The sequence below is a fragment of the Leisingera sp. ANG-M6 genome, from assembly GCF_000813905.1.
GTDB lineage: Bacteria > Pseudomonadota > Alphaproteobacteria > Rhodobacterales > Rhodobacteraceae > Leisingera.
On the sequence record NZ_JWLG01000005.1, the window covers coordinates 1 to 53,963 of the forward strand.

The 53,963-nt window shown below is 63.0% G+C and carries 57 protein-coding genes, 2 tRNA genes and 1 pseudogene; 40 read left to right on the forward strand and 20 right to left on the reverse strand.

Features of this window, described 5'->3' with window-relative positions; genetic code table 11:
* Positions 1-115, forward strand: a pseudogene (locus RA24_RS22710) (EamA/RhaT family transporter); the annotation flags it as partial.
* A 92-nt stretch (positions 116-207) separates the two neighbouring features.
* Here RA24_RS22710 and RA24_RS02480 read toward each other — a convergent pair.
* Both RA24_RS02480 and RA24_RS02485 read right to left on the reverse strand, forming a co-directional pair.
* Entirely contained in the window at positions 208-939 is a 732-nt protein-coding gene (locus RA24_RS02480) for an NUDIX hydrolase (protein ID WP_039150007.1), read from the reverse strand.
* 4 nt (positions 940-943) lie between these two features.
* The gene (locus RA24_RS02485; RefSeq protein WP_039189559.1) at positions 944-1,369 is read right to left on the reverse strand and encodes a DUF983 domain-containing protein; all 426 of its coding nucleotides are present in this window, start codon (positions 1,367-1,369) and stop codon (positions 944-946) included.
* A gap of 200 nt (positions 1,370-1,569) precedes the next feature.
* On the opposite strand from RA24_RS02485, the gene RA24_RS02490 reads away from it, so the two are divergent.
* From RA24_RS02490 to RA24_RS02510, 5 genes are all read left to right on the forward strand, one after another.
* Entirely contained in the window at positions 1,570-2,040 is a 471-nt protein-coding gene (locus RA24_RS02490; protein WP_039189562.1) for an EF-hand domain-containing protein, read from the forward strand.
* 67 nt (positions 2,041-2,107) lie between these two features.
* Entirely contained in the window at positions 2,108-2,689 is a 582-nt protein-coding gene (locus RA24_RS02495; RefSeq protein WP_019296559.1) for an RNA polymerase sigma factor, read from the forward strand.
* Positions 2,682-3,047, forward strand: a complete 366-nt coding sequence (locus RA24_RS02500; RefSeq protein WP_039173352.1) for a hypothetical protein — start codon at positions 2,682-2,684, stop codon at positions 3,045-3,047. Before RA24_RS02495 ends, RA24_RS02500 begins: the two co-directional genes overlap by 8 nt.
* Positions 3,044-3,535, forward strand: coding sequence for a periplasmic heavy metal sensor (locus RA24_RS02505; protein WP_019296561.1), 492 nt, complete (start codon positions 3,044-3,046; stop codon positions 3,533-3,535). The genes RA24_RS02500 and RA24_RS02505 overlap by 4 nt, the downstream gene beginning before the upstream one ends.
* Before the next feature lie 215 nt (positions 3,536-3,750).
* Positions 3,751-4,269: a GAF domain-containing protein gene (locus RA24_RS02510; protein WP_019296562.1), complete on the forward strand. Its 519-nt coding sequence runs from the start codon at positions 3,751-3,753 to the stop codon at positions 4,267-4,269.
* On the opposite strand, the gene RA24_RS02515 is transcribed toward RA24_RS02510, so the two are convergent.
* Positions 4,230-5,624: a diguanylate cyclase gene (locus RA24_RS02515; RefSeq protein WP_039189824.1), complete on the reverse strand. Its 1,395-nt coding sequence runs from the start codon at positions 5,622-5,624 to the stop codon at positions 4,230-4,232. The two genes, RA24_RS02510 and RA24_RS02515, sit on opposite strands and share 40 nt — an antisense overlap.
* Before the next feature lie 115 nt (positions 5,625-5,739).
* Between RA24_RS02515 and RA24_RS02520 the strand changes: the two genes are divergently transcribed.
* From RA24_RS02520 to RA24_RS02540, 5 genes are all read left to right on the forward strand, one after another.
* The gene (locus tag RA24_RS02520; RefSeq protein WP_019296564.1) at positions 5,740-6,024 is read left to right on the forward strand and encodes a DUF3572 domain-containing protein; all 285 of its coding nucleotides are present in this window, start codon (positions 5,740-5,742) and stop codon (positions 6,022-6,024) included.
* Between the two features lie 57 nt (positions 6,025-6,081).
* Positions 6,082-6,771: an HAD family hydrolase gene (locus RA24_RS02525; RefSeq protein WP_019296565.1), complete on the forward strand. Its 690-nt coding sequence runs from the start codon at positions 6,082-6,084 to the stop codon at positions 6,769-6,771.
* Between the two features lie 246 nt (positions 6,772-7,017).
* Positions 7,018-8,577, forward strand: coding sequence for a trimethylamine methyltransferase family protein (locus RA24_RS02530; protein WP_039149992.1), 1,560 nt, complete (start codon positions 7,018-7,020; stop codon positions 8,575-8,577).
* A gap of 392 nt (positions 8,578-8,969) precedes the next feature.
* Positions 8,970-9,557 carry a heme NO-binding domain-containing protein gene (locus tag RA24_RS02535; protein WP_039189563.1) on the forward strand — a complete coding sequence of 196 codons (588 nt, stop codon included), beginning with the start codon at positions 8,970-8,972 and terminating at the stop codon, positions 9,555-9,557.
* Positions 9,554-10,606, forward strand: coding sequence for a GGDEF domain-containing protein (locus RA24_RS02540; protein ID WP_019296568.1), 1,053 nt, complete (start codon positions 9,554-9,556; stop codon positions 10,604-10,606). Before RA24_RS02535 ends, RA24_RS02540 begins: the two co-directional genes overlap by 4 nt.
* Positions 10,607-10,741: 135 nt before the next feature.
* On the opposite strand, the gene RA24_RS02545 is transcribed toward RA24_RS02540, so the two are convergent.
* From RA24_RS02545 to RA24_RS02570, 6 genes are all read right to left on the reverse strand, one after another.
* Positions 10,742-10,816: transfer RNA gene (locus RA24_RS02545), tRNA-Glu, on the reverse strand.
* Between the two features lie 170 nt (positions 10,817-10,986).
* Positions 10,987-11,061, reverse strand: a tRNA-Glu gene (locus RA24_RS02550).
* 104 nt (positions 11,062-11,165) lie between these two features.
* Positions 11,166-12,905, reverse strand: coding sequence for a single-stranded-DNA-specific exonuclease RecJ (recJ, locus tag RA24_RS02555; protein WP_039189566.1), 1,740 nt, complete (start codon positions 12,903-12,905; stop codon positions 11,166-11,168).
* Positions 12,906-13,017: 112 nt separating this feature from the next.
* Entirely contained in the window at positions 13,018-14,004 is a 987-nt protein-coding gene (glpX, locus tag RA24_RS02560) for a class II fructose-bisphosphatase (protein ID WP_039149981.1), read from the reverse strand.
* A gap of 156 nt (positions 14,005-14,160) precedes the next feature.
* Positions 14,161-15,447 carry a homoserine dehydrogenase gene (locus RA24_RS02565; RefSeq protein ID WP_019294757.1) on the reverse strand — a complete coding sequence of 429 codons (1,287 nt, stop codon included), beginning with the start codon at positions 15,445-15,447 and terminating at the stop codon, positions 14,161-14,163.
* 115 nt (positions 15,448-15,562) lie between these two features.
* Positions 15,563-15,817 carry a hypothetical protein gene (locus RA24_RS02570; protein WP_019294756.1) on the reverse strand — a complete coding sequence of 85 codons (255 nt, stop codon included), beginning with the start codon at positions 15,815-15,817 and terminating at the stop codon, positions 15,563-15,565.
* Positions 15,818-15,984: 167 nt separating this feature from the next.
* Between RA24_RS02570 and RA24_RS02575 the strand changes: the two genes are divergently transcribed.
* Together RA24_RS02575 and RA24_RS02580 are read left to right on the forward strand one after the other, a co-directional pair.
* Complete coding sequence (locus RA24_RS02575; RefSeq protein WP_019294755.1) at positions 15,985-16,572, forward strand: TetR/AcrR family transcriptional regulator; 588 nt, start codon at positions 15,985-15,987, stop codon at positions 16,570-16,572.
* On the forward strand, positions 16,569-17,048 hold the full coding sequence (locus tag RA24_RS02580) for a GNAT family N-acetyltransferase (protein WP_039189568.1): 480 nt from the start codon (positions 16,569-16,571) through the stop codon (positions 17,046-17,048). Before RA24_RS02575 ends, RA24_RS02580 begins: the two co-directional genes overlap by 4 nt.
* Positions 17,049-17,055: 7 nt before the next feature.
* Here RA24_RS02580 and RA24_RS02585 read toward each other — a convergent pair whose 3' ends face one another.
* Together RA24_RS02585 and RA24_RS02590 are read right to left on the reverse strand one after the other, a co-directional pair.
* Positions 17,056-17,358, reverse strand: coding sequence for an antibiotic biosynthesis monooxygenase family protein (locus tag RA24_RS02585; RefSeq protein WP_029204658.1), 303 nt, complete (start codon positions 17,356-17,358; stop codon positions 17,056-17,058).
* Positions 17,359-17,485: 127 nt separating this feature from the next.
* Entirely contained in the window at positions 17,486-18,397 is a 912-nt protein-coding gene (locus RA24_RS02590; RefSeq protein WP_019294752.1) for a pirin family protein, read from the reverse strand.
* Positions 18,398-18,612: 215 nt separating this feature from the next.
* Between RA24_RS02590 and RA24_RS02595 the strand changes: the two genes are divergently transcribed.
* Positions 18,613-19,800, forward strand: coding sequence for an adenylate/guanylate cyclase domain-containing protein (locus RA24_RS02595; protein WP_039149975.1), 1,188 nt, complete (start codon positions 18,613-18,615; stop codon positions 19,798-19,800).
* 71 nt (positions 19,801-19,871) lie between these two features.
* On the opposite strand, the gene RA24_RS02600 is transcribed toward RA24_RS02595, so the two are convergent.
* Both RA24_RS02600 and RA24_RS02605 read right to left on the reverse strand, forming a co-directional pair.
* The gene (locus RA24_RS02600) at positions 19,872-21,044 is read right to left on the reverse strand and encodes a 4Fe-4S double cluster binding domain-containing protein (protein ID WP_039173373.1); all 1,173 of its coding nucleotides are present in this window, start codon (positions 21,042-21,044) and stop codon (positions 19,872-19,874) included.
* Positions 21,045-21,097: 53 nt separating this feature from the next.
* Positions 21,098-21,973 carry a LysR family transcriptional regulator gene (locus tag RA24_RS02605; protein ID WP_019294749.1) on the reverse strand — a complete coding sequence of 292 codons (876 nt, stop codon included), beginning with the start codon at positions 21,971-21,973 and terminating at the stop codon, positions 21,098-21,100.
* A gap of 121 nt (positions 21,974-22,094) precedes the next feature.
* Here RA24_RS02605 and RA24_RS02610 point away from each other — a divergent pair, with 121 nt between their 5' ends.
* Together RA24_RS02610 and RA24_RS02615 are read left to right on the forward strand one after the other, a co-directional pair.
* Entirely contained in the window at positions 22,095-23,051 is a 957-nt protein-coding gene (locus RA24_RS02610) for an NAD(P)-dependent oxidoreductase (RefSeq protein WP_039189826.1), read from the forward strand.
* Between the two features lie 104 nt (positions 23,052-23,155).
* A complete protein-coding gene (locus tag RA24_RS02615; RefSeq protein WP_039189829.1) occupies positions 23,156-23,632 on the forward strand; it encodes a hypothetical protein in 477 nt (158 codons plus the stop codon).
* A 24-nt stretch (positions 23,633-23,656) separates the two neighbouring features.
* On the opposite strand, the gene RA24_RS02620 is transcribed toward RA24_RS02615, so the two are convergent.
* Genes RA24_RS02620 through RA24_RS02630 form a run of 3 tightly spaced genes read right to left on the reverse strand, consistent with a single transcriptional unit; the run spans position 23,657 to position 26,424 of the window.
* A complete protein-coding gene (locus RA24_RS02620) occupies positions 23,657-24,268 on the reverse strand; it encodes a TadE/TadG family type IV pilus assembly protein (protein ID WP_039189571.1) in 612 nt (203 codons plus the stop codon).
* Between the two features lie 3 nt (positions 24,269-24,271).
* Complete coding sequence (locus RA24_RS02625; protein WP_446720206.1) at positions 24,272-24,796, reverse strand: TadE/TadG family type IV pilus assembly protein; 525 nt, start codon at positions 24,794-24,796, stop codon at positions 24,272-24,274.
* Between the two features lie 8 nt (positions 24,797-24,804).
* Positions 24,805-26,424 carry a TadE/TadG family type IV pilus assembly protein gene (locus RA24_RS02630; RefSeq protein WP_039189577.1) on the reverse strand — a complete coding sequence of 540 codons (1,620 nt, stop codon included), beginning with the start codon at positions 26,422-26,424 and terminating at the stop codon, positions 24,805-24,807.
* Between the two features lie 336 nt (positions 26,425-26,760).
* Between RA24_RS02630 and RA24_RS02635 the strand changes: the two genes are divergently transcribed.
* The 18 genes from RA24_RS02635 (at position 26,761) to ribD (ending at position 43,792) form a co-directional block, all read left to right on the forward strand.
* The gene (locus tag RA24_RS02635; RefSeq protein ID WP_039173379.1) at positions 26,761-28,191 is read left to right on the forward strand and encodes a Glu/Leu/Phe/Val family dehydrogenase; all 1,431 of its coding nucleotides are present in this window, start codon (positions 26,761-26,763) and stop codon (positions 28,189-28,191) included.
* 267 nt (positions 28,192-28,458) lie between these two features.
* Positions 28,459-29,712: a sarcosine oxidase subunit beta family protein gene (locus RA24_RS02640; RefSeq protein ID WP_039189582.1), complete on the forward strand. Its 1,254-nt coding sequence runs from the start codon at positions 28,459-28,461 to the stop codon at positions 29,710-29,712.
* 66 nt (positions 29,713-29,778) lie between these two features.
* Positions 29,779-30,048, forward strand: coding sequence for a sarcosine oxidase subunit delta (locus tag RA24_RS02645; protein ID WP_019294741.1), 270 nt, complete (start codon positions 29,779-29,781; stop codon positions 30,046-30,048).
* Entirely contained in the window at positions 30,045-32,990 is a 2,946-nt protein-coding gene (locus tag RA24_RS02650) for a sarcosine oxidase subunit alpha family protein (protein WP_039189583.1), read from the forward strand. Before RA24_RS02645 ends, RA24_RS02650 begins: the two co-directional genes overlap by 4 nt.
* Complete coding sequence (locus RA24_RS02655) at positions 32,983-33,528, forward strand: sarcosine oxidase subunit gamma (protein ID WP_039149957.1); 546 nt, start codon at positions 32,983-32,985, stop codon at positions 33,526-33,528. Before RA24_RS02650 ends, RA24_RS02655 begins: the two co-directional genes overlap by 8 nt.
* 37 nt (positions 33,529-33,565) lie before the next feature.
* A complete protein-coding gene (locus RA24_RS02660; protein WP_039149954.1) occupies positions 33,566-33,904 on the forward strand; it encodes a hypothetical protein in 339 nt (112 codons plus the stop codon).
* 1 nt (position 33,905) lies between these two features.
* Positions 33,906-35,897, forward strand: a complete 1,992-nt coding sequence (dnaG, locus tag RA24_RS02665; RefSeq protein WP_019294737.1) for a DNA primase — start codon at positions 33,906-33,908, stop codon at positions 35,895-35,897.
* A 131-nt stretch (positions 35,898-36,028) separates the two neighbouring features.
* Positions 36,029-38,014, forward strand: coding sequence for an RNA polymerase sigma factor RpoD (rpoD, locus tag RA24_RS02670; RefSeq protein WP_019294736.1), 1,986 nt, complete (start codon positions 36,029-36,031; stop codon positions 38,012-38,014).
* Positions 38,015-38,076: 62 nt separating this feature from the next.
* Positions 38,077-38,562 (forward strand): hypothetical protein, encoded by a 486-nt coding sequence (locus tag RA24_RS02675; protein ID WP_039149945.1) that lies wholly within the window; start codon positions 38,077-38,079, stop codon positions 38,560-38,562.
* Complete coding sequence (locus tag RA24_RS02680; protein ID WP_039189585.1) at positions 38,563-38,991, forward strand: thiol-disulfide oxidoreductase DCC family protein; 429 nt, start codon at positions 38,563-38,565, stop codon at positions 38,989-38,991.
* Positions 38,992-39,047: 56 nt separating this feature from the next.
* A complete protein-coding gene (locus RA24_RS02685; RefSeq protein ID WP_241480885.1) occupies positions 39,048-39,533 on the forward strand; it encodes a DUF4166 domain-containing protein in 486 nt (161 codons plus the stop codon).
* An 84-nt stretch (positions 39,534-39,617) separates the two neighbouring features.
* Positions 39,618-39,914 carry a hypothetical protein gene (locus RA24_RS02690; protein ID WP_039189587.1) on the forward strand — a complete coding sequence of 99 codons (297 nt, stop codon included), beginning with the start codon at positions 39,618-39,620 and terminating at the stop codon, positions 39,912-39,914.
* 106 nt (positions 39,915-40,020) lie between these two features.
* Positions 40,021-40,422 carry a hypothetical protein gene (locus RA24_RS02695; RefSeq protein WP_039149938.1) on the forward strand — a complete coding sequence of 134 codons (402 nt, stop codon included), beginning with the start codon at positions 40,021-40,023 and terminating at the stop codon, positions 40,420-40,422.
* A 322-nt stretch (positions 40,423-40,744) separates the two neighbouring features.
* Positions 40,745-41,155: a hypothetical protein gene (locus RA24_RS22160; RefSeq protein WP_152610553.1), complete on the forward strand. Its 411-nt coding sequence runs from the start codon at positions 40,745-40,747 to the stop codon at positions 41,153-41,155.
* Between the two features lie 51 nt (positions 41,156-41,206).
* Complete coding sequence (locus RA24_RS02705; protein ID WP_019294730.1) at positions 41,207-41,632, forward strand: hypothetical protein; 426 nt, start codon at positions 41,207-41,209, stop codon at positions 41,630-41,632.
* A 56-nt stretch (positions 41,633-41,688) separates the two neighbouring features.
* Positions 41,689-42,105, forward strand: a complete 417-nt coding sequence (locus RA24_RS02710; RefSeq protein ID WP_019294729.1) for a secondary thiamine-phosphate synthase enzyme YjbQ — start codon at positions 41,689-41,691, stop codon at positions 42,103-42,105.
* 122 nt (positions 42,106-42,227) lie between these two features.
* Positions 42,228-42,695 (forward strand): transcriptional regulator NrdR, encoded by a 468-nt coding sequence (gene nrdR / locus RA24_RS02715; RefSeq protein ID WP_019294728.1) that lies wholly within the window; start codon positions 42,228-42,230, stop codon positions 42,693-42,695.
* The gene (gene ribD / locus RA24_RS02720) at positions 42,695-43,792 is read left to right on the forward strand and encodes a bifunctional diaminohydroxyphosphoribosylaminopyrimidine deaminase/5-amino-6-(5-phosphoribosylamino)uracil reductase RibD (RefSeq protein WP_082020309.1); all 1,098 of its coding nucleotides are present in this window, start codon (positions 42,695-42,697) and stop codon (positions 43,790-43,792) included. Before nrdR ends, ribD begins: the two co-directional genes overlap by 1 nt.
* A 32-nt stretch (positions 43,793-43,824) precedes the next feature.
* Here ribD and RA24_RS02725 read toward each other — a convergent pair whose 3' ends face one another.
* The 3 genes from RA24_RS02725 to RA24_RS02735 all read right to left on the reverse strand — a co-directional run bounded on the left by RA24_RS02725 (position 43,825) and on the right by RA24_RS02735 (position 48,365).
* Positions 43,825-45,837 (reverse strand): capsular polysaccharide biosynthesis protein, encoded by a 2,013-nt coding sequence (locus tag RA24_RS02725; protein WP_039189589.1) that lies wholly within the window; start codon positions 45,835-45,837, stop codon positions 43,825-43,827.
* A 6-nt stretch (positions 45,838-45,843) separates the two neighbouring features.
* A complete protein-coding gene (locus RA24_RS02730; RefSeq protein WP_019294725.1) occupies positions 45,844-46,977 on the reverse strand; it encodes a polysaccharide biosynthesis/export family protein in 1,134 nt (377 codons plus the stop codon).
* Between the two features lie 95 nt (positions 46,978-47,072).
* Positions 47,073-48,365, reverse strand: coding sequence for a capsule biosynthesis protein (locus RA24_RS02735; protein ID WP_039189593.1), 1,293 nt, complete (start codon positions 48,363-48,365; stop codon positions 47,073-47,075).
* Between the two features lie 163 nt (positions 48,366-48,528).
* On the opposite strand from RA24_RS02735, the gene RA24_RS02740 reads away from it, so the two are divergent.
* From RA24_RS02740 to nusB, 4 genes are all read left to right on the forward strand, one after another.
* Entirely contained in the window at positions 48,529-49,116 is a 588-nt protein-coding gene (locus RA24_RS02740) for a riboflavin synthase (protein ID WP_019294723.1), read from the forward strand.
* Between the two features lie 216 nt (positions 49,117-49,332).
* Entirely contained in the window at positions 49,333-50,460 is a 1,128-nt protein-coding gene (gene ribB, locus RA24_RS02745; RefSeq protein WP_039189595.1) for a 3,4-dihydroxy-2-butanone-4-phosphate synthase, read from the forward strand.
* A gap of 1 nt (position 50,461) precedes the next feature.
* Positions 50,462-51,013, forward strand: coding sequence for a 6,7-dimethyl-8-ribityllumazine synthase (locus RA24_RS02750; RefSeq protein WP_039189597.1), 552 nt, complete (start codon positions 50,462-50,464; stop codon positions 51,011-51,013).
* A complete protein-coding gene (gene nusB, locus RA24_RS02755; protein WP_039189599.1) occupies positions 51,010-51,492 on the forward strand; it encodes a transcription antitermination factor NusB in 483 nt (160 codons plus the stop codon). The genes RA24_RS02750 and nusB overlap by 4 nt, the downstream gene beginning before the upstream one ends.
* Before the next feature lie 6 nt (positions 51,493-51,498).
* Here the strand turns inward: nusB and RA24_RS02760 are convergent, their stop codons facing one another.
* The gene (locus RA24_RS02760) at positions 51,499-52,578 is read right to left on the reverse strand and encodes an acyltransferase family protein (RefSeq protein ID WP_152612797.1); all 1,080 of its coding nucleotides are present in this window, start codon (positions 52,576-52,578) and stop codon (positions 51,499-51,501) included.
* Between the two features lie 218 nt (positions 52,579-52,796).
* Between RA24_RS02760 and RA24_RS02765 the strand changes: the two genes are divergently transcribed.
* Positions 52,797-53,123: a hypothetical protein gene (locus RA24_RS02765; RefSeq protein ID WP_039189606.1), complete on the forward strand. Its 327-nt coding sequence runs from the start codon at positions 52,797-52,799 to the stop codon at positions 53,121-53,123.
* Positions 53,124-53,472: 349 nt separating this feature from the next.
* The gene (locus RA24_RS02770) at positions 53,473-53,955 is read left to right on the forward strand and encodes an MmcB family DNA repair protein (RefSeq protein WP_039189833.1); all 483 of its coding nucleotides are present in this window, start codon (positions 53,473-53,475) and stop codon (positions 53,953-53,955) included.
* The last annotated feature ends 8 nt before the right edge of the window (positions 53,956-53,963 follow it).

The window sequence follows — 53,963 nt, forward strand, 5'->3', positions numbered from 1 at the left end:
GCTCTTGTCGCTGCTGGCCTCTGTGCTGTTCTTCAAGGAGAAGGTCACGGGGCGCGAACTGGCGGGCATGGGGCTTCTGGTGGTGTCTATCCTGGTGCTGGTTCTGGCCCTTTGAAAGGTGCCGCCTGCGGCAGAGCGGCCGGAATTATGCGATAATTCCGGCTCGGAAAACACGTGTTTTCCGGGACGTTTCCAGCCTGGGAAACGTTACCCGTCTGCGGGCATCGGGTAGCCCTTGAGGCGCAGGAAGAGGCTGGCCTCGTCGTTGTTGTGGAAATAAGGCACGCTTTGCGGCGGCTCCGCGTCGCGGACGCGGGCGGTGACTTCAGCCAGCACAACTTCGGTGATGAAAGGCAGGTCAAACTCCCGCACCTGGCTGAGCGGGATCCATTGCAGGTGCGACAGCTCATCCGCGGCGCGGGAGAAATCGTCAAGGTCGCCGGTGATCTGGTCGGCATCCACCAGGAAGAAACGCGCGTCAAAGCGGCGCGGGCGGCCCGGCGGGGTCAGGGCGCGGAACACGAACTGCATGGCCCGGGCGGAGGGGATATGGCCGGTAGCCGCAAACTCCTGCCAGTCTTCGGGGATGTCGCCCTGCCAGTCGCCTTTCTCACCCAGGATCAGACCGGTTTCCTCCCACAGCTCCCGCACTGCGGCGACGGCGAGGGCATGGTGCACGTCCGCGGGTGCCTTGTCTGCCAAACGGTCTTGGCAGACCAGGGAGATCGGCGAGGCCAGCGGGACATCCGCGTCCGCCATATCCACCGCGCCGCCGGGGAAGACGAATTTGTTCGGCATGAAAGCAGCCTTGGCACCGCGCTGGCCCATCAGCACCTGCGGGTCATCGGACAACCGGCCGCGCATGGCGATCACCGTTGCCGCGTTGCGGATTGCGGTCTTGTCGGTAGTGGTCTCGCCGCTGAGATAAGTCTCGCTCATGGTGTTACTGCCCTTGTTCTGCCGGTGCTGCCGGGGTGTCCTTGCCAAAGCCATGCATCCGCCGCGCCCATTGGTAGGCGATGACGATCCCCTTCATCCGCGGCAGAAGATAGAGGGAAGAGGCGAGGCAGCCAATCGAGAATACCGTGAACATCACCAATGGCTCCGGCCGCCAGGAGAAATAGACCACATGCATCATGGGCGCCATGATGTGGCCGACGATCAGGATGGTGAGGTAGGCCGGCCCGTCATCGGCACGGGCATGGGTCAGGTCGAGGCCGCAGTTGCTGCAGGTCTCGTTCACCTTGAGATAGGAATGCAGCAGCTTGCCCTTGCCGCACTCCGGGCAGCGGCAGCGCCAGCCCTTGGCCAGGGCGGGCATGGTGGGGCGTTCGTCTTCCGGGGCCGGGACAGCGGGGGACTGGGTCATGGTTTTATCCTGTGTGCTGCAGGTATCTTTGCGCGCTTCAGGTGGGGGCGAAAGGGGAAACGCCAATTTCTGCGCCGGTTTGCCGCAACGGGAGGGCGGCTGAAAGTTTTTCCGGAAATCTGCGACGGAAGCGCGAACCTCGCGCGTTTTTCCTGTGCATCGGGCAGCAAGAGGCTGCCGCTGAACAAAGGAAAGACGATATGAAACACGTCAAGTTCATCGCCCTGATCGTGGCCGCAGCAGGCATGACGGCAGGCAGCGCGGCATTGGCCAAGGGGTTCGGGCATCATGGGCCGAAGATGTCCTTTGAGGAGATCGACACCGATGGCAGCGGCGAAGTGACCAAGGCGGAGATCCAGGCGATGAAGGATGCGCATTTCGCCAAGGCAGACGCCAATGGCGACGGCAAGCTGTCGCTGGAGGAGATGCAGGCGCGGGCGCAGGAGCGGGCCGCCGGACGGGCGGCAGAAATGCTGGAACGCTTTGACAAAGACGGCGATGGCGCGTTGAGTAAGGACGAGATGCCGCAGCCGCGCCGGGCAGGAAGAATGTTCGACCGGATGGATGCCGATGGCAGCGGCGGCATCTCCAAGGAAGAGTTTGAGGAGGCCCGGGCCCGGCACGGCGGCAAGCGCTGGCATGGCCACGGGGATGAAGCGGAGCAGAACTGATCGCTGACGCGTGCTGCAACAGGCGGACATACCGCGGCGCCGGGCCCCTGATGCGGGTCCGGCAGCCATGAGCGTCACGGCGGGGGAGGTCTCCGACGATGCGCTTCTGGTGCTTTATGCCAATGGCGACAGCCGGGCAGCGGCAGAGCTGACCGCGCGGCTGGGGCCGCGGGTCTTTGGCGTGGCGATGCGGGTGATGGGGATCCGCGCCGAGGCCGAGGACGTGACCCAGGAGGCGATGCTGCGGCTGTGGAAGATGGCGCCGGACTGGCGGCCGGGGGAGGCGCAGGTGTCGACTTGGCTCTACCGGGTGGCGATGAACCTGTGCATCGACCGCAAGCGGCGCGCCCGCGGCGGGTATGTGGATCTGGATGCGGTGCCGGAGCCGCCGGATCCGGGCCGCTCAGCCGCGGAACAGCTGCAGGAGGGCGCACGGCACGATGCGCTGCAGGCGGCGCTGATGCAATTGCCGGAGCGGCAGCGGCAGGCGGTGGTGCTGCGCCACCTGGAAGAGCTTTCGAACCCGGAGATTGCCGGGATCATGGACATCAGCACCGAGGCGGTCGAAAGTCTGACGGCCCGGGGCAAGCGGGCGCTGGCCGCGGCTTTGGCCGGGCGGCGCGAAGAGTTGGGGTATAGCGATGGCTGACATGGATAAATCATTGCAGGAGCTGGAGGACCTGTTTGCTGCTGCACGCAGTGCGCCGCCGGCGCTGCCGGATCATCTGAGCACGGCCATCCTGGCGGATGCGGCGCGGGTGCAGCCGGGTTTCCAGCCTGCTGAGCCGCCGCGGCAGCCGCTGTGGCGGCAATTGACGGAGGCGCTGGGCGGCTGGCCGGCGCTGGGCGGGCTGGCGGCGGCCAGCGCGGCGGGGCTGTGGATCGGTGTTGCGCCGCCCTCCTTTGTGCCGGACCCGGCGGCCTTGGCGGGGTATGAGGACAACAGCACTGCGTTTGCGGACGGGAGTTATGACATGGCGCTGATGCTGAGCGAGGATCTGCAATGACTGCGGAGGGAAAGCCCAAGATGAAGCTGTGGCTGAAACTGCTGCTGGCGGGATCGCTGGCGCTGAACCTGGCGGTGATCGGCATCGCGGCCGGAGCGGCCTGGCGGTTCAGCGGCAAGGACAGGCACTGGCAGCGGCCGCCGTCGGTGGGGGCAATGATTTTCCGCGAGCTGGACCACGACACGCGCAAGGCGCTGCGGCAGGAAGCCGGCGGAGGCCACGGCAGCTTTTTGCAGCGCCGCCAAGCGGAGGGGGCGGCGGTGATTGCAGCACTGCGCAGCGAGGCCTTTGACGGCGCGGCCTTGCTGGCCCTGTTGCGGGCGCAGGCTGAGACGCGCCATGCGTTTCACACCAAGGTGCAAGAGGCCTGGGTGCGCAAACTGGAAGAGATGGCGCCGCAGGAGCGGATGGATTTCGCGGACCGCATGGAAGAGCGGATGCAGCGCCGCGGCAAGGGCAAGCGGCACGGCTGGCGCGAGGGGGAATAGGCAGGCCGGTTCTTGCATTTCCCAGGTGAAATGGGTTGCAACGGACGGCTGGTGCCTTGGCCAATGCTGGCAGCGGTGAGGGCTTCCATAAAAGTTGCGTGAAATTCCGGGCTGTGTTTCACTTCGGGACGGCCGCAGGCGAAATGGCTCCCTCTTGGGAGATTTGCCTTAGAAGACCGGCGCCAGGCGGCTGATTGGCAAGAGGAGCAGTCAGAATGAAGGATCTTGCAGGGACCGCGGCGGCGGTGCAGTCGATCACGGACCGCCAGGATTTGGAGCCGCGTGAAAAAATCAGGCAATTGCTGGCATACGGGAACGAACTGTTCAGTACCTCGTCGGCGCTGGTAAGCAATGTCCAAGGCAGCAAGTACGTTATCGTTTACTGCGTCTCTGAGGAGGCGGAAGTTGATCCCGGCACCGCTTTCGAGCTGGATGACACCTATTGCATCCACACTTTGCAGTCTGACGGGCCACTGGCGTTTCACAAGGCAAGCGAGTCAGAGATTGCGGGGCACCCCTGCTACAATATGTTCCGCTTGGAAACTTACATCGGAGCGCCGATCCGTTTCGGCGGTTCGGCCTGGGGGACCTTGAATTTCACTGCCGTTGAAGCGCGGGAGCCGTTTCAGGGCGCTGATCTGGACACGATGGCAGCACTGAGCGCGGCGGTCGGCAGGGAACTGGTTGCCGCCGGTCAGGCGGCCTCAGTGCATTCCGGCGTCAGGGTCACCTGATTGCGGCCGGCGTTCTTGGCATCATAGAGGGCCTGGTCAGCCTTTTCGACCAGCGCAGCGGTGCTGCTGACATGGCCGGCGCCGCCCATGACCGCACCGATGCTGATGGTGACCTTGACCGGTTCGGCAGCGCCAGGCACCTGGAACGGGGTGCTGTTGATCGCGTTGCACAGGGCAATGGCCGCCAGGCCTGCTTCTGCCTCGGTGGCGCCGGACAGGACAGCCATGAACTCCTCGCCGCCAACGCGGGCCAGGAGGTCCGAGGGCCGGAGCACGGCCTGCATACGGCGGGCGGCCTCAACCAGCACGGCGTCCCCGGCCGGGTGGCCGTAAACATCGTTGATGCGCTTGAAATGATCGAGATCGGCCAGCATGACGGCGAATTTCTCGCCGGTTTCAGAGGCGGAATGCGCCACACGGTCCAGGAAAGGCTTGGCGTAGCGGCGGTTATAGAGACCGGTCATCGGATCCAGAACCGCGGCGCGCAGGCCGTTGCGGACGCTGTCGCGCAGCCGGTCCTTGCGGATCTTGTGCTGCAGCTGGGCGGTGAGGCGCAGCTCCAGTTCTTCCACATCGAAACCGGTCTGCAGAACGTCATGGGCACCGCGGTCCAGCGCCTCTGCGGCAATCATGGGATCCGCCGGGTTGGGCACCGCGATCACCACAGATTTGCGGGTGGCGGCGCGGGCGCGCAGATCGGCCAGCAGGCGCAGGCCGGGACCGGCCGAGGCCTCGTTCAGCTCAATGATGATGGCATCCGCCGCCGGCGCCTGCATCAGCCCCTGGATGTCGCTGATCGCATGGGTGCGCAGGGCGTAGGGCAGGCGCCCGGCCAGGCGGTCGCGCCAGGCCATTGCAGTGCGCGGATCGTCGGCCACCAGGGCGACGGTGGCATTGCGCAGGTCCTCGGCGCAGGTGCGGTCGCAGAGCGGCAGGATGAAGCCGTGCGATGCGTCGCGCTGCAGGTTCAATTCCTCATTGGCGCTGCGGGCGCGCAGCAGGCTGCGGATGCGGGCCTGCAGGATCACGTCGTCCACCGGCTGCTGCAGAACGTCGTCGATGCCTGCCGCCAGTGCCTGCAGCCGGGCCTGGTGGCCCTCCCAGTCGGAAACCGCGATCACCGGCAGGTCGGCCAGCGCCTCATCCGCTGCCAGAGCCTGTTTGACATCGGCGGCGGTGCCATCGGGCAGCGACATGGCGGTCAGCACCAGATCAGGGCGGCATTGCCGCGCGGTCTGCAGCACCTCAGCCACGCTGCCGGCCTGGACGGTATCGTAGTAGGCAGCCGCCAGCTGCACCTTCAGCATGATGCGGTTGGTGGAGACGCCGTCGATGACCAGGATAGTGCCTTGCACGCGGTATCCTTTCGCCCCTTGCAAATCCTATGACTTCCAATTTTGCTGAGACTGGTTAAGAAACCCTTTCGGATTTTTACTAAATTGGCCGCAAAACGGCAGGAGTGTGGAGAACATGCGGATTTCCGCTGACGGAGCAGAGACCCTGGCGCTGAAGGCTTTGGCCTGGCTGGCCGGAAATGATGAGCTTTTACCGGTGTTTCTGGGTGCGACTGGCGCCAGTGAGGCGGATTTGCGGGCGCAGGCGGCGGAACCGGCGTTTCTGGGCTCGGTGCTCGATTTCTTAACGATGGATGATGCCTGGGTGATGCAGTTCTGCGATTCCGAGGGGCTGGCCTATGAGCTGCCGATGCAGGCGCGGATGTCGCTTCCGGGCGGGGAACAGGTGAACTGGACTTGAGAATGGCGCGGGGCGTCCCTAGGGTCCGGCTGGACCCTGAATAAAAGGACCTGCCACATGACGGTTGATGCTTTCCTGTTCGACAAGGACGGAACCCTGTTTGACTTTGCCGCCACCTGGGATGGCTGGGCGGCCGGGGTGCTGGAGACCCTCTCCAGAGGCGACCTTGCGGTAAAGCAGGCGATGGCCGCGGTCATCAGCTATGATCTGGAGCGCGAGGCGTTCAATCCGGACAGCCTGGTGATTGCCGGGTCAAATGACGAAGTGGCGGAAGTGCTGGCGCCATTCGTGCCGGATATGGAGGTTGAGGAGCTTGCGGTTTTCCTGGCGCAGAGCGCGGCAAAGGCAGAGCTGGCGCCTGCGGTGCCGCTGGCGGCGTTTCTTGACGGGCTGCTGGCGCGCGGCAAGGTGCTGGGGGTGATGACCAATGATGCCGAGGTCTCTGCCAAGAGCCAGCTGCAGCGGGCCGGGGTGCTGGACCGGTTTGCCTTTGTTGCGGGTTGCGACAGCGGCCATGGCGCCAAGCCGGACCCGGATCCGCTGCTGGCGTTCTGCAAGGCGGCGGGGGTGTCTCCGGACCGGACTGCCATGGTTGGCGACAGCCGCCACGACATGGAGGCGGGCGCCGCAGCCGGGATGCAGCGGATTGCTGTTCTGACCGGCATGGCGCTGCGCGAGGAGCTGCTGCCGCATGCGGATATCGTGCTGCCGGACATCGGCCATATCCCCGGCTGGCTGGATCGCTGAGCCTCCCGTTTTCCGCGGCTGATTCCCGCGGACACCCAGCTGCATGAGAGGTTGCCGGTGCACTGGCCTTGTGCGTCGGCATTTCTTTGTGTCAGACTGGGCACATGTGTACAGAAATGGTCTGCCCCGGCGGATAATTGAGGAAAAACGACAGCCGGGGTCGGGAACGGACAGGTTCAGGCGGCTGGGACTGGCACAGTTGGCGGCTAGCAGCACGTTGCAAAATCGGATTCAGGGGAGGCCGGAATGGCAGAGACAGGCGCACGCAAGCGGAGAGGCGGGGGCAGGGCTGGCGCAGCGGCCCGGCGCGGCAGTGAAGTCCTGGAGCAGATGCCCTGGAATCCGCCCAGAAACATCGACCGCCCGACCGAACCCTTGAGCGAGGAGGGCATTCAGGCGATCCACGAAGGCGCCATGCGGATCCTGGAAGAGATCGGTGTGGTGTTCCTGAACCCCGAAGCGCTGGAGATCTTCAAGCAGGCCGGGGTCAAGGTCGAGGGCGAACTGGTCAAAATGGACCGCGATTTCGTGATGGAAATGGTGGGTAAGGCGCCGCGCGAATTCTCGATCACCCCGCGCAACCCGGACCGCACCATTCCGCTCGGCGGCAACCACATCCTGTTCGGCAACGTGTCCTCGCCGCCGAATTATTGGGACATGGAGCTGAACAAGAAGGTGGCGGGCAACCGGGAGCAATGCCGGAACCTGTTGAAGCTGACGCAGTATTTTAACTGCATCCACTTTGCCGGCGGTTACCCGGTGGAGCCGGTGGACATTCATGCCTCGGTGCGCCATCTGGACGTGCTTTTTGACAAGCTGACGCTCACCGACAAGGCGATGCATGCCTACTCCCTGGGCAAGGAGCGGGTCGAGGACGTGATGGAGATGGTGCGGATTGCCGGCGGCCTCAGCCATGAGGAGTTCGAGGCCAAGCCGCATATGTATACCAACATCAACTCCACCTCGCCCTTGAAGCATGACTTCCCGATGATCGACGGCTGCCTGCGGCTGGCGCGGCGCGGGCAGGCGATTGTGGTGTCGCCCTTCACACTGGCCGGTGCAATGGCGCCGGTGACCATGGCGGGCGCGGTGGCGCAGTCCATTGCCGAGAGCCTGTGCGCGATTGCACTGTTCCAGTATGTGCGCCCTGGTACGCCCTGCGTGATTGGTACCTTTACCTCGAACGTGGATATGAAATCAGGGGCGCCGGCCTTTGGCACGCCGGAATACATGCGATCCACCCAGATGACCGGGCAGATGGCGCGGTTCTACGGGCTGCCGATGCGCTCCTCCGGGGTTTGCGCGGCCAACGTGCCGGACGGGCAGGCGGTCTGGGAGACCTCGAACTCGCTGTGGGCGGCGGTGCAGTCGGGCACCAACATGGTTTATCACGCGGCCGGCTGGCTGGAGGGCGGGCTGATCGCGAGCCCCGAGAAGTTCATCATGGACTGCGAGATCCTGCAGCAGATCGAACGCTACATGCAGCCGCAGATCTCGGCCACCGGACCGGAGGAGATCGCGCTGGATGCGATCAAGGAGGTCGGCAATGACGGCCATTTCTTTGGCATCCAGCATACCCAGGACCGCTATGCCACGGCGTTCTATCAGCCGTTCCTGAGCGACTGGCGCAACTATGAGGCCTGGGAGCAGGCTGGCGCCACCTGGACCGCGGAGCGTGCGCACAAGATGTTCAAGGAGATCATCGGCAGTTTCGAAGAACCGCCGATGGATGCGGGCATTCGCGATGAGTTGGCAGATTTCGTAGCCCGCCGGAAGGCTGAGGGCGGGGCGCCTACCGATTTCTGATTAACGGAAAAACATGAACAGCGGAGCGGAGCCTCTGCTGTTCGTGCCCGCAGGCCGCCAAAGGGAAACCGCCGGACCGGCGCAGCGGCGTATGCTGCGGGTGGGTCTCTGCGGGGCGGCCCCTGCAGCTGGGCAACCAGAACCCTCCTTACAGCTGCAAGCGCGTTGATGCGAACCCGGTCCGTGCCAGAAGTGATTGGCCAGCGGGCCGGTTGGCATATAATGACCGGGCGGTATGCAATTGTGTTGGCTGACGCTGAGGGTGCAGGTTTCGTGCTAGGGCAAGAAAAAGCGGGAATAATGCGCGCTATTTACCCGGCGCGCGTGCTTTGTTGGGCCTTTATTAACCAGCTGGCGTCAAGACTGTGCCATGGGCAAAGAGGGGCCACTGCATGCACGGTCTGATCAACAGGGCGATTCAGGCTTTTGTGACGAGTACCTACGGGGCTGACCGCTGGGAAGAGGTCATGGAAGAGGCCGGACTCGGTTTTATCGAGTTCGAGGCAATGCTGTATTATACCGAAGAGCAATCGGGCCAGATGCTGGCCGCGATGGAGCGAGTCCTGGCCCGCCCGCTGCCGGAAATGCTGGAGGACATGGGCACTTTTCTGGTGTCCAATCCGCAGGTAGAGGCGTTGCGCCGGCTGTTGCGCTTTGGCGGTGTGAACTATGTTGAATTTCTGCATTCCCTGGATGATCTGCCGGACCGCGCGCGGCTTGCGGTATCGGATCTGCACCTTCCCGGGCTTGAATTGCTGGAACAGGCACCCGACCAGTTCGAACTTGTCTGCCAGCCAGGGCTGCCCGGCTATGCACATGTTCTGATGGGGGTTCTGCGGGCAATGGCAGACGATTACGGCGATCTGGTGTTTCTGGACCACAGCGGGACACTTGGCGGTTCGGAGGTGATTTCAATCACCCTGGTGGAAACCAAATTTGCTGCCGGCCGTGAATTTGATCTGGGGGCGCATTCATTATGATGACACTCCAGCAGCTGACCGGAATGGCAGATGTTGTCTGCCCCATGTTTGTGATTGTCGACAACAAGGGCCGGATCGTTTCGGCGGGTCCGACGCTGAAGAAGCTGCGCCCCAATCTGAAATGGGAAGGGCGCCGGTTTTTCCGCATCTTTGATCTTTCACGGCCGCGCTCGGTGCGTTCGGTGGAGGATCTGGTGGCCTCTGCCGGCAGCAAGCTTCACCTGCAGTTCCGTGACACGCCGCAGACCGGACTCAAAGGTGTGAGCACGCCGCTGCCCGACGGGCAGGGGGCGTTTGTAAATCTGTCATTCGGCATTTCCGTGCTGGAGGCAGTGCGTGACTACGATCTGACCAGCGCCGACTTTTCTCCGACCGATCTGACGATCGAAATGCTGTACCTTGTGGAAGCGAAATCTGCCGCGATGGAAGCCTCCCGTCAGCTGAACCTGCGTCTGCAGGGGGCCAAGATCGCCGCGGAAGAACAGGCCTTTACCGATACGCTGACGGGCCTGAAGAACCGCCGGGCGATGGATCATGTGCTGGCGCGGCTGATCAGCAGCGGCCGGGAATTTGCGCTGATGCACCTGGATCTGGATTTCTTCAAGCAGGTCAATGACACGCTGGGCCATGCGGCAGGTGATGCGGTGCTGCAGCAGGCGGCCCGGCTGATGGTGGAATGCACCCGCCAGTCGGACACGGTTGCCCGTGTCGGCGGCGATGAATTCGTTATGATCCTTGAGGGGGTTCTGGACACGGGCAGGCTGGCGGCGATTGCAAAACGGCTGATCCAGCGGCTGGAAGAGCCGATTCCCTTTGGCGGACAGACCTGCCGGATTTCTGCCAGCGCCGGAACCACGCTGTCGACCTGGCAGAAAGTGCCGGATGCCCAGGAACTGCTGAACCAGGCGGACTTGGCGCTTTATGCGGCCAAACGCGCCGGACGGGCCCAGCATTGCTTCTACCGGGAAGGGATGGAGAAGGCGGGCGGAGCCTGTGATGGGGGGGCTGCGTCTTCCCATCCGGCAGCGGCGCAAGGCCCGGCCACCTGACAAATGCCTGCCGCACCGGCAGGCATTCACTTCCGGGAAAATTTCTTCCGCGAGCCGGATGGTGCCTGCAGGCAAGCACATGCTGCTGCGCGGTTTCTTGCGCAAGTCCGCTTGGAGTTCGTTTTTCAGGAGAAGTGGCAGCCCGTAGGGGAATCGAACCCCTCTTTCCAGGTTGAAAACCTGGCGTCCTAACCGATAGACGAACGGGCCACGCTGTCTGTGAGGCGCTGTTTACTGATTGCGCCGTGCGGGCGCAAGAGGGATTTTTGCAGAAATTCAAAGTTTTTCTGCGATGGACCAGTGACCATTAATCAGCTGATATTGAACGAAAAACCATCGCCTGTGTGGCATGTTTCCGGTTTCTGCGATGCTGGGAAAAGTGGCAGCCCGTAGGGGAATCGAACCCCTCTTTCCAGGTTGAAAACCTGGCGTCCTAACCGATAGACGAACGGGCCACTCTGTGCGTGAGCGGGTATTTAGTTGTAAGCGCCGGAACCCGCAAGAGAAAAAATACGCCTTTGTGAAATTTCTTATCCACAGGGGCCAAGTCCTTGAAAAGTCAGGCTTCGGCGGCGTCTTCCAGGCGCAGCTGCGCACTTTGGCGGCCACCCCAGGTGTTGATTTCCAGCCGGCCGGCGAAATGGAAGCGCGCACCGCCGTGCTCCAGCAGCCGCGGTCCCAGTGCGGTATCGAAGGCGCCAAAGCAGATTGCGTCAACTCCGCCGCCCATGCCGTCGCTGAGGGAGAGTTTCAGGTGGCTTTCGCCTACCTTCTTGGCGAACCGCACCTGCAGGTCCGGCAGTGCATAACGCGGGGCAGGGGCACCGGCGCCAAAGGGGCCAGCCTGTTCGATCTGCTCGATCAGATCCACCTTGGCAGCCCCCGGCATCAGGGCGCCGTCCAGTTTCAGATCTGCGGGGCCGCCCTCTCCTGCGCCCTGTTTTGCAAGGAGTTCGGAGAGCCGCGCCATGGCCGGTTCCAGCTTGTCGCGCATCACGGTGAGGCCCGCGGCCATCTTGTGGCCGCCGCCCTTGACCAGCAGGCCCTCGGCGGCCAGCCGCTGGATCGAGGCGCCAAGATCGACGCCGGAGACCGAGCGGCCGGAGCCTTTGCCCTCTTCGCCGTCAAAGCCGATCACAACGGCGGGACGGTTGGCGGCTTCCTTGAGGCGGGATGCGACGATGCCAACCACGCCCGGGTGCCAGCCCTCGCCCGCAGCCCAGACCAGCGGGGCGTCCAGGCCGCGTTCCTCTGCCTGCTCCAGCGCGGCAGCGCGCACCGCGTTTTCGATGTCGCGGCGCTCTGTGTTCAGCTCATCCAGCCGTTCCGCCAGCGCAGCCGCCTCATGCGGGTTGTCCGTCGACAACAGGCGTGCGCCAAGATCGGCCTTGCCGATGCGGCCGCCGGCATTGACTCGCGGTCCCAGCAGAAAGCCGAGGTGATAGGTGGAGGGAGCCGAATCCATGCGGGAGACATCAGAGAGCGCCACCAGCCCCGGGCGGTTGCGGGCGCCCATCACCTTGAGCCCCTGGCGCACCAGCGCCCGGTTGGCGCCGATCAGCGGCGCCACATCGGCCACGGTGGCAAGTGCCACCAAATCCAGCAGCGCCATCAGGTCCGGCCCCTTGGTGCCGGCTTCGCGCAGTTGGCGGCCGGCTTCGACCAGCATCAGGAACACCACGCCCGCGGCACAGAAATAGCCCAGGTCGCCGCTTTCGTCCTGCCGGTTCGGGTTCACCACCGCCACGCAGTCCGGCAGCGTCTCGCCGCCCAGGTGGTGGTCCAGCACGATCACATCGGCGCCTTTGGCGGCGGCAATCGGCTCGTGGCTCAGCGTGCCGCAGTCGACGCAGATGATCAGGTCATGGGCAGCGGACAATTCCTGCATCGCCGGCACGTTGGGGCCATAGCCCTCGTCGATGCGGTCGGGGATATAGAGTGTTGCCTGCAAGCCCATTTGCCGCAGCCAGACCAGAAGCAGTGCGGCAGAGCTGCCGCCATCGACGTCATAGTCGGCAAAGACCGCAATCCGCTGCTTGCGCCGCACCGCTTCCAGGAACCGGGCAGCGGCGGCTTCCATGTCCTTCATCTCGCGCGGGTCGGGCAGCAGCTCCTTCAGCTTCGGTTCAAGAAACCCCTTGGCCTCCATCGCGGGCACGCCGCGCCGGGCCAGCACCTGGCAGACAGAGCGGGGCAGGCCGGTCTGCTGCGCCATCATCTCGGACGCGCGGTCCACCTCGACCCCGGGACCAACCCAGCGGCGGCCGGTCAGGGACTGCTCAACACCCAAAAAACTCATGCGTCTGCCCTCATATGCAAAGGCCGGACCCAAAACGGACCCGGCCCTTCTTCTGCTCTGAATATCCCCGCCGGAGGCAGCGGCGCAAGCCGCTTCGAGGCCAGGGGCCAGTTTACTGCTGGTGCGGTTCCAGCGGTGTGCGGTAGGACATGCGGCGTACGGAACCGGTTTTCGAACGCATTAGCAGGGTGGTGGTCTCGACCCAGCCCGGGGTGCGCTTGATGGCGGGCAGCAACGAGCCGCCGGTGACGCCGGTGGCGGCAAAGATCACGTCCTGGGTGACCATCTCGTCACGGGAATAGATGCGGTCCAGATCGGTGATGCCGGCCTTAGCGGCGCGGGACTTCTCGTCGTCGTTGCGGAACAGCAGACGGCCAAAGATCTGGCCGCCCATGCATTTCAGCGCCGCGGCTGCCAGCACGCCCTCAGGCGCGCCGCCCTGGCCCATATACATGTCGATGCCGGTCACATCGCTGTCGGCGCAATGCATGACGCCGGCCACGTCGCCGTCGGTGATCAGGCGGATGGCGGCGCCGGTTTCACGCACTTCGGCAATCATCGCCTCGTGGCGCGGGCGCTCCAGGATGCAGACGGTGATGTCGGAGGGCGCGCAGCCCTTGGCCTTGGCCAGCGCTTCGACACGTTCGCGCGGGGACATGTCGAGCGAGACCACGTTTTCGGGGTAGCCCGGGCCAACCGCCAGCTTGTCCATGTAGGTGTCCGGCGCGTGCAGCATGGAGCCGCGCGGGCCCATGGCAATCACGGTCAGCGCGTTCGGCATGTCCTTGGCGGTCAGGGTGGTGCCTTCCAGCGGGTCCAGCGCGATGTCAACGCCGGGGCCGTTGCCGGTGCCGACTTCCTCACCGATATACAGCATCGGCGCCTCGTCGCGCTCGCCCTCGCCGATCACCACCACGCCGGCGATGTCCAGCAGGTTCAGCTGCTCGCGCATGGCGTTGACGGCGGCCTGGTCGGCGGCTTTCTCGTCGCCGCGGCCGATCAGCGAGGCAGAGGCCAGCGCAGCCTGCTCGGCAACGCGGGCGAGGCCCAGCGACAGCATACGGTCATGAAAGGGCGCGTCAGAGGTGTTCGATGTCATACCGGAAATCCTGTCTCAACGGAAAAGATGTGAATGGGCGTTCCAAGCCGAATAGCGCGGGGTGGGGCAGGCTCGCAAGGGGCGATAGGGGCTGTGGCGGCAGGAAATCCCTGCCGCGGCGCCTAAATCAGCTCAATTTTGCCCCTTTGGCGCGGATCAGACCTCTTCGATGCGCAGGGCGACGGGGGTGCCGTCGACCACGTCGGTGGCAGAGAGGCCCTCAAGCGCGGTGTCCAGGGTGGCGCGGGTGCATTTGTGCGTCACGAACAGCACGGGCGCCACCGGCGCCTTATGGCTGTACTGGCGCATCCGGTCGATTGACACGCCGGCCTCTCCCAGAATGGCCGCGACCTTGGCGAGCGCGCCGGGTTTGTCCAGCAGCCCCATGCGCAGGTAGAACGGCGCAGGCAGGCCGGTCTGGGCGGCAGGCACGTCCTGCAGGGTGCTGGCGGGCTGGCCGAAGGTGGCAATGCGCAACCCGCGGGCGAGGTCAAGGATATCGCCCATCACCGCGCTGGCGGTCGGACCTTCGCCAGCGCCGGGGCCGCGCAGCACGACCTGCTCAATCGAGTCGCCTTCGATCACCACCATGTTGGTGCCGCCTTCCAGTTGGCCCAGCGGCGAGTCGGCCGGCACCAGGCACGGCGACATGCGCTGTTCCAGCCCGCGGGGCGAGCGCTGTGCCACGCCCAGGAGCTTGATGCGGTAGCCCATGTCGGCGGCGTCGCGGATATCTTCCAGCTGGATGCGCTGGATGCCTTCCAGTTCCACTTTTTCAAAGGCCGGTTTGGTGCCGAAGGCGATGGAGGCCAGCAGCGCCAGCTTGTGGCCCGCGTCGATGCCGCCAACGTCCAGGTTCGGGTCGGCTTCCAGATAGCCCAGGCGGCCGCATTCCTCGAACAGGGCGTTGTAGCCCTGGCCGGTGGCCTCCATCTGGGTCAGGATGTAGTTGCAGGTGCCGTTCATCACCCCCATGACGCGGGTGATTTCATTGCCGGCCAGGCCTTCGGTCAGGGACTTGATCACCGGGATGCCGCCGGCCACGGCAGCCTCAAAGCGGATCACCCGGCCTGCGGCCTCCGCCTGTTCCGCCAGTTCCTGGCCGTGGATGGCCAGCAGCGCCTTGTTGGCGGTGACCACGTCCTTGCCTGCGGCCAGCGCGGCCTCAGTTGCGGCCTTGGCGGCACCGTTATGGCCGCCCATCAGCTCGACGAACACATCGACATCATCGCGCACGGCCAGCGCCACCGGATCGTTTTCCCAAGCATAGTCCTTGAGCGAAACACCGCGGTTCTTGTTCGGATTGCGCGCTGAGACTGCGGAGATCACAACCTGGCGTCCGGTCCGCGCCTCCAGCATCGCCGCGTGGCGGCGGATGATTTTCACCACGCCGATGCCGACGGTGCCCAAGCCTGCAATCCCAAGGCGAAGCGGTTCTGTCATGGCTGCGGGTCCTTTGTCCGAAACTTGTCCGCCCCGCCTTAGCGGGTTCGGCGCAAGCGTGCAACGCCGCTGCGGAACAAGGCTGAAGGATGCGGGCAGGAATGCCGCGAAGCGGTCAGAGTTCGGCGTTTTTGACGGCTTCGGCGCGGCGTTTCAGGCGGTCGCTGCGAGCATCCAGTTCGTCCTGGAGCTCCTCGCTGGCCTGCTGCGGCGGGTCCAGCGGTTCCAGCGCGTCATCGAGCGGCAGCAGGCGGGGATAATCCGCGCCGCGCAGGTCCGGTGTCAGCCGGTCCTCCAGCTCAGGCACGCGGGTGCAGGCGGCGGCTGCCGTCAACGCCAGAAAAAGTGCGATCCGTGTCCACAGCTGCATTGCCCAAACCTCATGCTTTGCCGGACCGGTTCTAAGGGCTGCGGCGGGGTGGCACAATTGATTTCCCGCAGCTGTTGCGTGATGATCCTGCTGCAGGGTCTTGGCGGGGAAGCGAAAGGGCGGCATTCGCCCTTTTTTCTGAACAACTGTTCAGTTATTGTCGTGCCATGGCACGCACCCAAGGTTCCCATTCCGACATCACCGGCCCCCGCATCCGCGAGGCGGCTTTGCGGCTGTTTGCGCAGCATGGCTATGCCGCGGTTTCGATGCGCCAGATCGCCAAGGAGGTCGGCGTGCAGGCGGGGGCCTTGTATAACTACACGCCGGACAAGCAGAGCCTGCTGTTCAACCTTATGGCGGGCCATATGGCAGATTTGCAGGCGGCATGGGACGCGGTGCCGCAGGCGGGCAGCGCGCTGGAGCGGCTGCGCGCCTTCACCGGCTTTCACATCCGCTTTCACTTGGAGCGCCCGGATGCGGTGTTCATCGCCTATATGGAGCTGCGCAACCTGACGGAGGAGAACTTCACCGTCATCGAATCGCTGCGCCGTGACTATGAAAACGGTGTGGAGGGGATCCTGAAGCAAGGGGTGGAGCAGGGGGTGTTCACCATTCCCGACACCAAGATCGCGACGCTGGCGGTGATTGCGATGCTGAACGGGGTCAACACCTGGTACCGCTCCGAGGGTCGGTTGTCGCTGGATGAGGTGGAGCGGGTCTATTGGGGCATGGTGCAGAAGGCGGTCAGCACATGAGCCTGCTGGATTTGAAGACAAGCCGCCTGCGGGCAGGGGCGTGGCAAGACCTGACCGCAGCAGAGCTGGAAGGTCTGTTTGCCCCCAAGGTGGTGCAATGGCTGCCGGCCGGTTTCCAGGCACAAGGCGGCGATCAGAGCCGCCGCGATTTCCTGGCCGCGGTGTCGCAGCAGGCAGAGGTGGTTGCCCTTCGCACTGTGTCAGGTGAGGGAGTCGGGCTGATCATCCTGTCCTTGACCGAAGACAGCAGCAGTACAAGGAACCTAGGCTACCTCTTTGCCGAAGCCGTTTGGGGGCAAGGGCTGGCGAGCGAGCTGATTGCAGGCCTGCAAGCGCATTTTCGCGGCAGCGGCGTCACCTTGTCGGGTGGGGTCATGCAGGAAAACGCGGCCTCGGCCCGGGTGCTGCAGAAAGCCGGTTTCACGCCGGCACCTGCGGGTGAAGAAACCGTCTACAGCTGGTATTCCGGGGCCTGACGGCCGGTCAGCTCAGCAGCCCGATCATGTCGTAGTGGTCAATCTGGCGGCTGAGCACCATCGGGTCCTCTTCGGGCAGCACATGCGGCTGTTCCCAGTCCTCACCCGCAAAGGCCTGCAGCGCCTCGACGCTTTCCCAAACCATCACCACGCAGAATGTAGCGGGGGATTCGGGCCGCGGCAGCCCTGCGGTGACCGACACAAGACCAGGCTGGCGCCGCACATGCGGCACAGCCGTATCGGTCAGAAAGGCCTTGAAGTCCTGGATCTTGTCGTCGCGGACGGTGGCACGGAACACCCGGATAATCATCACTCCCCCCATCGGTCTTTGGACGGGGGGAGTATAGCACATCAGGAGATCGTTTGGCGTGCCGATGCGCTCAGTGCGCGGGCATGTTGCGCCGTGCACAGGGAAAAGTGGGCACCGGTTTTCCCGTTCAGTGCGCGGGCTTGATGAATGTGCCGTTGCGCAGGTCACGGAAGGCCTGGTGCAGTTCGGCCTGGGTGTTCATCACGATCGGTCCGTGCCAGGCCACCGGCTCATTGATCGGCGCGCCGGAGATCAGCAGGAAGCGCACGCCTTCGGGGCCTGCCTGCACGGTGATTTCATCGCCGGTGCCGAAACGGATCAGGGTGCGGTCGCCGGACAGGTCGCGAATGTTGACCTCCTGGCCTGCGACTTCCTTCTCCAGCAGCACGCCCTGGGGTGCGGAGGCATCTGCAAAGGCAGCTTCACCTTCGAAGACATAGGCAAAGGCCCGGCGGTAGGTGTCGATCGGGAGGGTCTTTTTCACGCCTGCCGGGATGAAGACGTCCAGATACTGCGGGTCGGCGGCGATTCCATCGACCAGCCCGCGCTTGCCCCAGAAGTCGCCGGCAATCACTTTCACCCGGGTGCCGTCATCGTCGGTGATCTCGGGGATTTCAGTGCCCTTGATGTCCTGGTAGCGCGGCGCGGTCATCTTCTGGCTGGCGGGCAAGTTGCCCCACAGCTGGAAGCCGTGCATCTGGCCCTTGGCATTGCCCGCGGGCATCTCCTGATGCAGGATGCCCGAGCCTGCGGTCATCCATTGCACGTCGCCGGCACCAAGGGTGCCCTCGTTGCCCAGAGAGTCGCCGTGATCCACCGTGCCTGCCAGCACATAGGTGATGGTCTCGATGCCGCGGTGCGGATGCCAGGGAAAGCCGCGCAGATAGTCCTCCGGGTTTTCATTGCGGAAATCGTCAAACAGCAGGAACGGGTCCAGTTCCGACGGGTCCTGAAAGCCGAAGGCGCGGTGCAGTTTGACGCCCGCGCCCTCGGTATGGGGCTGCGCGGCGCGGGTTTCGAGAATGGGTCTGAGGGACATTTCCTGTCTCCTGTGAACGGTGTGTGCCGCTAAGATAGGGTGTGTGCAGCCCTGCGGAAACGGGCCGCAACTCACGCGCTTTGTGCGCAGGTGAACAGAGCGGTCAGCAGCCCGCAGGGCTGCCCGGCCCAACGGGACGCAGGTGCCGCAGGCGCCAAGGACGGGCGGGAGCTTCCCTGTTGCTGGATGCCGGGCCGGCAAGATAGCCTTGCGGCATGACAGATGCCACGGATCTCATTCTGGGCTTGCGGCCGGACCGGCGCGACGCTGCGCTGCGCCTGATCAATTACATGCTGGGCGAGGGACGGTCGGCTGCGGACCCCGATCAGGTGCTGGCACAGATGTGCAGCCTGATCCGTGCCGCAGGCCTTCCGCTGCAGCGGGCGGCCTCCATCGTCCAGCTGCTGCATGCCGAGGCGGTGGCAAGCGCACGGTTCTGGGAGCATGGCAAAGGCACCCGCAGCGAGCTGTTTCCCTTCAATGAGGACAGCGGCGATGGCTATGCGCGCTCCCCCGCTGCCGATGTGCACAGCACCGGGGAGTGGGTTGTGCTTTGGCTGCCGGACACACCGGACGAAAGGTACGGGATCGTTCCGGATCTGAAGGCGGAGGGGTATACCCATTACATCATGGCGCCGGTGTTCATGGCGATTGGCACTGCCGGCATTTTCAGCTTTGCGACCCAATCCCTTCAGGGGTTTTCGGAGGATGACCTGCTGTTCCTGCGCGCCGTGTTTCCGGCGCTGGCAGCTTGCCAGGAAGTGCTGGCCACTGCCCGCGCCATGCAGGAGGTGCTGCGGATTTACGTCGGCGAGGAGCCGCAGCGGCGGATCTTGTCCGGCGATGTGCACCGGGGCGAGGTGATGCGGATTCGCTCTGCCATCCTGTTTGCCGACATGCGCCGGTTCACGGAACTGACTGCAAGCATGAGCGCCGAGGAAGCCACCGGGCTGCTCAATGCCTATTACGACTGCATCGTGCCGCCGGTGGAGGCGGCGGGCGGAGAGGTGCTGAAATTGATCGGCGATGGCATCCTGGCGGTGTTTCGCGCCGGGGAGGACGGGGCGCAGACCTGTATTCAGGCGCTTGCCGCCGCCCGGGAAGGCCTTGCGCGGGTCGCCGCCCGTTCTGACCCGCCGCAGTTCGAGGTTGGCGCCGCACTGCACTTCGGCGAGGTGGCATTTGGCAACGTGGGGTCGGGGATGCGGCTGGATTACACAGTGATCGGCCGCGACGTGAACCTGGCTGCGCGGGTGGCTGAGCTGTGCGGAGCAAAGGATGAGCGTTTGCTGGTGTCGTCCGAGTTCCGGGAGCGGGCGGGACTTGAGGGGCGGTCGCTGGGAGAACAGCGGCTGAAGGGGCTGCAGGCACCGGAGGAGGTGTTTGCGGTTGCGCTGGAGTGAGCGCGGTCTGGGAGTTCGTCAAAGGGCGTTGCCTGTCGGGCGGGCAGGCCAGCGCGGCCCGTGCAATGATTTCAGGCTTCGTTCCACCACTCCGCCGGTTTGCGCCGCTGCCCGTGTTTCCCTGCCAGCCGCAGTGCGAGCTTGCGCAGCGGGCCAAGCGCCAGTTTCAGCCACAGCCGGTTGCGCCGTTTGGAATAGTCGCGGTTGAACGGGCAGACCCGCATGCAGATGGCGCAGTCAGAAGCCATCTTGGCCCAGAAGGAAAAGCATTTCTCGGCATCCGAGGTCCATTTCCGGACCCCCTTAATCGCCGAGACATTGACAGTTTCCGTTGAGGGCGGACCGTAGGGCAGCGCCTTCACCGGGCAGGCGTCGGCGCATTTGGTGCAGATATCGCAGAACGCCCTCACCCCTAGCGGCTGCGGAGCGTCGTGCGCCAGCGGCAGGCTGGTAAAGATTTTTGAAAACCTGAGGCGCGGCCCGAACTCCGGGGTGATCACCATCTGGTTGCGGGCGTATTCGCCCAGCCCCGCCTTCACGGCGTAGGGGATCACCAGGCCGGTATCGTTCATCGACGGCACCGCCTCATAGCCCAGGTTGCGGATATAGGCGGCAAGCTGCATCACGATGGACGCCTCGTGGCTGTATTCCCGCCCCGTCGCAGCGCCTGCCAGCGCCGAGGGGTAGGTGGCAACCAGCTCCTTGTCCATCTCATGGCCCAGCACGATCACGCTGGTCAGCCCGTCTGGCAGATCATGCGGCGCTTCGGACATGTCGCGGGCATCGACGCGGGTGGTGTAAAGCCAGCGTTCATCCAGATCGGTGATACCGCAGAGGTTGGCACCGAAGAATTTGGCGATGCGCTTCACCTCGGCGGACATCTTTGCCGGGTCGTCGATCTCCAGGGCGTCCTTGGCCACCGGAGTGTCCGGGCGGATGGCGGCCTGGAACCCTTCGCGAATGCCATCCGGCGCCCGGCGGGAGGAGACCACGTCGGAAATCAGCCACGCCGCGTTGCGCAGGGCGAAGTCGCGCTGTGTAAACCCGTCGCCGCGCCGGGGCGCCGCTTCCATCCTGTAGGAGGAGAAGAATTTCGCCGTGTGCTTGGATTTCACGCGGTCATCCCAGAACGCACGGGTGAAGATGTCGTTGCGCTGCGTGAACCGTTCGAAATCATCGGTGACGTCGATTCCTGCGGCTGCGTCGCCATCGCGCTGGGGCGGGGTGTTCTGGGGCCAAGGCATGGGCGGACGCTAACGGGCTGTCCGCTTTCCGGCAAGGGCCGCGGCGCAGGCGATCAACTGAACAAGGAGACAACCCAATCGCGCACCATGGCGGCCTCAGCGCTGTTGGGGGCTTCGCCTGCGGCGGGCATCAGGTAGTGGCCCTGGCCCATCGGGATCTCCGCGCCGGCAACTGGCGCCAGCCGGCCCAGCGAAAGCGGCAGTTCGGCGTAGCGGCGCATCAGCATGGCTACACCGGCGCCAGAGGCGGCCATCTCAATCGCCGCCAATGAAGTATCGACATAGAGAGGTGCGGAGCGGTTCTTGAGCGGAACACCCGTCTGTTCGGACAGGCGCAGCCAGTGATCCTGGTAGCCGTGGATGTGAATCAGTGTCTGGCCGAACAGCTGGTCAACCGAGTGCAGTTCAGCCGCCAGCTGAGGCAGGGCGACCGGAATGACGCTTTCGGCGGAGAGCAAATGCGCGCGGCGGTCGAACCAGCCCGACGGCCCCAGCCGCAGGTCGATATCCACATCCTCATCCTGGGTGCTGTCTGCCCAGACTGCAGAGATCAGCCGGATGCGGATATGCGGGTGGGCGGCATGGAAGGCTCCCAGCCGCGGCGCCACCCACAGGACCGCGGTGGAGACTGGCGCCCGAAGGGTCACGGTCCGGGTCTGCGCATGCCCCAGCAGCCCGCGGGTGGAATAGGCGATATCGGTCAGCGCCTGCGCCACCGAAGGGTAATAGGCATGGCCCAGCTGCGTCAGTTCCAGATGCCGGGCGCGGCGGAGGAACAGGGTGATGCCAAAGCTTTTCTCCAGGCTGCGGACCTGGTGGCTGACAGCGGCCTGGGTGAGACCCAGTTCTTCCGCCGCGGCAGTGAAGCTTTGCAGGCGGGCGGCGGCCTCAAAGGCGCGCAACCAGACCAGATTGGGCAGATCAGACATTAGCGTTGCAAAAATTCTTGGGGTCAGGTCGCGTTATTATTCGTTTTTGTTTTGGCTCAGGTCAAGCTAGCCCTTTTGCAAGCGATTACCCCGGGAGGAGATACGGGACATGAAAACGGATATGAAGATCGGCTTCATCGGCCTCGGCAATGTTGGCGGCAAACTGGCAGGCAGCCTGGTGCGCAACGGGCTGGATGTGGCAGTGCATGACCTGGATGCGGCGCTGGTTGACACATTCGTGGCGCGCGGCGCCAAGGCAGGCGGCAGCCCGGCGCAGATGATGCAGGACTGTGATGCGGTGATCACCTGTCTGCCCAGCCCGGCGGCCTCGGATGCGGTGGTCTCCGAAATGCTGCCGCATGTGACCCCCGGTAAGATCTGGATGGAAATGTCGACCACCGACGTGGCAGAGGTGAAGCGCCTCGGAGCCCTGATCGTCGAGCGCGGCGGTGAGGCTGTTGACTGCCCGGTCTCCGGCGGCTGCCACCGGGCCGATACCGGCAATATCTCGATTTATGCGGGCTGCGAGCGCGCCACCTTCGACCGCATCCTGCCGATCCTGACCACCATGGGCCGCCGGATTCTGCATGTGGGGGAGATCGGCAATTCCTCGACCCTGAAAGTGATGACCAACTACCTGGCCAACCTGAACCTTCTGGCCGTCATGGAAGCGCTGACGGTGATGAAGGCCTGCGGCATGGATCTGGGCATGACGTTCGAGGCGATCTCGATGTCTTCCGGAACCTCCTTTGCGCATGAGACCGAAAGCCAGCTGATCCTGTCCGGCTCGCGCGATGTGAATTTTACCATGGATCTGGTGATGAAGGATATCGGGTTGTTCCAGACCCTGGCCGACCGCCACAACGTGCCACTGGAGCTGTCGCCCCTGATGATCGAGATGATGAAGGATGGCCAGCGCCGCTATGGCGAGCGGGCGCAGTCCGACCGGATGATTGAGCGGCTGGAGGAAGCCACCGGCCTGTCCATTACTGCGCCGGGCTTCCCGCAGGAGCTGATCGACGATGAGCCGGAAGAACCGGGCTACGAGGTGGTCGTGCGCCGCGCTGCTGCGGAATAAGTTTCCCCAAACGGCACGGCTGCAGTCAGCCCCCGGTGCGCCGGGGGCTGTTTTCTTTTGCCGATCCGGTCTATGCCCGGCTGAGCAGCATAGGGGAGCAGCGGATGAGCAAGGAAGTTCTGGCCACAATCGAGGCCTCGGCCAGCCGGCGTGTGATGGGAACGGTGATGCTGGGTTTGACCGGCTGCCTGCTGGTCTATGTCGCCTTTGCGGCCCCGCCGTCGCCGGCCTGGCTGGTGTTCCTGGTGGTGGTCGGCGCCGCTGCGCTCTGGCTGGCTGTGCGGATGTGGCAGGCCACGGTGCACCGGATCGAGCTGACGGCAGAGGAACTGCGCTGTTCTGACGGCCAGGTGATTGCGCGGGTGGCGGATATCGAAACCATCGACCGCGGCTTTTTTGCCTTCAAACCGTCCAACGGGTTCCTGATCCGCACCGGCTCCCAAGGAAGCAGGGCCTGGATGCCCGGGTTGTGGTGGCGGTCCGGCCGCCGGATTGGCATCGGCGGGGTAACGCCCGGCTCGCAGGGCAAGGCGATGTCGGAAATTCTGGCCGCGATGCTGGTGCAGCGCGGCCAGAGGTGATCAGGCGGGCGTTTGTCTGACGGGTTAGTCGGTGCCTCCAGTGTCGTCGTCATGGTTGCCGGTGCCGGTGGCGCTTCCTTCAAAGGGAACCAGCGGGGCAAAGCGCGGACGGGTGAAGACGAAGTTGTCCAGGTTGAGTGTCGGCAGGCCAACATCAAAGAACGGTTCCACTTCGTTGAAGGTTTCGACCAGGATGACCCGTTCCTGGTCCGGCATGTCCGGCAACTGGCCCGACACCGTATTGATCGTGCCATCAGTCCAGCTGGTATCTGAGGTGCCGCGCACTTCGGACCAGTCGACGTAGTATTTGGCGTCATCTTCGTCCCAATGCACCACGGAAACCCGGAGACCCAGTTGGGTGTCTTCACGGATCAGCAGTTTGACCATCTCGTACATGCTGTCGAGATAATTGTCGTTGATCGCCGTGGTCTCGCGGGAGATCAGGTCGGAGATCGTGTAGGCGGCCTTCAGGTTGACACTGTCGCGGCGGAAGGCGTCGAAGAAAGTGTAGATTGCAGCGAACACGGCGAGCAGGAGCGGAGCGTAAAGCGCAAACTCGATCGAAACGTTGCCATCAGTGCGGCTCCGAAAGCTGCGCAGACGCCCGGGCAGGATATGTTTAAGAGCAGTCAGCATAGATCACCTCGGTTCCTGAACAAATGCAGATGTTGCGGTCAGGCCGATCCGGCCGTCTTCGTCCTTGGCTGCGCTGTCGCCCAGACCCCAGGTCGGGAACAGCGGTTCGAACTTCATGCAGGCGCGGATCAGCATCAGCTCGTTCGACTGGCCATTGACGAAGTTCCGGACAGGCTGGACATCCTCAATGCGGTTCACACAGTCCGCGGTCGAGCTGATCGGCGTCCAGTTGAACGGGTCGACTTGCACCATCTCCAGGCGCAGCGAAGTGCTGCAGTCGTCGATGAAGCCTGAGCGCTCGCAAACTTCGTCGCGGATTTCGTCGTGCTGCGGGTTTGCGCCCGTTGTCAGCCGGATGTCGCGGACCGTCTGATCAAGTGCCCGTTCCAGCTGCGAATGGCGCAGGTTGATCAGGCCGAGTTCAACTGTCGTCATCAGGATCAACAGGAAGGCGGGGATGACCAGAGCGAATTCCAGCGAGGCATTGCCGTCATCACGCGCCCGGAAGTGGCGCAGGTTTCGTGTCATGCGTCTAATCATTGGGTCAACCTCAGCTGGCGGATGGACGTAGCGATCGATGCAAATGCGTCGCTGATTTCAAGCCCGTTCACATCGAAGTAGTGGGAGTCGGAGCTGGCGCAGTCCTGCAGTACCGCGACACCGTCGCTAGGGGCTTCGAACCCGATGGTGTAGACGATAATCCCCTGATCCTTGGCAGCCTGGCAAATGCTGCGGGTGCGCGCATTTTTAGTCGAGTTGCCATAGTAGTCGTAGACACCGTAGTACCAGGCGCTGCGGGCAGAACTGGTGCCCATCCAGTCGCGGTAGAGGTTGTAATAAAGGTACTTCAGCGATGTGTAGGCAAACAGGTCAGGATAGCTCAGCCGTTGCGGGTTGTCGCCGTACGGTTCGTCTTTCCAATAGGATGACACATCATGCCAGTAGTACTTTCCGCTGGACGGGTTGTAGGTCGAGTAACGCTCGGAAGAAGCGTCATACCAGACGTTTGAGTCGCCTTCGCGGTGGTCGCTTTCAACATAGTACTGCGATGTGTTCTGACCGTCGGTCATCAGCACGATGACTTTCACAGTATCCGCGTCCGTATAGTCCGAAGGGCGTGCTGCAAAGTCATCCGGCACCGACGCCTCAGAACCTGCGGTCAATGCATTGATGGCTGGCCGGGCAGAGGGGTCAAGAAGGGTGGTGCCCCATTTCATGCCGATGTCGATGGAAGTGTTGCCGCCACCCCAAAAGCTGTCGATGTAGTTCTTGAGAACCGTGGCATCCTTTTGGTACGGCAAAATTTCCCGGCTGGGATCGTCCTCGCAAACCGGGGTGCTCACCAGCCTGGGGCTGGAGTAATAGGTCCGGTTGTCACGGCTGGTGCTGTCCCAGGGCGTGAAGTGCATAGTGCCTTCCAGCGCGTCTGTCTGAGACAGGGAGGCGGACTCGAAATCCGAGGCGGCAAAATTGACGCAACGGGAGTAGATCGTGTCACCCGGAGTTGAGATGTTATACTGGTTATAAAGGTCTTCCGGCACCGAGACCTGGGTCGCGTAGGGCACGATGGAAATCGACATCTTGCCGTCGGTTGTGTTCGCCACCATCGTATCGACGAAGTCCTTCGCCGCGACTTTGAGGTTGGTCAGCCGGTTGTTGGACCTCATGGAGCCGGAGACGTCCAGAACCATTGAGATTTCCACGCCGTCGATGCTTTCTTCCGCGCGAGAATTGGCGTAAATCGGCAGGTCGTCGAGACCAGCGAATTTTGCCAGATGGGTCGGGAACATCGCGTTGACCGTGCTTTCAACACTTTTGTAGCCCAGCGACTCTTGGACAGTCGGTGTGCTGTAGTAGTCGCTGAGGCCCGCCTTGCTGAGGTAGTCCTGCACGACAGCTTCCGGTTCCAGCACTTGATCTAGATCGGCAGCCGCCAAGACTGCCCGGTCGAGCGTGTATTGCAAGGTGGTGCGGTCGCGCTCCATCCGCATCAAATCAACACCGATGCCGCCGATGGCGAGCATGAGGATCAAGGTGCCGATCATCGGCTTTGCCAGAACGCCATCCTCTTCCCGCAGGAAGGACGTTACCTTGCCCAGGCATCGCCGCATGAGCGGATTGCTCAGCGCAGTGGAATTCTTATGGTGCATACTCATCTAGATACCCCCTTCCGGCTGGGGAACGTGCCAGCCCGGCTTCTGCAGCGGAATTCCATTAATTAATGCTTGGTAAAGTGGGCGGAATTGGGGCGGGAATTTGCCGAATTGCCTTCGATTGTAATGGTGGGGAATTCCAATCCCGCGTGATTCCGCGGGGTTGTGGCGCAGGGAGAGACAATCGCCTCCCCAGAAATAGCGAATCGACCGTCACATGCCGGTAAGCGATTCTTTTTGGCCGCAAATGGTCAAAAAGGTCGCACTCCTTAAGTAACTCTGCATAGAGTGAATCCATCATCGGCAGCGAGTCGATGTTTGATTACGGAGAAATTTTTCATGAGCAGCCGCACAGAGCCGAGCTTCCGCGAGAGCGTGGACCTGATGTTTAACCGGGCAGTGAAACTGATGGACCTGCCGCCGGGGCTGGAGGAGAAGATCAGGGTTTGCAACGCGACCTACACGGTGCGCTTTGGCGTGCGCCTGCGCGGCGCCATGCATACGTTCACTGGCTACCGGTCGGTGCATTCGGAGCATATGGAGCCAGTGAAGGGCGGGATCCGCTATGCTACTGGCGTGAACCAGGACGAGGTCGAAGCGCTGGCGGCGCTGATGACCTATAAATGCGCTCTGGTGGAGGCCCCGTTCGGGGGCTCGAAGGGCGGTTTGTGCATTGATCCGCGCGAGTATGAAGAACATGAGCTGGAGCTGATCACCCGCCGCTTTGCCTATGAGCTGGCCAAGCGCGACCTGATCAACCCGTCGCAAAACGTGCCCGCGCCTGACATGGGCACAGGCGAGCGCGAGATGGCCTGGATCGCAGACCAGTACGCGCGGATGAACACCACCGACATCAACGCCAAGGCTTGCGTCACCGGCAAGCCGCTGAATGCCGGCGGCATTTCCGGCCGGGTTGAGGCAACAGGCCGCGGCGTGCAATACGCCCTGCGCGAGTTCTTCCGGTATGAGGAAGACAAGGCCGCAGCAGGATTGTCCGGCAAGCTGGATGGCAAGCGGGTCATTGTTCAGGGCCTCGGCAACGTGGGCTATCACGCGGCCAAGTTCCTGTCGGAAGAGGATGGCTCGCTGATTACCGGCATTATCGAACGGGACGGTGGCTTGCACAGCACTGATGGCCTGGACGTGGAGGCGGTGCGCAACTGGATTGTCAAACACGGCGGTGTGTCGGGTTACCCGGACGCGCAGTATGTCGAAGACGGCGCCGTGCTGCTGGAGGAAGAGTGCGATATCCTGATCCCGGCGGCACTGGAAGGGGTGATCAACCTCTCCAACGCCGAGCGCGTCAAGGCACCGCTGATCATTGAGGCTGCAAACGGTCCAGTGACCGCCGGTGCGGATGAGATTCTGCGCAAGAAGGGCTGCGTGATCATTCCGGACATGTATGCCAACGCGGGCGGTGTGACGGTGTCCTACTTCGAATGGGTCAAGAACCTCAGCCATATCCGCTTTGGCCGGATGCAGCGCCGTCAGGAGGAAGCGCGCCACCAGCTGGTGATCGATGAGCTGCAGCGTCTGGATGACGTGATGGGGAATACCTGGTCGATGTCGCCGGACTTCAAGGACAAGTACCTGAAGGGGGCGGGCGAGCTGGAGCTGGTGCGCTCCGGCCTGGATGACACCATGCGGGCGGCCTACCAGTCGATGCGCGAAGTCTGGCACAGCCGCGACGACGTGACCGATCTGCGTACCGCCGCCTATCTGGTGTCGATCGACAAGGTTGCCAAGAGCTATCACGCCAAGGGTCTCTGACCGCGCGCAAGGCCTGGCAAGGAGCAACGGGGCGGGGAGGAAACTCTCTGCCCCTTTTTTTGCGTCTAACCCGCATTGCGTCACCTGCCGTCGCAAATAGAACTAGACACAAGTGAATAGTTCGTGTGTTTTGCGGCAAAGCCATGCTGATGTGCAGCAACTTGAGCCTTGGGGCTAGGAGCAGCACGTGAAAGCGGGTAGCAATGCGGCCAAGGCCCGGACCAGATTTTGCCGGGCGGCGGAAGTGATTTGACGGGGAGGGACGACATGCGGTTTTCGGGCTGGCGTGTGCTTCGCGAGGGGCTCACCGGAAACAAGGGGTGGAAGCCCCATTGGCGGGATCCTGAACCCAAACCCGAATATGACGTGGTGATCATTGGCGGCGGCGGCCACGGGCTGGCAACGGCCTATTACCTCGCCAAGGAACACGGCATCACTAACGTTGCGGTGCTGGAGAAGGGCTATCTGGGCGGCGGCAACGTTGGTCGCAATACCACAATCGTGCGGGCGAATTACTATTTGCCGGGCAATTCCGAGTTCTATTCCCACTCGCTGAAACTGTGGGAAACCATGGAGCAGGATCTGAACTATAACGCGATGATGTCCCAGCGCGGCATCATCAACCTGTTCCACAACGACGGCCAGCGCGACGCTGCGGTGCGCCGGGGCAATTCCATCGTCAACCAGGGCGATGACGCCGAGATCCTGAGCCGCGAGCGGGTGCGCGAGCTGGCCCCGTTCCTGAATTTCGAGAACAATCGCTTTCCGATCATGGGCGGGCTGATGCAGCGCCGGGCTGGGACTGCACGCCACGACGCTGTGGCCTGGGGTTATGCCCGCGGCGCGGACATGCGCGGAGTGGATCTGATCCAGAATTGCGAAGTCACAGGTATCGACGTCGAGAACGGCAAGGTGGCGGGTGTCCAGACCGCCCGCGGCCCGATCCGCGCCAAAAAGGTCGCGCTGGCGGCGGCTGGCCGGTCCGGCCAGGTGGCGGCGATGGCAGGGCTGACGCTGCCGATTGAAAGCCATGTGCTGCAGGCCTTTGTCTCGGAAGGGCTGAAGCCGATCGTGGACCATGTGATCACCTTCGCAGAGGGGCATCTCTATATCAGCCAGTCCGACAAGGGCGGCATGGTGTTCGGCAGCTACCTGGATTTCTACAGCTCCTACGCGGCGCGGGGGAACCTGCCGATGGTGGAGCACACGATGGAGAGCTTTGTGGCGATGGTGCCCGCGCTCAGCAAGGCGCGGCTGTTGCGCAGCTGGGGCGGCATCATGGACATGACGCCAGATGGCTCGCCCATCATCGACCATTCACCGATTGATGGCCTCTACCTGAACTGCGGCTGGTGCTATGGCGGCTTCAAGGCAACGCCGGGATCGGGCAGCGTCTATGCGCACTTGATCGCCACGGACCGCCCGCATGGGGCCGCCACGAAACTGAAGCTCGACCGTTTCCGCAGCGGCGTTGGCCTGATGGATGAGGAGGGGACCGGTGCGCAGCATAACCTGCACTAAGCGTTTGGAGCACGCCGGGCATGCCTCCGGCGGGAGTATTTTTGCAAAGATGAAGGAGCGCCGGTCATGAGAATTACCTGTCCGCTCTGCGGTGAGAGGGACCGCCGCGAATTCTATTACAAGGGCGCTGCACTTGTGCGCCCGGCTGAAGGCGCGGATCTGGACGCCTGGCATGAGTATGTGAACCTGCGGGAAAACCCGGCGGGGCCGCTGGATGAGCTGTGGTATCACGAGATGGGCTGTAATGCCTGGCTGAAGGTCACCCGCAATACCGCGACCCATGAGATTCTGGACGTGCAATTGGCCTCCGAGGCCGGGCTGGGAGGGGAAAAATGAGACTTCCCGGAAAAGGCCTGAACCAGGGTGCGAAGCCGATCACATTCGCCTTCAATGGCCGCCACATGATGGGGTTGGAGGGTGACACGCTGGCGTCGGCGCTGCTGGCAAACAGCACGCATCTGGTGGGGCGGTCCTTCAAGTACCACCGCCCGCGCGGAGTGCTGACCGCGGGCAGCGAGGAGCCGAACGCGCTGGTGACCATCGGCACAGGCGGTCAGCAGGACCCGAACGTGCGCGCCACCCAGCAGGAACTGTTCGAAGGCCTGGAGGCGCGCAGCCAGAACTGCTGGCCCTCGGTTGAGCGCGACGTGATGGCGGTGAACGATCTGGCGGCGCCGTTCTTTGGCGCGGGGTTCTACTACAAGACCTTCATGTGGCCTGCGGCGTTCTGGGAAAAGATTTATGAGCCGATGATCCGCAATGCGGCAGGCCTTGGTGCGCTGTCGGGCGAGGCGGATCAGGACCGCTATGAGAAAGCCTTTGCCTTTTGCGACGTGCTGGTGATCGGCTCCGGTCCTGCGGGCCTGGTGGCGGCGCTGACGGCTGGCCGGGCCGGGGCGGATGTGATCCTGGCGGAGGAAGACAGCCGTATGGGCGGCCGCCTGCTGGCAGAGCGCGAAGAGATCGGCGGCAAACCGGGCCATGCGTGGGCAGCGGAGGTGCTGGCCGAACTGGAGGCGATGGACAATGTGCGGCTGATGAGCCGCACTGCCGTCACCGGTGCCTATGACCAGGGCACCTACGGTGCGCTGGAGCGGGTCTCGCACCACCTGCCACGGCGGCATTCGCTGAAGGGCAGCCACCTGCCGCGTGAATGCTTCTGGCGGATTGCGGCCAAACACGCGGTGCTGGCGGCGGGGGCCATCGAGCGCCCGGTGGCGTTCCGCAACAACGACCGTCCCGGCATCATGATGGCCGGCGCCGTGCGCGCCTATCTGAACCGCTGGGGTGTGGCGCCGGGCGAGAGGGTCACCGTCTTTGCCAACAACGATCAGGCGCACCGGACCGCGCGCGACCTGCATGACGCGGGTGTGCATATCGCGGCGGTGATCGACAGCCGCCACGAAGCACCGGATGGCGGCCCCTATCAGGTGATCAAGGGCGCACAGGTCTGTGACAGTGCCGGCCGCCAGCGGCTGGAGAGCATCACCGTGCGTTCGGTCAAGGGTGAGGAGAAGATCCAGACCGATTGTCTGGCGGTGTCCGGCGGCTGGAACCCCTCGGTGCATCTGACCTGCCATTTGAACAGCCGTCCGGTGTGGAAGCGCGAGGCGCTGGCATTTGTGCCAACCGAAGGCGCGGTGCCGGGCATGGTCACAGCGGGTGCCTGCAACGGCACCTTCTCCACCGCAGGCGCATTGCGCGACGGCGCGGAGGCTGCCGCCAAGGTGCTGGAGGCGCTGGGCCTGAAACCCGCTGCCGCCGATCTTCCGCAAGCAGAGGACGATCCTTACCGCATCGCCGCCCTATGGGCGGTGCCGGGCAAGGGGCGCGCCTGGCTCGACTTTCAGAACGACGTGACCGTCAAGGATGTGAAGCAGGCGGCCACCGAAAACTTCCGCTCCGTCGAGCATATGAAGCGTTATACCACGCAGGGCATGGCGACCGATCAGGGCAAGAATTCCAACGTAGCGGCGCTGGCGGTGCTGGCGGATGCCACCGGGCGTACAATCCCGGAGACCGGCACCACCACCTTCCGCCCGCCGTTTGTGCCGGTGTCGCTGGGCGCGATGGGGGCAGGGGCCACGGATGAAGGCTTCAAGCCGCAGCGTTTCCTGACCTCGCATGGCGAGAGCGACACCCGCGGGGCGCATCAGCTGGAGGTGGGCCTGTGGTACCGCGCGGCCTATTTTCCGAAGCAGGGAGAGACCAACTGGCGCCAGTCCTGCGACCGTGAGGTGACCCTGGTTCGCAAGGCTGTGGGCATCTGCGATGTCTCCACCCTGGGCAAGATTGACATTCAGGGGCCGGATGCTGGCAAGTTCCTCGATTTCCTCTACACCAACACCTTCAGCACGCTGAAGGTTGGCAAGGTCCGCTATGGGCTGATGCTGCGCGAAGATGGTTTTGTCATGGATGACGGCACCACCGCGCGGCTGGGCGAAAACCACTTTGTCATGACCACCACCACCGCTGCTGCAGGTCAGGTGATGGCGCATATGGAGTTCGTGTCCCAGGCGCTTTACCCGGAATGGGACGTGCGCTTTACCTCAGTGACGGAGCAATGGGCGCAGTTTGCCGTGGCCGGACCGAAGTCGCGGGAGCTGTTGAACGGTCTGCTGGACGAGGACGTGAACGGCGAGACCTGGCCCTTCATGGGCTGCGGCGAGGCGATCGTTCTGGGCGTGAAGGGGCGGCTGTTCCGGATCTCCTTCTCGGGCGAGCATGCCTATGAGGTGGCGGTGCCTGCGCGCTATGGTGAGGCCCTGTTCCGCGAACTGTTGAAGCGGGCCGAAGCCATGGGCGGCGGTGCCTATGGCATGGAGGCGCTCAATGTGCTTCGGATCGAAAAGGGACTGATCACCCATGCCGAGATCAACGGCACTGTGACCGCCTTTGACCTGGGGCTTCAGGGGATGATGTCCAAGAAGAAGGATTTTCTGGGCAAGGCCATGTCCACCCGCGAAGGCCTGATGGCAGAAGACCGGATGCGCCTTGTGGGCTTGAAACCTGTTGGTGCGGTCAAGGAAATCACCGCCGGTGCGCATCTGTTCACGCCGGGCGATCCGGTGGAGCGGATCTATGACCAGGGCTATGTGACCTCGGCCGGCTATTCGCCGACACTGGGGCACCCGATCGGGCTGGCTTTCCTCAAGGAAGGCCCGGACCGCATCGGCGAAACCGTGCGGCTGGTCGATCACATGCGCGGTGTGGATACGTTGTGCGAGGTTGTTTCGCCTGTGTTCTTTGACCCAGAGGGAGGGCGTGCCCGTGGCTGAACTGATAGCAAAAAGCCCCTGTGACAGGCTGCTGCCGATAACCCTCGGCGGCATGAGTCTGACTGAAGAGCAGCCCGGCAGCATGTGGGTCCTGGCACCGTTCAAAGGGCAGGAGAAGGCGTTGAGCAAAGCCTTGGAAGCGGCCCACGGAATGGCCTTCCCGGCAGCGAACCGCGCCACCGGCAAGGCGGGCAGCCGGGCTGTCTGGTTCGGCCGGGACATGGCGCTGCTTATGGGGGTGGAACCCGACGCCAAGCTGGCCAAACATGCCGCCCTGACGGATCAGAGCGACGCCTGGGCTGTTGTCCGGCTTGACGGGGCTGGCGCCGAGGACGTCCTGGCGCGGCTGGTGCCGGTGGATTTGCGCCCCCAGGTTTTCAAACGCGGCCATACCGCGCGGACGGAGTTGAAGCACATGATGGCCTCGGTCACCCGCATTGGGCCGCAGGCGTTTCAGGTCATGGTGTTCCGTTCGATGGCGAAAACGCTTGTGCATGATTTGAAAACAGCCATGGAAGCCGTCACGGCACGGGGGTAACCTGCGGGGATCACCAACTGATTCCCGGAGCGCATCTATGATCCGCATCGTCTTTGCAGCCGCCTTGCTGGCGGCGCCGGCTTATGCTTCTGAAAGCAAAGAAGAAAGCTGCAAATACCAAGGCCAAGTCATGGCCGCGGTGCAGCAGGCGCGGTTGGACCGGGTGAAGCAGGAAGAGGTGGAACAGGTGATTCTGGACAGCAATCCGGAATGGCCCGATGCCTATTCCAATGCGATCCCGCAGCTGTCGCAGCATGTGTACGCAATGAAGCGGCGCGACCTGAAGAGCACCGATCTCGGTGCGCTGTTCGAACAGCAGTGCCTGCAGAACTGGGATCAGATTCAGGCGATGCAGAAACAGCTGAAGTCGAACTGATATGTCCCTGCCGCCCGGCTTTCTGGATGAACTGCGCACCCGCATCAGCATATCTGATGTTGTCGGGCGCAAAGTCATGTGGGACCAGCGCAAATCGCAGCCGGGCAAGGGCGACTATTGGGGGCCGTGCCCGTTCCACCATGAAAAGACCGCCTCGTTTCACGTGGAAGACCGCAAGGGGTTTTATTACTGCTTCGGCTGCCACGCCAAGGGCGACGCACTGAAGTTTGTCCAGGAGACCGAGAACGTCGGCTTCATGGAGGCGGTGGAGATCCTGGCCGGTGAAGCGGGTATGGAGATGCCCAAGCGCGACCCGCGCGCGCAGGAAAAGCAGGACCGCCGCACGCTGCTGGCCGATGTCATGGAACAGGCGGTGCAGTTTTTCCGCCTGCAACTCAAGACCAGCGCCGCCCAGGACGCCCGCGCCTATCTGCAGCGGCGGGGCATGACAGCGCAGGCGCTGGACCGCTGGGAGATCGGCTTTGCCCCTGACGGCTGGCAGAACCTGTGGGATGCCTTGCGCGGCAAGAACGTGCCCGATGATCTGATCATCGGCGCCGGGCTGGCCAAACCCTCGAACAAGGGCGGCAAGCCTTATGACACCTTCCGCAACCGGATCATGTTTCCGATCCGCGATGCGCGCGGCAGGGCGATTGCTTTTGGCGGCCGGGCGATGGACCCGAATGACAACGCCAAATACCTGAACTCGCCCGAGACTGAGCTGTTCGACAAGGGGCGCAGCCTTTACAATCACGGGCCCGCACGGGCGGCCTCCGGGCGCGGTTCCACGCTGGTTGTGGCCGAGGGCTACATGGATGTTATTGCGCTGGCAGAGGGCGGTTTTCAGTCCTCCGTGGCGCCACTGGGCACCGCGATTACCGAAAACCAGCTGCAGATGCTGTGGCGGATGTCGGATGAGCCGATCATCGCGCTGGACGGCGATACTGCGGGTCTGCGTGCGGCCATGCGGCTGATCGATCTGGCGCTGCCCCTGCTGGAGGCGGGCAAATCTCTGCGTTTTGCCATCATGCCGGAGGGCAAGGACCCCGACGACATGATCCGCAGCGAAGGCCCGGAAGCGGTGCAGGCGGTGCTGGACCGGGCGATCCCGATGGTCAAGCTGCTGTGGCAGCGCGAGACCGAGGGCAAGGTCTTTGACAGCCCGGAGCGCAAGGCGGCGCTCGACAAGAGCTTGCGGGAAAAGATCAAGCTGATCCGCGATCCCTCGATCCGCAAGCATTACGGCGAGGACGTCAAAGAGATGCGCTGGCAGCTGTTCCGCGGCAACCGGGACAGCGGCAGCTATCAGCAGAGGACCGGCAAGGGCGGCGGCTTCCGTGATGGCGCCCGCGCGCCATGGAAGCCGGGCAAGGGCTTCGGCGCGATTCCGCAGCCGCGCGCCACCACCCGCGCCTCGCTGGTGGCGGGCGCCGATGATGAATCCTTTGCCGCGATGCGCGAGGCGGTGATCCTGGCAACCGCCATCACCACACCGGAAGTGATCCCGGAGTTTGAGACCAGCCTCGAGCGCCTGCAATGCGCCGATCCGGATCTGGCGGCGCTGCGGGACATGGTGCTGCGCCACGGTATCAGCGCACCGGAGCGGCTGCGCGAGGAAATTGACTGGTCTTTGGGGCCTCATGCCCTTGAAAACCTCTTTGCCCTTCGCCACGTTGCAATCATCCCGTGCCTGCGCAAACCCGGCGATACCGAACTGGCCAGCATGACCCTGGCCGAAGAACTCGCAAAACTCGAAACGCTGCGCGGGCTGGATGCGGAACTGGCGGAAGCCGAAGAGGATTTGCATGGCCTTGCGGATGAGGCGCTGACCTGGCGGCTGCGGCAGGCGGCAGAAGCCAAGAACAAGGCGGTGCGCAGCGAAAACGAGGACAAGGCAACGTATGACGTGGGCAAGAACGGCGCGCGGCTCAACAGGGATGAGCGCGATGCCTTCGGGGCCCTTTTGGACCGGATCGGCTTTTCCGAGAAGTAACACGCGGGGGTGATTCTGCGTTTTGCTAAGGAAGAGCACAGGAAAATTGGGTAAACGGGGTGACGAATCAGATGATCGCGCTAATGATTCGCTCAGCGAATCATCCCGCAGCCCCTGAGTAGGAGCATTTAATGGCCGCCAAAGACACCGACGACCGCAAACCTGACGATCAGGACGCCGAAATCTCCCTTGATATGAGCCAGGCTCAGGTCAAGAAGATGATCGCGGAGGCCCGCGAGAAAGGCTACATCACCTACGATCAGCTCAATCAGGTTCTGCCGCCGGATCAGGTCAGCTCGGAACAGATCGAAGACGTGATGTCGATGCTCAGCGAAATGGGCATCAACATCATCGAGGACGAAGAGGCCGAGGAAGAAGAGAACAAGGGCACCACCGACCTTGTGACCACCGAAGGCCCGCGCGAGGTTGCGCTGGCCGGCGCCCAGACCGAGAAGCTGGACCGCACCGACGACCCGGTGCGCATGTACCTGCGCGAGATGGGCTCGGTTGAGCTGCTGAGCCGTGAAGGCGAGATCGCAATTGCGAAACGCATCGAGGCCGGCCGCAACACGATGATCCTGGGGCTGTGCGAAAGCCCGCTGACTTTCCAGGCAATCACAATCTGGCACGACGAACTCTTGTCTGAGGACATTCTTCTGCGCGACGTCATCGACCTGGAGGCCACTTTTGGCAACCAGATGGATGAGGACGGCGAAGAAGAGCCCGTTGTCGATACGTCCGCAGTGGCATCCGCCAAACCGGCCAAGGATGAAGGGCCGGAACTGGATGCGGACGGTAATCCGATTTCCCAGGATGACGACGATGACGACGACGATGATCAGGCCAACATGTCGCTGGCTGCTATGGAGGCTGCGCTCAAGGACCGGGTTTTGGTCACGCTGGAGCGGATCTCCACCGACTTCGCTGAGCTCAGCGAAATGCAGGACAGCCGGATTTCGGCAACCCTGAACGAGGACGGCTCCTTCAGCAGCGAAGACGAGGCACGCTATCAGTCGCTGCGCTCGGAAATCGTCGAGTTAGTGAACGGCCTGCACCTGCACAACAACCGTATCGAGGCGCTGATCGACCAGCTTTATGGCATCAACCGCCGCGTCATGCAGATCGACAGCTCGATGGTGAAACTGGCCGACCAGGCCCGCATCAACCGCCGCGAGTTCGTGGACGCCTACCGCGGCCGCGAACTGGACCCGAACTGGTTGTCCGACATGGGCGAAAAGCCGGGCCGCGGCTGGCAGATGTTCATTGAACGCTCTACCGAAAAGGTTGAGGAACTGCGCGCTGATATGGCCCAGGTGGGCCAGTATGTCGGTCTGGACATCTCCGAATTCCGCCGCATCGTACAGCAGGTTCAGAAGGGCGAAAAAGAAGCCCGCCAGGCCAAGAAGGAAATGGTCGAGGCCAACCTGCGCCTGGTGATTTCGATTGCCAAGAAATACACCAACCGCGGTCTGCAGTTCCTGGATTTGATCCAGGAGGGTAACATCGGCCTGATGAAGGCGGTGGACAAGTTCGAATACCGCCGCGGCTACAAGTTCTCGACTTATGCAACATGGTGGATCCGCCAGGCCATCACCCGTTCGATCGCCGACCAGGCCCGCACCATCCGGATCCCGGTGCACATGATCGAGACCATCAACAAGCTGGTCCGCACCGGCCGCCAGATGCTGCACGAGATCGGCCGCGAGCCGACTCCGGAAGAACTGGCCGACAAACTGCAGATGCCGCTGGAGAAGGTCCGCAAGGTGATGAAGATCGCCAAGGAGCCGATCTCGCTCGAAACCCCGATCGGAGACGAGGAAGACAGCCAGCTGGGCGATTTCATCGAGGACAAGAATGCCGTGCTGCCCTTGGACAGCGCCATTCAGGAAAACCTCAAGGAAACCACCACCCGGGTGCTTGCTTCGCTCACCCCGCGTGAGGAGCGGGTTCTGCGGATGCGTTTCGGCATCGGCATGAACACCGACCACACGCTGGAGGAGGTTGGCCAACAGTTCAGCGTGACCCGCGAACGGATCCGCCAGATCGAGGCAAAAGCTTTGCGGAAACTGAAGCACCCCAGCCGCTCGCGCAAGCTGCGCAGTTTCCTGGATCAGTAAGGTTTGGGCTGGTAGTGTTTCAGGGCGTCCCATTGGGGCGCCCTTTTCTGTTTGGTGATTCCATGCGCGCGTATTTGACTGGATGTTTTCTGCTTGCAGCCAACGCCCTTCAGGCGTGCCCTGATGGGGCGACCACTCTGGTATCCTGCACATTGACAGGCGGTGCAAATTACTTGGAAACCTGCCTGCTGGGCAATTATGCAACCTTCGCGTTTGGTGACGCCGGAAAGAGGCCCGAGCTGTCCTTGGCCCGGCATGTGCGGGATGTGGATATGACTCCATGGCCGGGAATCGGGAACTCTATCTGGGAGGCTTTTGCCTTTGAAACCGAAGGATTTTCTTACACAGTCCACTACACGCTTGTTAAGGACCCTGGAGCCAGGGTTCCGCTGAGCGGAGGTGTCATTACCGCTAAGGACGGCCAAGTAGTGGCTCATATGCAATGCGATATCGGCAGTGTTATAGGTGCCGGCTATTCCCTGCCTTTGTTTGAGGCGAAAGAAGCAGCGGGCCAAGTCTATTCACTTGAAACCCGGAGCTGGCAGTAGATGGCCAGGGTGGCGGCTGGGGCCGACCTCATCGTCTTCGACGGCGAATGCGTGCTGTGTTCCGGCTTCTTCCGCTTCATGCTGCGCCATGACCGGGCCGGGCGGTTCTCCTTTGCCACTGCGCAGTCGCCGCTGGGGCAGCGGCTGTACCGCGAACTGGGTCTGCCTGCGGATGACTTCGAGACCAATCTGGTGATCGTTAACGGCCGCCCCTATCAGCGCCTTGATGCCTTTGCCGCGGCGATGCGGGCGCTGCCGCGGCCCTGGCGGGTCTTGTCGGTGTGCCGGTTTCTGCCATGGCGCCTGAAGGACGCGCTGTATTTCAGCGTTGCCCGCAACCGGTACCGTCTGTTTGGCCGGCACGACGTTTGCATAATACCCGGTCCCGAAGTTCGCGCCCGCTTTGCCAGTGGGGGCTACGCCGGGTGAGGGACGCCTTCGGGGAAATCATCGCTGCACATAAGCTGCATGTGCCGCCGGTTTTGATGCGGTTTCACACCGAACCGCCGGCGCGCAGTTTTGGTGTGGTCAGAGTTGAAGGCGGCAATCGCTGGGCGCGGCTGCTGGCCCGGCTGGCTGGTTTCCCGCCGCCAATGCCGCAATCCCGGTTCCGGCTGGATGTTGCGCAGCAGGGCAAGGGCCATATCTGGCGGCGGGTGTTCGGCAGGCATCAGACCCGGTCCCATCTGCGGTTCGACCCGCGCCGGGGCAGGGTGGTTGAGCGGTTCGGGGTGGTTGAGCTGGAACTTTCAGTCCGCGTGCAGCAGGGCGCTATGATGGTCTCAGTTGAGCAAGCCCGCTTGTTCGGGCTGCCTTTGCCGCGTGCGCTTTGCCCGGAAAGCGCTGCAATGGAATTCGAAACATCGCAGGGGCATCTTGGCTTCGACATCTCCGCCAGCCTGCCGCGGATCGGTTTTCTGGTGCGCTACACCGGCCACATAGCCCTGCCGGAATTGAACCTCAGACGTTAACCATTTGCTAACCTTGCCGTTGCCCGGGCGCAGTGCAGGCCGTAAACTTGCAGCATCCGCATTTGATTTCCGGGGGGGAAGATGATGTCTGCACATTCTGATCTGAACGGGGCGGTGGAAGCGCTGCAAGGCAAGCTCCAGTCGCTGAATGATCTGGTGCGCGCCAACCAGTTCATGGTTGAGGCAATGGCCGGGCAGGGCGACGCGCTGAAGCAAATGAGCAGCGGCCGCACCAAGGACATGTTGCGCCGCCAGGCCCGCGCGCAGTTCCATCCCGACACCGGGGCCGCCCCTGATGCTGCAGTACTGGCCATACTGGAGGAAGTGCTGGGCCATCAGGAAGAGAGTGCAGAGATCATTCCCTTCCCTGTCCGGGCCTGACCCCTTCGCACACACATCTGCGAGAGGTTGCGGCCAAGGCTGCAGTCTCCCCTTGGAGGCGCTGCGGCGGGTCCCTATGTTGAGGCGAACAAAGGGATATCTCCGGATGAAAAACCTCATAACCGCCGCCGTGCTGGCCTGTTCCACGGCTGTTCCCGCAGCTGCAGATTCGTTCCTTGCCAATCGCGGCGTGCGGGTTCTGCCTGTGAATGACCTCGTTTATGAGGTGGTTCCCGGGCGCTCAGGCGGCACCTGGGATTATTGGTGTGCCGCCGCGCAGTATGCCCGCCGGGTTCTGGGAGCGAATTGGACGGACCGGTTCTATGTCGTACGCGGACGGGACGTCAGCGTCACCACGGGCCGCCGGTCCTCTGTGCAGTTCACTCTGTATCCGGAACAGGCTGGTGTGCCGCCCAAAACCGGCTGGCTGTCGCTGGGATTCCGTCCGGGCGAAAGCCTGTCGGTGCAGCAGGGCTATGGTTACTGTGTGCAGGCTCCGGCGCTTTAATAGCCGGTGCGGAACCGGGATGTGCTCACATTCATCCACCGATTTGTAAGCTCTCTGGCAACTTCACAAGGAAATGATGCCTTCCTGCACCGCGCAGGCGCCTCCGCCGCAGCTGACTGAAGGACGTGCCGCAGGTACCACTTAAGTCGCTATGCTGTCTTGGATTTTGCCGCGTGCGCAGCGCCCGTACTGTGCCGCTGCTGTGAAAAGGCGCTGGTGGGCGCCGAACTGCACGGCAGTTTGAATGGCATGTGTTCCAGTTCTTTCTACCCTTATAGCGGGACGCAGCATCTTGCGGCCCGCTGAAAGAAAGGGAACTGCCATGAGACCCATTGCCGCCGCCGCTGTCACCGCCTCAATCCTGACAATGGCACTGCCCGGAATCTCGCTTGCCAATGCCAGCAGCCACAATGTTCGCGTTAATTCAATGTCTGACGGCATCTTCGAAGCCGTCCTCAGGACCGGTAATGGCCACCTGTTCTGGTGCGGGGCTGCTGACTATGCCCATCGCGTCATCGGGGCACCTTGGCATGCCAAACTGCATATCACCCGCGGGCTGGGGCCAAGCGAAACCACGGGTCGCCGGTCTGCAGTGCAGTTCACGCTGGATGCCAAATTGGCCCAAACGCCGCCGCCCGGCGGATACGGGTCTGTTAACAGCCTGCAAGCTGGTGATACAATGAGTGTTCAGAGAGCTTTGGATTATTGCTTTGTGCCACTCGGGCGGCCGTGAGTGTATTCAGGCCCGCGGACTTCCCGGAATTGCGGAGAAGGAGGTTGAGAGATGACCAGCAAGAGAATTTGGCTGTCAGGGATGCTGGCTGTGGTTCTGTCCGTTCCGGTGCCTGCTTCCGCTTGGCGCGCGATCAACAGGAATGAAGTGCTGCCGGTATCGGAAGGCGTCTGGGAAGTGGTGGCCCGAAGCCGGTCCGGCGCGCAGGATTACTGGTGCAGCATCGCGGACTATGCCATCCGTCAGCTGCGGGCGCCTGTGAATCAGCGGATCTATGTCTGGCGCGGCGAGGGTCCGTCTGTGAACCGCCCCGGCCGCAAGGCGGTGCAATTTGCCTTTGGCCTGCCGCCGGGAGTTCCTGACCGCTCCGGCAGCCTGTCGCTGAATATCCGTGAAGCAGGGGACAGCCTGCGGGTGACCTCGGCGCAGAACTACTGCTACGACCGGCTGCCCGGACGTGACCGTTGGCTGCCGTAGCTGCCCAGCCCCGGCTTCTGGTTGCCTGAACGCGGTGCTTGCGCCAGAAAGGCCCTATGCAGCATGACTTCTCAATTCCGACGCGCGGGCAGGGTCTCTATGAGTTTACCCGCGACGTGCAGGCCTGGGTGGCCGCCAGCGGCGTTCGGGGCGGGCTGCTGACCCTGTTTGTCCGCCATACCTCCTGCTCCCTGCTGATACAGGAAAATGCCGACCCGGAGGTGCAGGGGGATTTGCACGCGTTCTTTGCCCGCCTGGTGCCGCCTTCATCGGATCCGTCAATGACCTATCTGCGCCACACATATGAGGGGCCGGATGATATGCCTGCGCATATCAAGGCAGCAATGATGCCCGTCAGCTTGTCGGTCCCGGTGCGCAGCGGTGCACCTGTGTTGGGCACCTGGCAGGGCATCTACCTGTTCGAACACCGCGACGCGCCGCACCAGCGGAAGGTGGCAGCGCACCTAAGCTGAACCTCTTTATCTAGCGGCGTCAAATGCCCCCTACCCAAATTCTGGAGGGTCGCCTATAGTTGTGGATAACCGGGCAGGCCCGGGCACAATAAACAGGCTGACAGGATTGAGGGAGCAGGCGGATGCGCTGCCCATTTTGCGGAAATATCGACACTCAGGTCAAGGATTCACGCCCCGCCGAGGATCATGTTTCAATCAGGCGGCGCCGGTTCTGCCCGGCCTGCGGCGGCCGTTTCACAACGTATGAACGGGTGCAGCTGCGTGATCTGGTGGTGATCAAGACCAACGGCAAGCGCGAGGATTTCGACCGCGATAAGCTGGAGCGCTCGATCCGCATCTCGATGCAGAAGCGCCCGATTGAGCCGGAACGGATCGACCAGATGATTTCCGGCATCGTGCGGCGGCTGGAGAGCATGGGTGAGACCGATATTCCCTCCAAGAAAATCGGCGAGATCGTGATGGAGGCGCTGGCCCGGATCGACACTGTGGCCTATGTGCGTTTTGCCAGTGTTTACAAAAACTTCCAGGCTGCAGATGATTTCGAGGACTTTGTCCACGAACTGCGCCCGCCGGTGGCGCCGGAAGAATAATGGACACAGATCACCGTTACATGGCGCTGGCGCTGTCTCTGGGGCGGCGCGGGCAGGGAAATTGCTGGCCGAACCCGGCCGTAGGCTGCGTCATTGTGCAGGGCAGCCGGGTGGTTGGCCGCGGCTGGACCAAACCGGGCGGTCGTCCGCATGCGGAAACCGAGGCGCTGGCGCAGGCCGGAGAAGCGGCACGCGGTGCCACTGCCTATGTGACGCTGGAGCCTTGTGCCCATCAGGGGGAAACGCCGCCCTGTGCTCAGGCACTGATTGACGCAGGGGTTGCGCGGGTTGTTGCCGCGATCGGGGACAGTGATCCGCGGGTCTCCGGTCAGGGGTTCCGGATGCTGCGGGATGCAGGCATCAGAGTGGACACCGGCGTCTGGGGTGCCCAGGCAGCACGGGATCACGCAGGGTTTTTCCTGAGGACCGAGCAGGGCCGCCCGCTGGTGACGCTGAAACTGGCCAGCAGTTTTGACGGCCGCATTGCCACCGGGTCGGGCCAGAGCAAATGGATCACCGGGCCGGACGCACGCCGGGCCGTGCACGCGATGCGCGCCCGCCACGATGCGGTGATGGTGGGCGGCGGCACCGCGCGGGCGGATGACCCTTCGCTGACAGTGCGCGATCTGGGTGTGGAGCATCAACCTGTTCGGGCAGTGATCTCGCGCCACCTGGACCTGCCGCTGATGGGCCAGCTGGCCCGCACCGCCAAGGACGTGCCGGTCTGGTTATGCCACGGCCATGGAGCTGATCAGGAACGCATCCGCGCCTGGGAGGGGCTGGGGGCCAGACTGATCCCTTGCGCTTCGCATGGCGTGCAACTGGATGCGGCAGATATTCTGCAGCAGCTTGGTGATGCCGGTCTCACTCGCGTGTTCTGTGAGGGCGGCAGTGCGTTGGCGGCTTCACTGCTGGCATTTGATCTGGTGGATGAGCTGATCGGCTTTACCGCCGGTCTGGGGATTGGTGCCGAGGGGCTGCCTTCTATCGGTGCGCTGGGGATCGGCAGGCTGGAGGAAGCACCACGGTTCGAGCTGGTCGAGGCGCGCCCTGTTGGCAAGGATATTTTGCACCGTTGGACCCGGGCGCTGCGCTGAGCGCAGATCTTCTGGTGTCAGCCGGGCGCGATTTAGCGCCACAGATGGGCGTATGTGGCAAACAGCCCCTGCAGCTTGGACAGCAGCCGGTTGCTGAGGCCCGGATGCGGCAAGTGTCCCTCGCGCAGGCGCATCACGGCAACTTCGGCCGGGCAGGGCTGGCCGGTCACCGGGTCGAAGTAGCGCGGATAGTCGATCAGCGCTGCGTGGGCGAGCCCCATCAGCGGCACCTGCGCCTGCCGCCAGGACGGTGCCGGCGCCAGGTCGGTTGTCAGCCCCCAGCCGGCATAGAAAGGGGTGCCAAGCGTGGTAACCTTAACCCCGCGCAGCAGTGCCTCGAACCCCAGAAGAGAGGTTATCGTCCAGACTTCCTGCACGTTGCTGAGCAGCGCCATCGGATCGGCCTGGCTGGCGACAACATCGGCCAGCTCTTCTGCCGCGACCTGGCCCTTGCGCAGGCCTGCCTCCACATCCGGATGCGGTTTATAGATGATAACAGCTTCTGGATTGGCCGTCCGCACAGAGCGCAGCAGGTCAAGGTTTGTCCGCACCTCGTCAGCGCCGCATAGGATCGAGGCGTCGTCCTCCACCTGGCCCGGAACCAATATGCGGCGGCCTTCGGGCAGGGCAGGGGTACCGCCGCCTAGGTTGTACTTTGAAACACCGTCCCTGATCAGGGACTGCACAAGGCGCTCTGCCCGCCGCTCCTCGGCCTGGGTCATCTCCACACGGCGGGCAATCAGAGCATCCAGATCCGATGGCTGGCGCGGGTCGTAGTAGATCCCTTGCCGGTCAGTTACCAGCGACAGAGGGGGCACCAGCTCCGCCCCCAGTCCTCGGGAGCGCAGAAAACCGTCCTCCACCCGCACTGCGCCTGCATTGACCTCTTGGGCTTTGCCAGCCCAGACCATTTGCTTGCGGCCGCTGGCCTGTACCTCAGCAGGATCTTCCGTAAACAGCACCCGCTTTTCGGCACCAAAGAATTTCTGCAGCGGTTTGCGCTTCCACAGCCTCATGCCGGAGGCGGCCCAACCCTGATGGTCCTGCCGCCAGGCCCGTGCTTTGGCTTCCAGATTGTCCAGTACCGTTTCCAATTCGCACAGCTCATCCCGGAACGGGTCGTGCCATTTGGGGTAAAGGATCATCGCGGCGGCGAACAGCTGCGCGCGGGTCAGCTGCCGCCGGCGCCGGGACGGAGCGTTGTCGTCGATGCTCAAGCCCCAGCCCGCATAAAACGGCTGACCGAACACCCGTGGTTTGTGACCCGCCAGGATTGCCTCGAAACCCAGTTGCGATGAGACCGTGTAAACCCCGATGGCCCCGTCCAGCAGCGCCCACGGGGAGACACTGCCTGTAAACAGTTGCACACGCCCATTCGCATCATCCGCGTCGTAGTATCCCGCCCGGTATCCGCGCAGCGTCTCGGGATGGGTCTTGATCAGAACCCGCGCGCCAGGGTGCTCTTCCTGTGCAAACGCCAGCATTTCCAGAAACCGCGCCCGGTCCGCTCGTGAGGCTGTAACGGAGGCATCGTCACGCGCCTGATCAGCAACCAGCACATAGCCAGGCTCGGGCACTGATGCGCTGGGATCAAACGCGTTGTACTTACTGAGATGCGCTGACTTGAGGCGGGTAATGGAGTCGCGCGCCCGTTGCATCAGATGCGCGTCATCCAGAGGGTGGGCTGCAAGCAGCTGTTCCAGATCCGACGGTTCCGCCGCATCGAAATGCACGCCCGAGCGGTCCAGCATCAGGCCCGCAGGCGGCTCACCGGCGCGGCCGGGGTGAAGCGAGCGCAGGAAGGCATCCTCCACCCGCAGCAGCCCGCAGCCGCGTTTCGCGGCCACTGCCAGCCCCCGGTGCGCGGTGGGGGAGGCGCCCCAGATACCCACCAGGTCTTCCGGCTGCGGCAGGCCCAGCCGGATGGAGTATCCGGACAGTTCCAGAATCCGCCGCACCCGCCGCTGGGTCAGAAATCCGCCGTTGTAAACAAAAAGCCGGGACGCGCTGCTCCCGGCTTCCTGGCGGCCTGCAGTCAGATGCATCAGGCCTTAGCCGCTAACCGCGGAAGAGGTGCTGGCCAGTGAGCCCACCGGCGCCAGCAGCAGCGAGATGGTCTTGGTCCACTGGGCGTATGGTGCTTCGGTAACATACAGGGTGTCGTCGTCGCGGATCACAAAGTCACGTGCCATGAACAGCCCGTTCGGCTGGGTCAGATTCAGCACATAGACCATCCGCTGTGCGCCGATCAGATCGTCCCGGCCCAGCACCTGGTTGGCGATCTCGGCGGGTTCGTTGCGCAGCACAAAGACGCCGGTCGGGTCTGCAGCAGTAGAGATCAGGCCGCCGACCTGGGCAATCGCTTCCAGCGCCGACAGGTCCTGGCTTTCAAACGGCACACGCGCCTGGGCGGAGGTTGCACCCAGCGCGGTGAAAGAGCGGGTGTCTTCTTCCACCAGAATGCGGTCGCCTCCGCGCAGGGCCACGTCCAGTTCCGGGTGGTCAAAGAGGTCCTGGAACCAGATCTTGCCCTTTTCCTGACCGCGGATCACGGTGACCTGGGCAATCTCAGGCTGGATCGTCACGCCGCCGGCCTGCGCCAGCATCGCTGACAGGGTCCGGGTCGGGCGTTCGATCGGGTAAACACCCTGGCCGCCAACGGCCCCTGTCAGGCTGACAGTAGCACCGTCGCCTGCAAGGCGGCGCACCTGCACCTGCGGGTCAGGTGTCTGGTCTTCCAGCTTTTTGGTAATGGTTTCACGCAGCTGGTCCGGAGTGTTGCCAGACGCGCGCAGGCGGCCGGCATAGGGCACAAAGATAAAGCCGGCGCTGTCGACCTGCACCTCTTCCAGCACGGTGGCGTTGGTGGCCTCGGCCGCCAGCAGCCCGTCATCGACGTTTTCCCAGACAGTCAGCCCCAGCACGTCGCCGGGACGGATCGTGTCAGAGGTCAGCTTGCCTGCGGAGGTGAACCCGGAAGAAAAGCCCAGAGCGGGGACCACGGCGGTTGCCCGTGCGACGCGGTCATTGACCGATACGATGAAAGCATCGCCTTCGCGCTGCACCGAGCCGGCAAATATCTGGCGCTTGTTGGGGCCGACTTTCGGCAGCCCGCAGGACGCAGCAAGGGTCAATGCTGCCAGCATTGCCACGGGGCGCGCCCAGCGAAGGGGAACGGATTTCACTGCTCGGTCTCCTCGACCTGTTATTGTTTGCCTCAAGTTTTACCGGCAACCTAACCGGCTGGCAGCAAAAAATCCAGTCTTTGGGAAAAGCCGGGTCAGGTCACCAAGCGCAACTGTTGCCGCGGTGCCGCTGTCCCCAGGCGCAACGCGTCATAAGGATCTTCATCTGCAAGCATCATGTCTGCAACCTGGCGCAGCAGCTGGCGGCGGCCTTCACGGGAGTAATAGCCTCCCGGCACCTGCGAGGTTTCCAGGAGGAACCGGCGGTAATCCTTGTAGGCGCGGCTGTCGGGGCGGCAGGGGGCGGCAAAGAACTGGGCCAGCGGCTGTTCCGAAACGAACTCCGGTTTGCCGTAGACCGCGCGCCCGAAGACCCGCAAAGGTATGCCGCGCCACAGCACCTGCTGCCCCGCGGTGGAGTTGACAGTCACTGCAGTGCGGGCCTCGTTCAACAGCTGCGCCAGCTTGCCGCCACGGACATAGTGCACCCGGCCCGAGATGCCCTGTTCCCGCGCCAGGCGGCGCAGCGTGCGGCGCACCTGTGCCCGTCCGTCCTCCAGCGGATGCGCCTTGATCACCAGGTGATGGTGGCGCGGCGCCCCCTCGGCAAATCCGCGGATCACTTCATCCAGGAAATCGCGCATGCTCTTGAAAGGCGAATGTTTCTGGAAGGAGCTGTCATGCTCCAGCTGCAACAGCGCAAGGTGATAGGGAAAGCCGCCATTGCGGATGCGCCGCTCCGCCAGCCGCCGTTCCAGGGCCTGCACGGGCATCAGCAGCAACCGCTTGAGGTACAGCTGAAATTCCTTGGTCACCGGCAGCGCCCGGTGCGGGCGGAAGTTGCGGTACTTGCGGTTCCGGAACATCACGAACCAGTGGTAAAGCGCGCCATAAAACACATGCTGGCGCATGTCGCCCCAGTGTGCAGGGGGCAGCGGTGCCTCCATGTCTGACAGTGCCAGCGCTTCCTGCATCCCGGGCACTGTCATGTCCATCAGCCGCGAATGCCCATTGGCGCCACCGCGCTCATAGGTGACCCAATAGGGCCGCAAGTAACCTTCCTCGAACACATGCACGGTGATAGCGCGTTGCCGTGCGGCCTCAACTGCGGCCGCATGAATGGGGCGGGTGTCCCCGTACAGGACGATGTCCGTGACACTGCGGCTGTCCAGCAGGCCGGTCAGAAATCCGGGCCACTCCTGAGGGCGTCCGGTAAAGGGAATATAACTGTCCCTGCCACGCCAGAATGCCTGGTCGCCTGCATTGAACCCAACCCGCGCAACCTCGCACTCAGCGGTGCGCAGCATCCGGCCAAGCGCCGCAAAGAATGGACCATGCGGGCCTTGCAGGAAAAGGAAGCTGCGGTGTTTCACAGGGGCGTTTGGCATCACGAGAAAGGTTTTACAGGAGCATTTTCAGGATTTGATTAACATTTGACTGGGGCGAAACTATGGCTGTGCGCACCGCAAACACAAGCCGGGGCTTGTGAAGGCTGCGCCGCTTGGCTACCTCTGCGGCAGGAATGACATATGACCTGCGGGGAGCGCACCCATGTTTACTGGCATCATCACCGATGTGGGCACCATTGCCGAACTGGAACAGCAGGGCGACTTGCGCGCCCGCATCCGCACCGCCTATGACACTGCCACTATCGACCTCGGCGCCTCGATTGCCTCTGATGGCGTTTGCCTCACCGTGATTGCGCTGGGCGACGATTGGTACGACGTGCAGATCTCGGCAGAGACCGTGTCCAAGACCAACCTGGACAGCTGGACCGTCGGCAAGCGTGTGAACCTGGAGCGCGCCCTGAAAGTCGGCGATGAGCTTGGCGGCCACATTGTCTCTGGCCATGTGGATGGTGTCGCCGAAGTGGTGGAGATGAAAGACGAGGGCGACAGCACCCGCGTCACCCTGCGCGCGCCGCAGGCTCTGGCCCGCTTTATCGCGCCCAAGGGCTCCGTCGCGCTGAACGGCACCTCGCTGACGGTGAATGATGTGGATGGCTGCGATTTCGGCATCAATTTCATTCCGCACACCAAGGAAGTCACCACCTGGGGTGACGTGAAGCTGGGCGACCGCATCAACCTGGAAATCGACACCCTGGCCCGCTACGTCGCCCGGCTGCACGAGGCAGGCTGAACGAGCCCGCCCCTTCATCTTTCCTAAAATACTCCGGGGTGAGGCCGGAGGCCGAGGGGCAGCGCCCCTCAGCAACCTGTGCATCCATGCACAGGACGCGTCCGGACGTCCGGTTGCCGTTTGCAGGACTGGCATTTGCTGCCGGCCTGGGCTATCTGGCTGGGAAAGAACCGGCAGTGCCAGGCGTGCTGCCCATGCGCATTGAAAGGCTGCCATATGAGCTTTGAAACACCGGGGCCGGTTGAGGCGCAACTGCGCGATGCCATCAGCCCGATCGAAGAGATCATCGAAGAGGCCCGCCAGGGCCGCATGTTCATCCTTGTCGACCACGAAGACCGCGAGAACGAGGGCGACCTGGTGATCCCGGCCCAGCATGCCGATGCGGCGGCGATCAACTTCATGGCGACCCACGGCCGCGGCCTGATCTGCCTGACCATGCCAGCCGAGCGGATCGAGGAACTGGGCCTGCCGATGATGGCGCTGCACAACTCCTCGCGCCACGAAACCGCCTTCACCGTATCGATCGAAGCGCGCGAGGGCGTGTCCACGGGTATTTCCGCCGCTGACCGGGCGCTGACCGTGGCCACTGCCATTGATCCTGAGAAGACCGCCGCCGACATTGCGACCCCCGGCCATGTGTTCCCGTTGCGCGCGCGCCGGGGCGGGGTGCTGGTCCGTGCGGGCCACACCGAGGCCGGCTGCGATGTCGCCCGCCTGGCGGGCCACTACCCGTCCTCCGTGATCTGCGAGATCATGAAGGAAGACGGCACCATGGCGCGTCTGCCTGACCTGGTGGAATATGCGCAGAAGCACGGGTTGAAGATCGGCACCATCTCCGACTTGATCACCTACCGCGCCCGCAACGACAACCTGGTGGTGGAAACCTCGCGCGAAACCGTCAACTCCGAAATCGGCGGCGAGTGGGAAATGCGGCTGTTTACTGACCAGACCCACGGCATCGAGCATGTGGTGATGATCAAGGGCGACATTACCACGCCGGAACCAGTGCTGGTGCGCACCCACGCGCTGCATGAGGCGACCGACATTCTGGGCCTCGGCCCGAAATCTGCCCGCCAGCTGCCCCGCGCGATGGAGATCATCGCCGAGGAGGGCCGCGGTGTCGTGACCCTGTTCCGCCAGCCGCGCAATGCGCTTTATGCTAATGAGGACGAAGGACCGCGCACGGTAACCATCAAGCAGACCGGTATCGGTGCCCAAATCCTGTCGAGCCTGGGCCTGCACGAACTGGTCCTGCTGACCGACTCGCCCTCGACCAAATATGTCGGGCTGGACGCCTATGGGCTGTCCATCACCGGCAGCTGCCCCATTCTGAAGGACGCTTGAAATGGCTGGACATGAAACCCACTACACCCTGCCGCGCCCGGAATTCGACAAGCCGGTGAAACTGCTGATCGTTGTCGCACCCTATTACAAGGATATCGCCGACAACCTGGTTGCGGGCGCCGCGGCGGAGATCGAAGCCGCAGGCGGCACGTTTGAAATCGTTGAAGTGCCCGGTGCGCTGGAAGTGCCGACCGCCATTGCGATTGCCGACCGCACGTCCAACTTCGACGGCTACGTGGCGCTGGGCTGCGTGATCCGCGGCGAGACCACCCACTATGAGACCGTCTGCAATGACAGCTCCCGCGCGATCCAACTGATGGGGCTGCAGGGCCTTTGCATCGGGAATGGCATTCTGACCGTGGAAAACCGCAAGCAGGCAGAAGTGCGCGCCGATACTGCCGATCAGAACAAAGGCGGCGGCGCGGCTGCTGCGGCCTTGCATCTGATCGCACTCACGCGTAAGTGGGGCGCCCAGACCAAAGGCATCGGCTTCAAGGCGCCCGCAGGGGCCTACCAGGTTGCCGGTACAGACAACGGATCCACCAGCGCATGAGCACCCAGGACAGCCGCCCCAAGGGCAACGGCAAGAATCAGATGAGATCGGCAGCGCGGCTATACGCCGTGCAGGCGCTGTTCCAGATGGAACACATCGGCCTCACCTTCGACAAGGTGATCGTCGAGTTTGAGGACCACCGTTTCGGCGCTGTCTATGAGGGCGACGAGATGGCGGAAGGCGACACTAAGGTGTTCCGCCAACTGGTGCGCGAGGCGGTAAACCATCAGGCGAAGATCGACCAGATGACCGACCGGGCGCTGGTGGCGAAATGGCCGATCGCCCGCATCGATCCGACGCTGCGGGCGCTGTTCCGCGCCGCCGGTGCGGAGCTGACCCAGTCCGACACCCCGCCCAAGGTGGTGATCAACGAGTTTGTCGATATCGCCCGCGCCTTCTTCCCTGAAGGCAAGGAGGCGAAGTTTGTCAACGCCGTGCTCGACCACATGGCGCGCGAGGCCCGGCCGGAAGCCTTCTGATTTCCTTCAGACCGCCGCGGACCGGCGGGCCTTGTCCTTTTTGCTCCGTGTGCCGCTCAGGCTGCGGGTCACCGGTGCTTCCACAATCTTGTGAAACAGGACACCTGCGGCTGCTGCGGCAATGATTGAGGCCGCAAAGGCAATCAGGGCCACGCCCGGGCCTGCGTCAAGGCCTTTGATGATCTTGGCGAAGAGTTGGGTCACGAAGAAATGCGTCAGGTAGATGGAATATGACGCGTCGCCCAGGAGAGCCAGTATCCTGTTGTGCCTGATGCTGCCTTCAAGCAGGAGCACGCCAGCCGTAAGGGCCAAATAGGGCAGGCCGTAGAGCAGGCTGCGGTGCAATCCCGGGATTTGAGCCAGCAGAATGACGGCTCCGATGCCAGCGCACACTAACAAGACACCGGTCCGGCGGTTGCGGCGGCCTCGCCATATCAGGGCAAGGATCATACCGGCGGCAAACTCCAGAAGGATCGGCGAGGTATAAAACGCGGCCAGCGTTCCATTGGCAAACGGATGCAAGCAGACCGCGGCCGCAAGAACGGCCAGAACAAAGGCGGTCCGGTGCGCAGGCAGCAGCAGGCTGGCTGCAAACAATGCGTAAAAAGCCATTTCATAGTTTAAGGTCCAGCCGACAAAGACAATCGGCTGAACCAGCCCGTTGGACTTCTCAAACGGTATGAACAAAAGCGATTTGATCAGTTGCACCGGATCCGAAGTGGTTGCCTGCAGCAGTGATGGCGCTGCGATGGAAATCGCGAAGACCAAGAGGGTAATCAGGTAATATACCGGAACGACGCGGATCATTCTCTTGGCGGCAAACTCTCGGGCGGTCATTTGGTCATGGGTCGTGTAGACCATGACGAAACCGGAAATAATAAAGAACAGGTCTACGCCGCTTGCCCCGAACGCCAGAGGCTCAAAGCTGATGTTCCCAGCCCTCAGGACAGAGCCTGCGTGGAAAACAACTACGCCCATTGCCGCGATTGCGCGAAGATACTGGATGTTGTGAACCTGAGGTTTTCCACGAACGGAAGGCAGGCTTGCGTTTTTGCCTTTGGCTAAGGCGGTGGAAAATTCTGTCATTTTGAATTTCCTGAACTGGTTCAAATCATGAAATTAGGAAATGGCTTCCCTTCGGCTTACAACCTATGGTGTGTTTGCCGCAAGCCGGATCGCCACGCAGATAGGCGTGAAAAGGCAAAGTTTCGCCTGCTCTTCAATTTTGTGCTGATGCGGCAAACAAGCGCTGGACGCCGCCGCAAAGGCTGATAACCTCCTCTTGCTTATCTGGGGGACTTGAGATGCCTGAACTGGTGAAAATGTATATCCGCAACGTGGTGATAGGCTTTGGGATCGCTGCGGCTTTTGTGGCAATGCTCCTGTGGTTCAACGTAATGAACCTCTGGGCGCTGGTCTCCGCCTCTGACGTCGGGCTGCTGGCGGTGTTCCTGCTGTGGTTCATGAATGGCATCGTGTTTGCAGGCGTTCAGTTCGCTTGGGCAGTGATGGCCATGGCAGAGAAAAACGATGGCCCCCGCGGCGGCACCCCGGTGGCGCATGAATTCCAGCCAGTGCGCGTCCCGGCAGAGGAAACCTCGCGCCAGCAGCGCCAACTGCGCCGCCGCTGAACCGCTCTCAAGCACACATTCCGCCGCGCTTTCCACCCGGAAGGCGCGGTTTTGTTTCTGCTGAGGGGAAAAGCGGCGGGACCACCAGTCAACCGTGCGGCTTTGATTCCCGAGGACCTGTATATACAGGTGGGCGCCAGGTAAACGGACCAGGATCCGGACAGAGCCAGCTCCCTCGGAATTGCTTAAGGCCACCGGAATGCTGCCTGTCACGAGAAGGGCAGAACCCGCCAAGCCCGTAAGTAAGCTGCCAGAGGCGCCGATACAAGGGGGCAGGCCGCATCCGGCAGCGTTTCGCGGCAAAAGCGCGGCATTGCATTTTGTTCCCCAATTGTTCACATTTGCCCGCATGATGGAAGATCTGCAACCAGGACAGAAACTCGCCCGCGGCGTGTCGCGCTACCTGCGGTCGCTCGGCTATGCGCCGCTGGAGGAATTCGTGCCGGCCCGCGGGTTGCGAGTTGATGTGATGGCGCTTGGCCCCAAGGGCGAGCTTTGGGTGATCGAATGCAAGTCCAGCCGCGCCGATTTCCAGTCCGACAGCAAGTGGGAGGGGTATTTGGAATGGTGCGACCGCTACTTTTGGGCGGTGGACATGGATTTCCCAACAGAGCTGCTGCCCGACGGCACCGGGCTGATCATTGCCGATCCATACGATGCAGAAGTCATCCGCATGGCGCCGGAAGATAAGCTGGCGCCGGCCCGGCGCAAGAAACTGGTTCAGAAGTTCGCCATGGACGCCGCCCGCCGCCTGCAGGTCCTGCGCGATCCGCGTCCGGGCAAGGATGGGCTGCTGATAGGCGGCGCAGCAGAGGAACAGCCGGACTGGTGATCCGGGCT

Coding starts and splice junctions, on each gene's coding strand:
- RA24_RS02480 (WP_039150007.1), bottom strand. CDS start 939: ATGAGCGAGACTTATCTCAGCGGCGAGACCACTACCGACAAGACCGCA.
- RA24_RS02485 (WP_039189559.1), bottom strand. CDS start 1,369: ATGACCCAGTCCCCCGCTGTCCCGGCCCCGGAAGACGAACGCCCCACC.
- RA24_RS02490 (WP_039189562.1), top strand. CDS start 1,570: ATGAAACACGTCAAGTTCATCGCCCTGATCGTGGCCGCAGCAGGCATG.
- RA24_RS02495 (WP_019296559.1), top strand. CDS start 2,108: ATGAGCGTCACGGCGGGGGAGGTCTCCGACGATGCGCTTCTGGTGCTT.
- RA24_RS02500 (WP_039173352.1), top strand. CDS start 2,682: ATGGCTGACATGGATAAATCATTGCAGGAGCTGGAGGACCTGTTTGCT.
- RA24_RS02505 (WP_019296561.1), top strand. CDS start 3,044: ATGACTGCGGAGGGAAAGCCCAAGATGAAGCTGTGGCTGAAACTGCTG.
- RA24_RS02510 (WP_019296562.1), top strand. CDS start 3,751: ATGAAGGATCTTGCAGGGACCGCGGCGGCGGTGCAGTCGATCACGGAC.
- RA24_RS02520 (WP_019296564.1), top strand. CDS start 5,740: ATGCGGATTTCCGCTGACGGAGCAGAGACCCTGGCGCTGAAGGCTTTG.
- RA24_RS02525 (WP_019296565.1), top strand. CDS start 6,082: ATGACGGTTGATGCTTTCCTGTTCGACAAGGACGGAACCCTGTTTGAC.
- RA24_RS02530 (WP_039149992.1), top strand. CDS start 7,018: ATGGCAGAGACAGGCGCACGCAAGCGGAGAGGCGGGGGCAGGGCTGGC.
- RA24_RS02535 (WP_039189563.1), top strand. CDS start 8,970: ATGCACGGTCTGATCAACAGGGCGATTCAGGCTTTTGTGACGAGTACC.
- RA24_RS02540 (WP_019296568.1), top strand. CDS start 9,554: ATGATGACACTCCAGCAGCTGACCGGAATGGCAGATGTTGTCTGCCCC.
- recJ (WP_039189566.1), bottom strand. CDS start 12,905: ATGAGTTTTTTGGGTGTTGAGCAGTCCCTGACCGGCCGCCGCTGGGTT.
- glpX (WP_039149981.1), bottom strand. CDS start 14,004: ATGACATCGAACACCTCTGACGCGCCCTTTCATGACCGTATGCTGTCG.
- RA24_RS02565 (WP_019294757.1), bottom strand. CDS start 15,447: ATGACAGAACCGCTTCGCCTTGGGATTGCAGGCTTGGGCACCGTCGGC.
- RA24_RS02570 (WP_019294756.1), bottom strand. CDS start 15,817: ATGCAGCTGTGGACACGGATCGCACTTTTTCTGGCGTTGACGGCAGCC.
- RA24_RS02575 (WP_019294755.1), top strand. CDS start 15,985: ATGGCACGCACCCAAGGTTCCCATTCCGACATCACCGGCCCCCGCATC.
- RA24_RS02580 (WP_039189568.1), top strand. CDS start 16,569: ATGAGCCTGCTGGATTTGAAGACAAGCCGCCTGCGGGCAGGGGCGTGG.
- RA24_RS02585 (WP_029204658.1), bottom strand. CDS start 17,358: ATGATTATCCGGGTGTTCCGTGCCACCGTCCGCGACGACAAGATCCAG.
- RA24_RS02590 (WP_019294752.1), bottom strand. CDS start 18,397: ATGTCCCTCAGACCCATTCTCGAAACCCGCGCCGCGCAGCCCCATACC.
- RA24_RS02595 (WP_039149975.1), top strand. CDS start 18,613: ATGACAGATGCCACGGATCTCATTCTGGGCTTGCGGCCGGACCGGCGC.
- RA24_RS02600 (WP_039173373.1), bottom strand. CDS start 21,044: ATGCCTTGGCCCCAGAACACCCCGCCCCAGCGCGATGGCGACGCAGCC.
- RA24_RS02605 (WP_019294749.1), bottom strand. CDS start 21,973: ATGTCTGATCTGCCCAATCTGGTCTGGTTGCGCGCCTTTGAGGCCGCC.
- RA24_RS02610 (WP_039189826.1), top strand. CDS start 22,095: ATGAAGATCGGCTTCATCGGCCTCGGCAATGTTGGCGGCAAACTGGCA.
- RA24_RS02615 (WP_039189829.1), top strand. CDS start 23,156: ATGAGCAAGGAAGTTCTGGCCACAATCGAGGCCTCGGCCAGCCGGCGT.
- RA24_RS02620 (WP_039189571.1), bottom strand. CDS start 24,268: ATGCTGACTGCTCTTAAACATATCCTGCCCGGGCGTCTGCGCAGCTTT.
- RA24_RS02625 (WP_446720206.1), bottom strand. CDS start 24,796: ATGACACGAAACCTGCGCCACTTCCGGGCGCGTGATGACGGCAATGCC.
- RA24_RS02630 (WP_039189577.1), bottom strand. CDS start 26,424: ATGAGTATGCACCATAAGAATTCCACTGCGCTGAGCAATCCGCTCATG.
- RA24_RS02635 (WP_039173379.1), top strand. CDS start 26,761: ATGAGCAGCCGCACAGAGCCGAGCTTCCGCGAGAGCGTGGACCTGATG.
- RA24_RS02640 (WP_039189582.1), top strand. CDS start 28,459: ATGCGGTTTTCGGGCTGGCGTGTGCTTCGCGAGGGGCTCACCGGAAAC.
- RA24_RS02645 (WP_019294741.1), top strand. CDS start 29,779: ATGAGAATTACCTGTCCGCTCTGCGGTGAGAGGGACCGCCGCGAATTC.
- RA24_RS02650 (WP_039189583.1), top strand. CDS start 30,045: ATGAGACTTCCCGGAAAAGGCCTGAACCAGGGTGCGAAGCCGATCACA.
- RA24_RS02660 (WP_039149954.1), top strand. CDS start 33,566: ATGATCCGCATCGTCTTTGCAGCCGCCTTGCTGGCGGCGCCGGCTTAT.
- dnaG (WP_019294737.1), top strand. CDS start 33,906: ATGTCCCTGCCGCCCGGCTTTCTGGATGAACTGCGCACCCGCATCAGC.
- rpoD (WP_019294736.1), top strand. CDS start 36,029: ATGGCCGCCAAAGACACCGACGACCGCAAACCTGACGATCAGGACGCC.
- RA24_RS02675 (WP_039149945.1), top strand. CDS start 38,077: ATGCGCGCGTATTTGACTGGATGTTTTCTGCTTGCAGCCAACGCCCTT.
- RA24_RS02680 (WP_039189585.1), top strand. CDS start 38,563: ATGGCCAGGGTGGCGGCTGGGGCCGACCTCATCGTCTTCGACGGCGAA.
- RA24_RS02685 (WP_241480885.1), top strand. CDS start 39,048: ATGCGGTTTCACACCGAACCGCCGGCGCGCAGTTTTGGTGTGGTCAGA.
- RA24_RS02690 (WP_039189587.1), top strand. CDS start 39,618: ATGTCTGCACATTCTGATCTGAACGGGGCGGTGGAAGCGCTGCAAGGC.
- RA24_RS02695 (WP_039149938.1), top strand. CDS start 40,021: ATGAAAAACCTCATAACCGCCGCCGTGCTGGCCTGTTCCACGGCTGTT.
- RA24_RS22160 (WP_152610553.1), top strand. CDS start 40,745: ATGAGACCCATTGCCGCCGCCGCTGTCACCGCCTCAATCCTGACAATG.
- RA24_RS02705 (WP_019294730.1), top strand. CDS start 41,207: ATGACCAGCAAGAGAATTTGGCTGTCAGGGATGCTGGCTGTGGTTCTG.
- RA24_RS02710 (WP_019294729.1), top strand. CDS start 41,689: ATGCAGCATGACTTCTCAATTCCGACGCGCGGGCAGGGTCTCTATGAG.
- nrdR (WP_019294728.1), top strand. CDS start 42,228: ATGCGCTGCCCATTTTGCGGAAATATCGACACTCAGGTCAAGGATTCA.
- ribD (WP_082020309.1), top strand. CDS start 42,695: ATGGACACAGATCACCGTTACATGGCGCTGGCGCTGTCTCTGGGGCGG.
- RA24_RS02725 (WP_039189589.1), bottom strand. CDS start 45,837: ATGCATCTGACTGCAGGCCGCCAGGAAGCCGGGAGCAGCGCGTCCCGG.
- RA24_RS02735 (WP_039189593.1), bottom strand. CDS start 48,365: ATGCCAAACGCCCCTGTGAAACACCGCAGCTTCCTTTTCCTGCAAGGC.
- RA24_RS02740 (WP_019294723.1), top strand. CDS start 48,529: ATGTTTACTGGCATCATCACCGATGTGGGCACCATTGCCGAACTGGAA.
- ribB (WP_039189595.1), top strand. CDS start 49,333: ATGAGCTTTGAAACACCGGGGCCGGTTGAGGCGCAACTGCGCGATGCC.
- RA24_RS02750 (WP_039189597.1), top strand. CDS start 50,462: ATGGCTGGACATGAAACCCACTACACCCTGCCGCGCCCGGAATTCGAC.
- nusB (WP_039189599.1), top strand. CDS start 51,010: ATGAGCACCCAGGACAGCCGCCCCAAGGGCAACGGCAAGAATCAGATG.
- RA24_RS02760 (WP_152612797.1), bottom strand. CDS start 52,578: ATGACAGAATTTTCCACCGCCTTAGCCAAAGGCAAAAACGCAAGCCTG.
- RA24_RS02765 (WP_039189606.1), top strand. CDS start 52,797: ATGCCTGAACTGGTGAAAATGTATATCCGCAACGTGGTGATAGGCTTT.
- RA24_RS02770 (WP_039189833.1), top strand. CDS start 53,473: ATGATGGAAGATCTGCAACCAGGACAGAAACTCGCCCGCGGCGTGTCG.